Annotated in this window: 48 protein-coding genes and 1 tRNA gene; 16 read left to right on the forward strand and 33 right to left on the reverse strand. The window is 40.0% G+C overall.

What is annotated here, in order from left to right; translation table 11 throughout:
• Positions 1-126: 126 nt before the first annotated feature.
• From J7Q78_RS00240 to J7Q78_RS00255, 4 genes are all read left to right on the forward strand, one after another.
• Positions 127-1,092, forward strand: a complete 966-nt coding sequence (locus J7Q78_RS00240) for a glycoside hydrolase family 43 protein (protein ID WP_208422704.1) — start codon at positions 127-129, stop codon at positions 1,090-1,092.
• Positions 1,093-1,107: 15 nt separating this feature from the next.
• Positions 1,108-2,382, forward strand: a complete 1,275-nt coding sequence (locus J7Q78_RS00245) for an oligosaccharide MFS transporter (protein WP_208422703.1) — start codon at positions 1,108-1,110, stop codon at positions 2,380-2,382.
• A gap of 13 nt (positions 2,383-2,395) precedes the next feature.
• A complete protein-coding gene (locus J7Q78_RS00250; RefSeq protein WP_208422702.1) occupies positions 2,396-2,662 on the forward strand; it encodes a hypothetical protein in 267 nt (88 codons plus the stop codon).
• Between the two features lie 65 nt (positions 2,663-2,727).
• Positions 2,728-3,756, forward strand: coding sequence for an aldose epimerase family protein (locus tag J7Q78_RS00255; protein ID WP_208422701.1), 1,029 nt, complete (start codon positions 2,728-2,730; stop codon positions 3,754-3,756).
• Between the two features lie 49 nt (positions 3,757-3,805).
• On the opposite strand, the gene J7Q78_RS00260 is transcribed toward J7Q78_RS00255, so the two are convergent.
• The 3 genes from J7Q78_RS00260 to J7Q78_RS00270 are packed head-to-tail and all read right to left on the reverse strand — an operon-like array spanning position 3,806 to position 8,656.
• Complete coding sequence (locus J7Q78_RS00260) at positions 3,806-4,882, reverse strand: aminopeptidase P family protein (RefSeq protein WP_208422700.1); 1,077 nt, start codon at positions 4,880-4,882, stop codon at positions 3,806-3,808.
• 3 nt (positions 4,883-4,885) lie between these two features.
• Positions 4,886-7,132 carry a beta-L-arabinofuranosidase domain-containing protein gene (locus tag J7Q78_RS00265; protein WP_208422699.1) on the reverse strand — a complete coding sequence of 749 codons (2,247 nt, stop codon included), beginning with the start codon at positions 7,130-7,132 and terminating at the stop codon, positions 4,886-4,888.
• Between the two features lie 33 nt (positions 7,133-7,165).
• Positions 7,166-8,656, reverse strand: a complete 1,491-nt coding sequence (locus tag J7Q78_RS00270) for an oligopeptide:H+ symporter (protein WP_208422698.1) — start codon at positions 8,654-8,656, stop codon at positions 7,166-7,168.
• A gap of 237 nt (positions 8,657-8,893) precedes the next feature.
• Here J7Q78_RS00270 and J7Q78_RS00275 point away from each other — a divergent pair, with 237 nt between their 5' ends.
• Positions 8,894-9,748 carry an AraC family transcriptional regulator gene (locus J7Q78_RS00275; protein ID WP_208422697.1) on the forward strand — a complete coding sequence of 285 codons (855 nt, stop codon included), beginning with the start codon at positions 8,894-8,896 and terminating at the stop codon, positions 9,746-9,748.
• A 51-nt stretch (positions 9,749-9,799) separates the two neighbouring features.
• On the opposite strand, the gene J7Q78_RS00280 is transcribed toward J7Q78_RS00275, so the two are convergent.
• On the reverse strand, positions 9,800-12,160 hold the full coding sequence (locus J7Q78_RS00280; RefSeq protein WP_208422696.1) for a hypothetical protein: 2,361 nt from the start codon (positions 12,158-12,160) through the stop codon (positions 9,800-9,802).
• Between the two features lie 112 nt (positions 12,161-12,272).
• A complete protein-coding gene (locus J7Q78_RS00285) occupies positions 12,273-13,133 on the reverse strand; it encodes a helix-turn-helix domain-containing protein (RefSeq protein ID WP_208422695.1) in 861 nt (286 codons plus the stop codon).
• Between the two features lie 188 nt (positions 13,134-13,321).
• On the opposite strand from J7Q78_RS00285, the gene J7Q78_RS00290 reads away from it, so the two are divergent.
• The gene (locus J7Q78_RS00290; RefSeq protein WP_208422694.1) at positions 13,322-14,692 is read left to right on the forward strand and encodes an MFS transporter; all 1,371 of its coding nucleotides are present in this window, start codon (positions 13,322-13,324) and stop codon (positions 14,690-14,692) included.
• A gap of 27 nt (positions 14,693-14,719) precedes the next feature.
• Positions 14,720-16,231, forward strand: a complete 1,512-nt coding sequence (gene arfA, locus J7Q78_RS00295) for an arabinosylfuranosidase ArfA (protein ID WP_208422693.1) — start codon at positions 14,720-14,722, stop codon at positions 16,229-16,231.
• Between the two features lie 243 nt (positions 16,232-16,474).
• Here the strand turns inward: arfA and J7Q78_RS00300 are convergent, their stop codons facing one another.
• The gene (locus J7Q78_RS00300) at positions 16,475-17,998 is read right to left on the reverse strand and encodes an ABC transporter permease/substrate-binding protein (protein WP_328798349.1); all 1,524 of its coding nucleotides are present in this window, start codon (positions 17,996-17,998) and stop codon (positions 16,475-16,477) included.
• 2 nt (positions 17,999-18,000) lie between these two features.
• On the reverse strand, positions 18,001-18,939 hold the full coding sequence (locus tag J7Q78_RS00305; RefSeq protein ID WP_208422692.1) for an ABC transporter ATP-binding protein: 939 nt from the start codon (positions 18,937-18,939) through the stop codon (positions 18,001-18,003).
• A 157-nt stretch (positions 18,940-19,096) separates the two neighbouring features.
• On the opposite strand from J7Q78_RS00305, the gene J7Q78_RS00310 reads away from it, so the two are divergent.
• Both J7Q78_RS00310 and J7Q78_RS10100 read left to right on the forward strand, forming a co-directional pair.
• Positions 19,097-20,431, forward strand: a complete 1,335-nt coding sequence (locus J7Q78_RS00310) for a dihydrolipoyl dehydrogenase family protein (protein WP_208422691.1) — start codon at positions 19,097-19,099, stop codon at positions 20,429-20,431.
• Between the two features lie 172 nt (positions 20,432-20,603).
• On the forward strand, positions 20,604-20,690 hold the full coding sequence (locus tag J7Q78_RS10100; protein WP_407929548.1) for an IS3 family transposase: 87 nt from the start codon (positions 20,604-20,606) through the stop codon (positions 20,688-20,690).
• Positions 20,691-20,844: 154 nt separating this feature from the next.
• Here the strand turns inward: J7Q78_RS10100 and J7Q78_RS00315 are convergent, their stop codons facing one another.
• From J7Q78_RS00315 to J7Q78_RS00345, 7 genes are all read right to left on the reverse strand, one after another.
• Positions 20,845-21,798, reverse strand: a complete 954-nt coding sequence (locus tag J7Q78_RS00315) for a sugar-binding transcriptional regulator (protein WP_208422690.1) — start codon at positions 21,796-21,798, stop codon at positions 20,845-20,847.
• Positions 21,799-21,934: 136 nt separating this feature from the next.
• Entirely contained in the window at positions 21,935-22,855 is a 921-nt protein-coding gene (gene rbsK, locus J7Q78_RS00320) for a ribokinase (RefSeq protein WP_208422689.1), read from the reverse strand.
• Positions 22,856-22,870: 15 nt separating this feature from the next.
• A complete protein-coding gene (locus J7Q78_RS00325; RefSeq protein WP_208422688.1) occupies positions 22,871-23,893 on the reverse strand; it encodes an aldose 1-epimerase family protein in 1,023 nt (340 codons plus the stop codon).
• Between the two features lies 1 nt (position 23,894).
• Complete coding sequence (gene fucP / locus J7Q78_RS00330; RefSeq protein ID WP_208422687.1) at positions 23,895-25,271, reverse strand: L-fucose:H+ symporter permease; 1,377 nt, start codon at positions 25,269-25,271, stop codon at positions 23,895-23,897.
• A gap of 21 nt (positions 25,272-25,292) precedes the next feature.
• A complete protein-coding gene (gene deoC / locus J7Q78_RS00335; protein ID WP_208422686.1) occupies positions 25,293-25,940 on the reverse strand; it encodes a deoxyribose-phosphate aldolase in 648 nt (215 codons plus the stop codon).
• A 128-nt stretch (positions 25,941-26,068) separates the two neighbouring features.
• A complete protein-coding gene (locus J7Q78_RS00340) occupies positions 26,069-27,535 on the reverse strand; it encodes an MFS transporter (protein ID WP_208422685.1) in 1,467 nt (488 codons plus the stop codon).
• Positions 27,536-27,625: 90 nt separating this feature from the next.
• Complete coding sequence (locus J7Q78_RS00345; RefSeq protein ID WP_208422684.1) at positions 27,626-28,108, reverse strand: MarR family transcriptional regulator; 483 nt, start codon at positions 28,106-28,108, stop codon at positions 27,626-27,628.
• A gap of 167 nt (positions 28,109-28,275) precedes the next feature.
• Here J7Q78_RS00345 and J7Q78_RS00350 point away from each other — a divergent pair, with 167 nt between their 5' ends.
• Positions 28,276-29,220 carry a quinone oxidoreductase family protein gene (locus tag J7Q78_RS00350; protein ID WP_208422683.1) on the forward strand — a complete coding sequence of 315 codons (945 nt, stop codon included), beginning with the start codon at positions 28,276-28,278 and terminating at the stop codon, positions 29,218-29,220.
• On the opposite strand, the gene J7Q78_RS00355 is transcribed toward J7Q78_RS00350, so the two are convergent.
• The 8 genes from J7Q78_RS00355 to yycF all read right to left on the reverse strand — a co-directional run bounded on the left by J7Q78_RS00355 (position 29,182) and on the right by yycF (position 38,017).
• Positions 29,182-29,883, reverse strand: a complete 702-nt coding sequence (locus J7Q78_RS00355; protein ID WP_208422682.1) for a TVP38/TMEM64 family protein — start codon at positions 29,881-29,883, stop codon at positions 29,182-29,184. The genes J7Q78_RS00350 and J7Q78_RS00355 overlap by 39 nt on opposite strands.
• A gap of 122 nt (positions 29,884-30,005) precedes the next feature.
• Positions 30,006-30,485, reverse strand: a complete 480-nt coding sequence (rlmH, locus tag J7Q78_RS00360; RefSeq protein WP_208422681.1) for a 23S rRNA (pseudouridine(1915)-N(3))-methyltransferase RlmH — start codon at positions 30,483-30,485, stop codon at positions 30,006-30,008.
• Between the two features lie 512 nt (positions 30,486-30,997).
• A complete protein-coding gene (locus J7Q78_RS00365) occupies positions 30,998-32,236 on the reverse strand; it encodes a S1C family serine protease (protein ID WP_208422680.1) in 1,239 nt (412 codons plus the stop codon).
• Positions 32,237-32,405: 169 nt separating this feature from the next.
• A complete protein-coding gene (locus tag J7Q78_RS00370) occupies positions 32,406-33,212 on the reverse strand; it encodes an MBL fold metallo-hydrolase (protein WP_208422679.1) in 807 nt (268 codons plus the stop codon).
• 36 nt (positions 33,213-33,248) lie between these two features.
• Complete coding sequence (locus tag J7Q78_RS00375) at positions 33,249-34,064, reverse strand: two-component system regulatory protein YycI (RefSeq protein WP_154242883.1); 816 nt, start codon at positions 34,062-34,064, stop codon at positions 33,249-33,251.
• A gap of 4 nt (positions 34,065-34,068) precedes the next feature.
• Positions 34,069-35,400, reverse strand: coding sequence for a YycH family regulatory protein (locus J7Q78_RS00380; RefSeq protein WP_208422678.1), 1,332 nt, complete (start codon positions 35,398-35,400; stop codon positions 34,069-34,071).
• Positions 35,390-37,294 (reverse strand): cell wall metabolism sensor histidine kinase WalK, encoded by a 1,905-nt coding sequence (gene walK / locus J7Q78_RS00385; protein ID WP_208422677.1) that lies wholly within the window; start codon positions 37,292-37,294, stop codon positions 35,390-35,392. Before walK ends, J7Q78_RS00380 begins: the two co-directional genes overlap by 11 nt.
• A 9-nt stretch (positions 37,295-37,303) precedes the next feature.
• Positions 37,304-38,017 (reverse strand): response regulator YycF, encoded by a 714-nt coding sequence (gene yycF / locus J7Q78_RS00390; RefSeq protein WP_154242887.1) that lies wholly within the window; start codon positions 38,015-38,017, stop codon positions 37,304-37,306.
• A 228-nt stretch (positions 38,018-38,245) separates the two neighbouring features.
• On the opposite strand from yycF, the gene J7Q78_RS00395 reads away from it, so the two are divergent.
• Positions 38,246-38,318 (forward strand) — tRNA-Lys (locus J7Q78_RS00395).
• Between the two features lie 378 nt (positions 38,319-38,696).
• Here the strand turns inward: J7Q78_RS00395 and J7Q78_RS09980 are convergent.
• The 4 genes from J7Q78_RS09980 to J7Q78_RS00415 form a co-directional block, all read right to left on the reverse strand.
• On the reverse strand, positions 38,697-39,497 hold the full coding sequence (locus J7Q78_RS09980) for a hypothetical protein (RefSeq protein WP_235688018.1): 801 nt from the start codon (positions 39,495-39,497) through the stop codon (positions 38,697-38,699).
• 471 nt (positions 39,498-39,968) lie between these two features.
• Positions 39,969-40,631: a class A sortase gene (locus J7Q78_RS00405; protein WP_208422676.1), complete on the reverse strand. Its 663-nt coding sequence runs from the start codon at positions 40,629-40,631 to the stop codon at positions 39,969-39,971.
• Positions 40,632-40,716: 85 nt separating this feature from the next.
• Positions 40,717-42,027, reverse strand: a complete 1,311-nt coding sequence (locus J7Q78_RS00410; protein WP_154242964.1) for an NCS2 family permease — start codon at positions 42,025-42,027, stop codon at positions 40,717-40,719.
• 169 nt (positions 42,028-42,196) lie between these two features.
• A complete protein-coding gene (locus tag J7Q78_RS00415) occupies positions 42,197-43,477 on the reverse strand; it encodes an adenylosuccinate synthase (RefSeq protein WP_208422675.1) in 1,281 nt (426 codons plus the stop codon).
• 265 nt (positions 43,478-43,742) lie between these two features.
• On the opposite strand from J7Q78_RS00415, the gene J7Q78_RS00420 reads away from it, so the two are divergent.
• Both J7Q78_RS00420 and J7Q78_RS00425 read left to right on the forward strand, forming a co-directional pair.
• Positions 43,743-44,876, forward strand: a complete 1,134-nt coding sequence (locus tag J7Q78_RS00420) for a VanZ family protein (protein WP_208422674.1) — start codon at positions 43,743-43,745, stop codon at positions 44,874-44,876.
• A 110-nt stretch (positions 44,877-44,986) separates the two neighbouring features.
• Positions 44,987-45,934, forward strand: coding sequence for a DUF1002 domain-containing protein (locus tag J7Q78_RS00425; RefSeq protein WP_154242892.1), 948 nt, complete (start codon positions 44,987-44,989; stop codon positions 45,932-45,934).
• Between the two features lie 54 nt (positions 45,935-45,988).
• Here the strand turns inward: J7Q78_RS00425 and nagE are convergent, their stop codons facing one another.
• The 6 genes from nagE to J7Q78_RS00455 all read right to left on the reverse strand — a co-directional run bounded on the left by nagE (position 45,989) and on the right by J7Q78_RS00455 (position 54,207).
• Positions 45,989-48,007, reverse strand: a complete 2,019-nt coding sequence (gene nagE / locus J7Q78_RS00430; protein WP_208422673.1) for an N-acetylglucosamine-specific PTS transporter subunit IIBC — start codon at positions 48,005-48,007, stop codon at positions 45,989-45,991.
• Positions 48,008-48,267: 260 nt separating this feature from the next.
• Positions 48,268-48,885, reverse strand: a complete 618-nt coding sequence (locus tag J7Q78_RS00435; RefSeq protein ID WP_208422672.1) for a sugar O-acetyltransferase — start codon at positions 48,883-48,885, stop codon at positions 48,268-48,270.
• A 58-nt stretch (positions 48,886-48,943) separates the two neighbouring features.
• A complete protein-coding gene (locus J7Q78_RS00440) occupies positions 48,944-50,839 on the reverse strand; it encodes a M13 family metallopeptidase (protein WP_208422671.1) in 1,896 nt (631 codons plus the stop codon).
• Positions 50,840-50,943: 104 nt separating this feature from the next.
• Positions 50,944-52,023, reverse strand: coding sequence for an FAD:protein FMN transferase (locus J7Q78_RS00445; RefSeq protein ID WP_208422670.1), 1,080 nt, complete (start codon positions 52,021-52,023; stop codon positions 50,944-50,946).
• 80 nt (positions 52,024-52,103) lie between these two features.
• The gene (locus J7Q78_RS00450) at positions 52,104-53,357 is read right to left on the reverse strand and encodes an ABC transporter permease (protein WP_208422669.1); all 1,254 of its coding nucleotides are present in this window, start codon (positions 53,355-53,357) and stop codon (positions 52,104-52,106) included.
• Positions 53,350-54,207, reverse strand: a complete 858-nt coding sequence (locus J7Q78_RS00455) for an ABC transporter ATP-binding protein (RefSeq protein WP_407929549.1) — start codon at positions 54,205-54,207, stop codon at positions 53,350-53,352. The genes J7Q78_RS00450 and J7Q78_RS00455 overlap by 8 nt, the downstream gene beginning before the upstream one ends.
• A gap of 300 nt (positions 54,208-54,507) precedes the next feature.
• Between J7Q78_RS00455 and J7Q78_RS00460 the strand changes: the two genes are divergently transcribed.
• The 3 genes from J7Q78_RS00460 to J7Q78_RS00470 are packed head-to-tail and all read left to right on the forward strand — an operon-like array spanning position 54,508 to position 56,696.
• Entirely contained in the window at positions 54,508-55,017 is a 510-nt protein-coding gene (locus J7Q78_RS00460) for a helix-turn-helix domain-containing protein (RefSeq protein ID WP_208423208.1), read from the forward strand.
• Positions 55,014-55,868: an IS3 family transposase gene (locus tag J7Q78_RS00465; RefSeq protein WP_208423207.1), complete on the forward strand. Its 855-nt coding sequence runs from the start codon at positions 55,014-55,016 to the stop codon at positions 55,866-55,868. The genes J7Q78_RS00460 and J7Q78_RS00465 overlap by 4 nt, the downstream gene beginning before the upstream one ends.
• 54 nt (positions 55,869-55,922) lie before the next feature.
• A complete protein-coding gene (locus J7Q78_RS00470; protein WP_235688019.1) occupies positions 55,923-56,696 on the forward strand; it encodes a restriction endonuclease subunit S in 774 nt (257 codons plus the stop codon).
• Between the two features lie 47 nt (positions 56,697-56,743).
• Here the strand turns inward: J7Q78_RS00470 and J7Q78_RS00475 are convergent, their stop codons facing one another.
• Entirely contained in the window at positions 56,744-57,667 is a 924-nt protein-coding gene (locus tag J7Q78_RS00475; protein ID WP_208422587.1) for a site-specific integrase, read from the reverse strand.
• Between the last annotated feature and the right edge of the window lie 4 nt (positions 57,668-57,671).

Genomic DNA, 57,671 nt, shown 5'->3' on the forward strand with positions numbered 1-57,671 from the left:
ATTGTTATTATTGATTTTTATCTAGAAAAGTTATTATTTTTATTGTTGACATTCGTCCGTATAAATATTAAACTAACCTCGTAGAAATTAAGTTAGCGTTTTCACAAAACTAGGAGGTTATTTTTTATGACAGAGACATATATCAATCCTTTGATTATCCAACGAGCAGATCCATTTATCTATAAACATACTGATGGCTATTATTATTTCACTGCATCTGTTCCAGCATATAACCGTATCGAAATCCGCCGTGCTAAAACATTAAACGGTTTAGCACACGCAACACCTAGAACAATTTGGCGCAAACATGAATCTGGTGAAATGAGTCAATTAATTTGGGCTCCTGAAATTCATTTCATCAATAACAAATGGTACATCTATTTTGCAGCAACTGACACAACCGAAATTGTAAACGGTTTATTCACTCACCGGATGTACTGCCTCGAATGTGTTGCTGATAATCCAATGCTTTCAGAAGATGACTGGGTTGAAAAAGGCCAAATTATCACAGATAAAGATACCTTCTGCTTAGATGCAACAACATTTGAACACAACGACAAACTTTATTATGTCTGGGCGCAAAAGGATAACAACATTCGTGGGAATTCTAATTTATATATTGCTGAAATGGAAAATCCTTGGACCCTCAAAACAACCCCTGTCCTGCTTTCAAAACCAGAATTTGACTGGGAAACACGTGGTTTCTGGGTAAATGAAGGCCCTGCTGTTCTCAAACGCAACGGTAAAATCTTTTTAACTTATTCTGCAAGTGCAACAGATGAAAACTATTGCATGGGAATGCTAACAGTTGACGATTCAGCTGATTTGCTCGATCCAACTAATTGGCACAAAGCATCTAAACCCGTTTTTGCAAGTGACTTATCAACCAATCAATTCGGCCCTGGCCACAACTCATTCACTGTCTCAGAAGATGGCAAAACGGACATCCTTGTCTATCATTGCCGTAACTATACTGACATCAAAGGCGATCCTTTATACGATCCAAATCGCCATACTAAAATTCAACCATTCTCTTGGGATAAATCCGGCCTACCACGTTTCGATAAACCAGTTCCTTACAATTATAAATAAAGGGAGATTATTAGTATGAATGCAATTCATAAAGAAAATAAACATTTTTGGAGTTTCGCCAGCACCCATTTTACTTATTTCTTTATCTGGGCAATCGTTTATGGCTATTTAACCTTATGGCTCGAAAAAGTTGCTCATCTGAATGGGACTGAATCTGGTTTTATTTTCTCATTTATGGCTGGTATCTCATTACTCTTCCAACCAATATTTGGGATTTTATCTGATAAACTCGTTTTCAAGAAAAACTTACTGGTTACAATTACGCTAGCTGCCATTCTCGTTGGCCCTTTCTTCCAATGGTTGTTCTTACCAATCGTTCACACTAGTTCATTCTTAGCTGCCATCGTTGCTGGACTTTATCTCAGTTTCATCTTAAACGGTGGGGTCGGTGTTGTTGAACAATATGTTGAACGTGCGAGTTTGGTTAATAAATTCGAATATGGTCACTCCCGGATGGGTGGTTCACTAGCTGGTATGACAGCATCCCTTGTTGCTGGTCGCTTATTCATCTGGCAACCCAACTCCATTTTCTGGGCATGTTCAATTTCAGCTATTATCTTAACTTGCCTCGTTTTATTCAGTGATAAAGTCAACGTTAGTGATTTACAATCTAATCCTGATACAGATTCAGATAGTGAATCAGCACCACTCGATAAAAAAACAATCTTATCAATCTTTAAACTTAAGAATTTCTGGGTATTATCATTATTCTATATGGGCGCAGCAGCCATCTATGATGTCTTCGATCAACAATTTATTGTTTACTTCACAACGTTCTTCAAAACTGCTAGCCAAGGGACATTAACATACAGCTACATGGCTTCGGCACAAACAGCAATCGAACTACTTTTAATGATTCCAATGCCATTGATTATCAACAAGATTGGTGCTAAACGTGGCTTAATCGCCTTTGGTTTCATTACTTTCATCAGAATCTTCGGGAGTGCTGTTGCCCCTAATTGGGAACTATTAGTCTTCTTTAGATTATTAGCTGGCTTGGAAATGCCATTACTCTTAGTTTCAATTATGAAATATATCACTGGTGCATTTGATATCCGACTATATGCAACGGTTTATCTGATGGCTTCTAACTTTGCTAAACAAATTTCGGTTTTCATTTTCTCAACAGTTGCTGGTAAATTATACGATGTTATCGGTTTCCAACACACTTACTTTATCCTTTCAGCAATCGTCTTTGTTATCACTTTAGTAGCCGCATTTATGCTTGAAAGAGAACACCCATTAGTCGATAAAGCAACGGGACAACCTGTCGCGCAACCTGAATCATAAAGGAGTAGTTACTATGGCTGAAAAAAATATTTATATCGATCCCGATGAATTCGCAAAACTGGTTGTTTCTTCTGAATCCCTCTACACTGGCGACTTAGAAGACACCGCCAAGCAAAATTTAACGTTGTACTTGGTCTCCAAATTACTTGCGGAACGATTTAACGATGTTGAATCTAAATCGTTTAACATCGACGTTGCCAAAGATCAAGACTTCGAAATGACCATTGGTCGATTACAAACAATGGCCTTCTTACAAGTTGCTAACCGTAAGAAAAAATAATATTATCGAAAAGAAGGATAGTGAATCACTGTCCTTCTTTTCGGCATTTCTAGGAGGTATCACTAATGCATATTGAAGAATCTATTTTTGATAATTATCAAGGACAAGACGTTTACAAAATCACACTAACTAACGATCACGACATCACTATCAGCTTACTGACACTTGGCGCAACTTGGCATGAGTTCTCCGTGCCAGCTGGCAATGAACATAAGAACCTTTTATTAAATTTCGCAACTGCACACGATTATTTATCAAACCCATTCTACATCGGAATGGCGATTGGTCGGACAGCCGGTCGGATTAAAAACGGCACTTTCCCACTTAATGGACAAACAGTAACCATTCCAAATAACGAAGGTCAAAACACCTTACATGGTGGCCCTAGTGGCTTTAACACCTTTATCTGGGACTATAACATTTGTCAAAATGACGATGCTGTCAGCGTCACTTTCTCGCGTGTAATGACACAGACTGAAGATGGCTACCCTGGTGATTTAACCGCCACAATCACTTACACGCTCGATAATCACAACCGTGTGACACTGCAATTTACAGGTGAAAGCACCGAAGACACCCTTTTCAATCCAACCAGCCATGCTTACTTCAATTTAAGCAATCAACCAACCATCCTGGCACATGAATTGACTCTTGCTAGCACCGAATATTTGGAAGTTGATTCCGAAAAAATCCCTACCGGTAAACGACTAGCAACCACCCATACACCATTTGATTTCAGTTCACATCGATCAATCGGGACCGGGATTAAAGCCCTTCAAAACACCACTGAAAAGGGCTTCGACGATATCTTCAAAATCATCCCCAACCAACAACCGATTGCTGAGCTCTCAGATCCAATCAGCCATCGAAAACTAACCATCTTTTCTTCACGCAATGCACTCGTGATGTTTACTAGCAATTCATTTACTAAAAATCTCGCGTTTAACGCCGGCGCAGGTCAGCCTTACATGGGGATTGCACTAGAACCACAAACCTTACCCGACACCCCTAATCATCCAGATTTTGGGGATGTTGTATTACCAAAAAATCAAAAAGTTACCCATACGATTATGTATCAATATTCTGATAAGTAATCAATAAAAAAACAAGCTAAGTCGCCATGACCTAGCTTGTTTTTTTAGTCTAATAGAATGGTAATTTAATCAAATCACGCTTAGGTGACTGGTTTAATATCTTGCCCATCCCTTTCTGTACCAAAATATCATCTTCAATTCGAACGCCACCTAAATCTGGTAAATAGATTCCAGGTTCAATGGTTTGAATCATATTTTCTTTGAAAACCACGCTGGAATTTTGGCTAATATAAGGCGCTTCATGGATATCTAACCCGATACTATGACCTGCGCCGTGATTAAAATATTGATTCATCTCTTTATTTTTAATTGGCTCTCTAATGATTGAATCTAACACTTGACTAGTCATACCCGCCTTAATCTCAGCTAAGCCATTCATTTCAGCTTCCAAAACAAGATAGTAAATTTCTTCCAATCGTGAGTCAACTTGCCCAACTGCAATCGTTCTCGTAATATCCGAGGCATAGCCTTGATAAAAAGCCCCAAAATCAAGTGTAATCATATCGCCCAATTCAATGACTTTATCACTCGCTTCACCATGGGGATATGAAGAACGTACACCAGATGCAACAATTGTTTCAAATGATGCGCCATCTGCACCCGCACACTTCATAAAATATTCAATCTCAGTCGCAACAGCCCGTTCTGTTATCCCCGGACGAATAAAATTAAGGATGTGTAAGAATGTCTGATCAACAATTTCGACTGCTGTTTGGATTGTCGCAATCTCTCCTTCATCTTTTACAGCTCGAATTTCTTCTACTAATCCTTGTGTTGCACTTAAGGTACACGTTGCATGCTGTGATAATTGCTCGAAATCAAGGTAATTCAGCTGATCGCCTTCGAAATACAATTCACTAATTTGCTTCGTTTTAGCCAACACTGCCACTTCAGCAAAAATGCTACCGGTCCAACGGATAATCTGAATGTTAGCAGAAACTTCTGTCTTTGCTTGCTCTACATACCGACCATCAGTGATTAGAAATAGCTCATCCTGACAAATTAAGAGTACCGAATCATCTCCTGAGAAGGCCGTCAAGTAACGAATATTCTTTGGATTGATAATTAGTAGATTTTCAATTGCTTTTTCTTTTAAATTATTTTTTAACTGTTCTAATCGATCCATCTACTATTCCTCCAATTCAGATGCTGTTTCAAAATATAACTGATAGTCATTATTCCCAACACTATACAACGGCATAAAGCGTTCACTCTGCTGTGTTATTAAATTTAGTTGCTCCAAATCATTCGTTAATTTAATCTCCGCCAAATCTGCTCCTGATTGGACTAACACATATGGACCCCTTTGAATTGAAAATACAGTGGTCTTATCCGATGGAATAACTAGTGCTTCTTTGTTAAAAATAATTTGGATTGTATTATCAGTTGCTGTCAAAGATAACTCAATATACTGTCCTTTTTGCCCAGTAGTCACTTCTTGATTATTGACCACCACACTACCAATCGTTCCCCATTCTGGGATTCTAACTTTTAACGTCTTTTCAGCCAATAATTCAGTGGTGATTTGAACAGCTACTTCGTTTACTGCTTCGCGTGTTTTAATTGTCACATGATGTTGTTGGTCGATCAGAGTTGAATCCATCAATAAATTAATGTAAAAACTTTGGTCATCTTTGAAGTAGATACCCGTATTATACATAAAATGATTCTCCAAGCCAGTCCCATGACAACAAGAATTTTCATCATCAAACTCTCTATGATGTCCCGTACTTGTTGGCATGAAGTAGGTACTCTCACCATTTTGATTGTCCGCAGTAGTGGCCAAGATGTGGTTGTAGGTTGCATGCTCATAATATGCCATATACTTAGTATCTGGTTGATACTGCATCAAAAGCTCTGTTAATTTCAACATATTGTACGTTGCACAAGTCTCCGCTGTATCTTTACCTAACTGGCCCGCAATGTCATTCGGTGCATGGAACATCTCACCATTTCCCACACCACCAATTGAATAAACATGGTTATTAACCACAAAGTCCCAAAAACGTTTAGCAGCAATGTAATATTTTTCTTCATGCGTCACGCTAAATATTTCTAACCAACCAATCACTTGCGGAATATGTTGGTTAGCATGCATGCCGTTTAGTGCGTCCACATTTTCTAAGAGCGGAAACATTAACTTATCATTGTCAAAAAGTTTGGCGCATTCGACAAATTCTTGGTCACCTGTAATCTTGGTCAATCTCGCTAAGGAATCGTTCATCCCACCAAATTCACCAGCAATGTACATACTCCACATTTTGACCAATTGCTCGTGTGGCAAACGGCTGAGTCGTTGATACGTCCAGTGACCAATCTTCTTGGCAATTTCTAAAGCATTCTGATTATGACCATATTCGTAAGCATCAATTAAACCTGCTAGAATTTTATGCAAAGTATAATAAGGCGCCCAAATTTCTGGATAAGGTTTGTATACCTCTAATAAATCAAATTGTTCTTCAGAATAACCGCTTAAAAAGCCTTCATGAATGCCTGCTTTTTTGGAGAATGCCGCTTGAACTGCCATCAATTCTTGAACCATATAATCTAATTTACTTAATATTTTTGAATTACCCGTCGTCGCAAAGCATTTAGCTAAAGCTGACAGATAATGGCCTGTTGTGTGCCCTTTTAAAAGTGAGTTAGGGGCATCCCACCCAATCATTTCAGGTGCATCACGCGTGTCTAAGCCTGCTGCAGTTCTAAAATTATGCAGCATCTGATCATCGTTAACATTCAATAAAAAGGCCAAACGATTTTGTTGTGCTTCATAAAAAGGCGTCCCCTCACTTAGTCGAACATGATCAAGCGCAAATAACGACAACTTTTGTGGTAAATCGAGAGTCGCTTTAACTTCAGAACTAACGACAATCGTGGCAGTAAATTGATAGGCGGTATCTTTGATACAGCCAGTCACTTCATAAGTGCCAACAGCTTGATAACTTCGCTTGGTTGGGCCATCCCATTCAACTAAATGACTAATAACCCGATTATCATCTGTTTGGATTGCGACCGCGCTAGGCAAATAAAAATCCGTGTTCATTTTAACCGTTAACTCAATTGGATAAACCTGTTTAACCTTAATATGGTTGCCTTCTTGTAAAACATTAACCTTGAACTCGCGCTTATTAGAAGCTGTCCCTTTTTGAACCGTTGCCGTTAACGTCACAATCCGATTGCCCCGCCCGTAAGTCGGTCTTGTCACAACCCCCTGACTTGTTAACCACCGTTCATCACTTGTTTCCCAGACAATATCCGAACCTAATTTACCGCTAAGTGGGAGGTCTAAATCAAATTCTACTGTTTTTAAATTACCAAGGTTAATGGATTTAATATCTGAATTCACAACTTCTAGATCGACTGTATTATCTGTCATCATTTTGCACTCCTTAAAATTAGTTTGCTATTTTTACACCATCAATTGACTGATACGCTTGATATTAACGATAAATAGAATGAATACACACAAGAACACAACTGCCATAACAGGAAAAATAATTAATTGTTCATTAACGCTTTGTAATTGTTGGAAAGTAATCAACGCTAAACCATTCGCAATTGTTCCACCAAGTCCCCAAGCTGTCTGCATTTGAGTTTCCTCTCCCACAGGGGCTAATTTCGAAACTGCTGAAAAGCCAATCGCACCTAATAACTGATCACTGATTGTCACAAATAAATAAAAAGCAACAATCCACATCGCACTGTGTCTCCCGTTTATGATAAAAATAAAGGCTGGTAGTGTTAAACAAGTAAAGCCCACCGCATAAAAGAACAGCCCCAAACTGTACTTTAAAACAGTGTTCAAGTTTCCTAGGCGTGTTTTATTCCATAGGAACAAGATGAATGGGCCAATAATTAACCCTAAAATAGCGTAAATGGTTTGAATCGAACCTGGTGCAATAGTAATGCCAAAGAAATGTTGTTCAATTTTAGTATCAATGAACACTAAAACCGAGGTACTTAACAAAGTCGTTCCTAAGAAATAAAGGACTTGTCCTGTATAGAACCATAGGAATGCTTTTAAGTGTTTCTTGTCTTGTTCCTTCAACGTCTTTTTATGAAAGAGATTAAACAAAAAAACAATGGGGATGATAAATGCCAAACCCGAAATAGTGTTCATGACTTCTGTAAAGGTCACAAATTTAAAGACTGAAATCAAAATCGATACACCTAATACTAGTAAAATCGCACAAATGCCAATGATCGAAAACCGCTTCTTCTCAACATCGTTTAAAGGACGGGTTGCTTTTGCACCTAATTCTCCAAAAAACTTGTGTTGTGTGATAAAAATTGAAAGACCATATAATAATGCAAAAACGCCACCAATGGCAAAACCGATATGATAATTAAGCAGACCAATTTGAGCCGTTAGTGCCGGGATAAACAAACTCGCTATTGAATTGACAATCCCATATACGGTAAATGCTGAATCGCGACGTTTATTATCATCGCGGTCATATAACTGACCCGTTAATGAATAGTTTGAAGCACCCATAATTGGAAATGATAAGAATAGCAAACCGATAAAAGCAAACATTCTGGCCAATCCTTGTGACCCGATCGGAATGGCAAACATAAACATCCCAGCTGCTTTTAATAAATTCCCAAAAATCAAGGCCTTTCTCATCCCTAAAACACGATCCGCTAACCAACTACCGACAATGCCTAAAATGGAATTCCCGACCCCCATTGCCGCTACCAACATTGCGGCATCACCATGACTAAAGCCTAAACCTTTCATCCATGGTGCGTACAAATAAAAAATTAAAATAGCATAAAAGGCACCCCATGCTGCCGAGTTACAAAAATTACCTAATGCTAACACACCCATCCCTCGCGGATGACCAAAAAACCGCTTATCTTTTCTGATACTTTCGATTGAATTGTCTAATGTCTCCATAAAAAAACATCCTTCCATTCGGTTCTATTTTTCTGCTAAACACCAAATAAAACACTGTTATATCAACCTCATCAGCCAATAACATTTCTTTAGAATCTATGGTACAATATCTATTAACAATCTAGAAAGCGCTTCCTTGATTATTATATTAGTCTCATCTTTCCAGTTTGTCGGTAGTTAATACTTTAAAAAAGGTAGATTATTTTTACTACTTAAGGATATCAGGAGGGTTATTTTATGAATGACATCTTCATTAATCATGAACCCACAATTTCAGCTCGCTTTATTTCTGCAGGAACCTTCATTCATAGTTCTGGTTGGCGTCATGAAGAACGCGTTAACAACAGCTATGAACTAATCATCCCGCTCGAAGGGACCTTATCACTGACAGTCGGTGACGAAAATCTCAGCATTACCCCTAACAGCATCGCCATTATCCCGCCAAACACACGCCATATTGGTACCAATGCTTGCTCTGAGTTTATCCGGTTTAATTGGATTCATTTCACTATCGAAAATGCAACTACTTCAAAAATTAATCTCTTAACGCAAGAATTACTTAATGAAATTGGCATGATTCTACCAACTTTTTCGACAGCACTAGCCATGAGTCGCATTCACGTTATTGTTAGTCAGTTATTGGATATCTACCAAATCACGGGACCTAAAAGTTATTTAGACAACTTGCTATGCAATATTCTGTATGAAATTTCGATGCAAGAAACGATTCTAATCCAGGAAAACATTAGTACCACAGCTGCCTTCCAACCGGTTAAAGAATGGATTAGGATACATGCTACTGAGCCTTTAAAATTGGCACAACTTGCTACTTTTTTTGGTTATAATCCGAGTTATCTCTCCCGCGTTTACCGTCAAAAGATGGGGATTACCATCACTAATGAAATTAAAAATTATCGGATTGCCCAGTCAAAGGCCTATTTATTAAATACCAATCTAACGATTGATGAGATTGCTAATGAAGTCGGTTATCAAGATGCCAAATACTTTATGCGGACTTTTAAAAAGAGAGAGTCAATTACACCTAGTGAATTTAGACAGGCTTACCAACGTCGTCATCTAAACCAGAAATAGAAAATAAAAAAGAGTTCGAACAATCTTCATCTTTGTCCGAACTCTTTTAATTTAGTCAACGATAATGCCGTTATTGTAACGGACTTTAGTCTCAGTTGTCGTTATTACCTCGTGTTTAGTCAAATCAATATACTGTTTTAAGTATGGTGCGAAGCTCTCGATAATTAGTGTCCCATCGGGTGCCGTTTCAATAGCACCATTAATAACTTTAAGCACGTTGTTATCTTGATAAATATAAGTTTCTTGTCCAAATCCATTGAGATAAGCAACCAACTCCTCGCCCATATCCCAATCATCTTCTCCCGTATAGCCATCTGGGAATAACCGTGCAAAAATTCCACCATCCGTTGAAAAAACAGATTGCCCGAAACGATTCCGTGATAAGTCAGGTCGATTTAAATTCGGTCCCGCAATACTATATGTCGATGCTGCTTCACCCGGTTTTAAGAGTCGATTGGTTGTCGTTGCGTTCGTATCGTACATGTATAATACGGCTACGGTCCCACGATACGCAGCTTCCACTAACTCAGCATCCCAAAGTGCTCGCCCAGCAATTAAAGCAGACGCAGCTGTCACACCGCCCCACAAAGCATGCACCATGTAGGAAAGTGCTTCCCACCAACGATCTGGGCTCTGTGCCCGAAAATCATTACTGAAACCAATATTCGCCTTTAATAAATTTCCATAAATAGCAGCTTCATCAGGATGACCCGATACAGCTAACGCGCCTGCAGCCGGTCCAAAGCCAGCATTATCAAAGAAATGTTCCGTAACCGCACTCGCTAGTGAGGGACTTTCATTGGCGATTCGTTTAGTGACTTTTTGCCAAGAGTTCGCAATCTCACTATATTCTTGATCCAAGTGATTTGCCTTCAATGCCTTTAATAAATCTTCAATATATAGGAAATATTGCCCCATCATTTGTGCTTCGGCTTTCCCGCGTTCATCTTCATGTAAATCAGGATTTACTCGCACATCAAATATCTGTGCCGCCCAGCTTAGATAGGTTTGTGGACTATTTAAAACCAGTTCTGTATCAGAACATTGAGCTAATAGATAAAAAAGATGCGCAATATATTCCAGATCCATAACCCGATAAAATTCTCCATATAATTTAGCAGGTCGTTTAAAATCGCCTCCTATAAACCACTTTGGAATAATGTATTCCACCACACTTTTTTCAACTTGACGAATCTTCGTTAGCCGATTCGTAATCTGTGGATCCAATAAACATTCTTGAATCATAAATGTCATTTTACCGAGAGATTCACCCTGATTTGAAACTGGACCAAAACTATAAGGAACCTTACCAGTTGCACCAGAATACGACTGTTCTGAGATATAATCGGTACGATCCCGCATCACGTTTTTAATAGTGCTCATGACGTTAAAGACAATCATATCTTCTGTTTTATCTGAGAATCTAAAAATCACTTGATGCTCACCTAACCCAACGACAGGATAAATCAATTGCTGTTCATCCGTTAATTGATTTAACAGCGATCGTCTAACAAGCTGGCCTTGTAACTGATACACCTCTTCCACAGCCGTTACCGTTTTTCCGGCACCGATCTTAAGATTAATAATCTGATTGTGCCCAACTGTGAGTAGTGGTAAAAATTGAATTTCAGGATGATTAAACTCTGCACCAACAGCATAAAAGTCATTCTTATCAACAAAAGCCTTTAATTTAAATGCCCAAGCAACCGTAGCATGAGGCGCGATTACTACTGGCGCTTGTGAATAAATCCAGTCGTTATGCGGTCCGTTTTCCTTAGGATAACCACCTGCTAAAATCAGTTGATGAAATAACATGCCATCTAAAGATGGTGAAACGTTTTCGAAGAACCGGTTACTATATTCGTTGTAAGTCCCGATTGAGCGCATTTGTCCTTGGGTTTGAAACAGCCCTAGATTAGGTGCAGTATTATCTCTTCTGACTAATGCTAACTTCGTATAGTTAGGGGAAATAGATGGAAACGCCGCAGTTGACTGATTCGCATTCCGTTGGACATCATTATCCCGGAACATTACATATGCAAAACTGGCCCAAAGTCCGAAATTATCAATCTGCAGTACCTCCTCAGTTTCGTTAATCGCTTCAATATGCCAGTTAAGATAATCCTGTTCTAACTGATACCGGAGCGTAATCGTAACAGATGCAATCTGGTAAACCACCTTGCTTGTGGTCATTGTATTCATGACATTCGGCGTATAATCAATGCTGTTATAAATTTTATTCGCAATTGTCAGTGTAAATTCACCAAATAGTTTCTCTGCATCCTGATAGCCAACCTGTTCTAAATATTTTGGATCAATCAACCAGTTCATTCCTGTTTGATCGTGATTCATTTTTAAACTTGTTAACGCACCACGGCTATTTTGTTGAATATCAAATTCTTTTGATTTCATTTGGTTTCATCCTTCCCAAAGCATACATTCTCAAGCGCAATTATAACCGCTTTCATTTCTGCGTTAAATCTAAATACTGACTAATAATTTATAAAAAGTAACACATATCGTACTAATGATTCTTTTTCTTGCGATAGTTTTGCGGTGAACAGCCCATACGTTTCTTAAATGCCGTTGAGAAATAATAAATATTTTGAAACCCAACCGACTCAGCAATTTCTGCGATAGGTTCATCCGTATCCAACAATCGTTTTTCCGCCTCTTCCATTCGATACTTCGTTAAAAATTCTGTAGGTGTTAATCCGATGGTCTCCTTGAGTGCCCTTGTAATATAGTTAGGGTGAAAATGTAATGCTTCAGATAATGTTTTATTAGTAATCCTATTACTATAGTGATCACGAAGATAGCGTTGCACTTCATTTGAAAGTAAAACAAGTTTACTTTCGTCTTGTGGATGTAATTGAATGGCCTGCAAAACATCAATGAACAATTGTTGCGCGCGCCAAAAACCGAATTCTTTGTGCTCCACACTTTCTTCAAAGATAGCATCGATAATGGGAAACAACTTGTCCATCCCAGTTAATAGTTCATGCTTAACAAGGTGTAATGTCATATTAGGCGTGTAATAATGCAATGTTGGGACAGTAATTGCTGGCTGTAATGAAATTAAATCCTCCGTTTGATTCCACTTGCCAGCAACGTAAAAATGCAACCAGTAATAATTGGTTTCCATTTGAAATGTCTGCCATGAATAATGGTGTTGAAATGGGCGCAAAAGAAACATCTCTCCTGCTTTAACAGTATACTGAACGCCATTTTCAGCAATATACAGTTCTCCTTTAGTCATGAAAATCAAAATAAAATATGGTAGATCATCCCGATCAGGATGACTCTCACCACGATGAAAAGTAACCCGATTCCCTTCAATAAAGGTTGGTACTGGCAAACATGAGATTGCTAAATATTCTTTCATTATTCCACCTCCAAATTTGTCCATCCAATTGTAAGCGTATACTAGTTATCGATAAATTTCTATCCCATGTGTCTAATTTTATAAATTTTCTGTTAGCTATTAGATTTCAAATCAAGTCGTTCTGGATTACATTTAATTAATGAAAGCGCAAACAAACTTTCAAAAATTTATGATCGGAGGAATTAATCGTGAGAAGTCAAATAGGTGAAGCTATTAAATCAGACAAAGCTGTACCGTTCCATCGCATGTTAGCTTATGCCAGTACGGATACTGCTGGTAATTTACTCTATACGACAGTTACCACGTTTATTTTATATTATTATACCGATGTTTTTGGGCTAACCGTTGCAGCGGCAGGGACCATCTTGCTAGCTGCTCGTATTTTAGATGCTTTTGATGCACCAGTTTGGGGATTTATCATTGATCACACCCACACTAAATGGGGCCAAAGTCGCCCCTATTTCTTATGGATGGCCTTTCCGTTTGCTATCTTCTTCATCCTGATGTTTTGGTCACCCGATCTTTCTACAACAGCTAAATTCTGGTGGGCAATGATTACGTATTTACTATTTGGTATTTCATATACCGGTGTTGGAACACCAATTAGCTCAATTCTCCCTAATTTAACGAATAATTCTGAAGAGCGTATCAAATTAAACAGTACTCGTATGATTGGTGGTAATATTGGCTACTTCATTACTGCCAGTTTTACATTAACATTCGTTGCTTTCTTAGGCGGTAGCAACGCCACAGCTGGCTGGCGAAATACTGCGATTATTTTAGCAATTATTGGCTTTGCATTATTGTTATTTGCCTTCTTTGATTCCCGTGAAATTAATACTTCTTCTCAAAAATCACTTTCAATTATGGAATCAATCCGAGGTGCTAAACATAATTGGCCTTGGGTCATTCTCGTCGTTGTTTTTATCTTCTATTGGTTAGGTAATACTTCACGGACTTCCGTTTTAATCTATTACACACAATATAACTTAGGTAATAAAGGCTTCGCTTCAATTCTAAACGGATTAGTCATGGTGCAAATGGTCGGCATGTTATTAATTCCATTCCTTGTCAAAAAAATAAAAAAAACGTATGTACTGATCTTTGGTATGTGCCTTGCTGCCTTTGGTCAATTAATGATTGCTTTTGTCGGTAGTTCACTTACCGGTTTGGCAATCGCTTGGTGTATTGCATCCGTTGGTACAGGCATTTCCGTTTCGATGCCATTTGCAATGCTTTCAGATACTGTCGATTACGGCGAATGGAAAAATCATATTCGTGCTAGTGGTTTCCTAACTGCTATCGGTAGTTCCTTTGCCATTAAAATTGGTTCTGGTTTAGGCGGCTGGGCCCCTTCCATGATTCTTAATCACGCTGGTTATAAAGCTGGTAATACTCAAACAGCTAGTTCTCTAGCTGCAATTCGTTTCTGTGTCAGCTATCTCCCAGCAATTTTCTTTATTGTCGGCGCTGCTATCATGGCCTTATACCTACGTTACGAAAAACAAGAATCTCAAATTAAAGCCGATTTACAAGAGCGACATGGCGAAGTGGCATAAAAAATATAATGGACTGGGGGTTTTACCGTGAAAGGCTCATTAACAATCAAAACAAATGATAAAATTGCGAAAATTGATGAACGTATTTATGGTTCATTTATTGAACAGCTCGGACGAGCGGTTTATACCGGCATTTATCAACCAGAACACCCATCTGCAGATGAAGATGGCTTCCGCTCAGATGTAATAGCCGCTATTAAACAACTTAACGTGCCTTTAATTCGCTATCCAGGTGGAAATTTTCTCTCACAATACCGTTGGGAAGATGGCATTGGGCCTAAGAATCAACGACCAACACGACTTGATATCGCTTGGCGCGAACTCGAAACAAACCAATTTGGACTTCATGAATTTATTGATTGGTCTAAAAAAGTAAATTCCGTCCCTAATATGGCGGTCAATTTAGGGACTCGTGGTATTCAAGAAGCGGCCGATCTTGTCGAATATTGTAACTTTCCTGGTGGCACCTATTTAAGTGACCTCCGCCAAAAAAATGGCGCCAAGGAACCCTTTGCAATTAAAACTTGGTGCTTAGGTAACGAAATGGATGGTCTTTGGGAAATTGGTGCTAAGACAGCATTTGAATACGCCCACTTAGCAAACGAAACAGCTAAAGCAATGAAGCGCGTTGACGATACAATTGAATTGGTGGCTTGTGGAAGTTCTTCAATGGATAACCCCACCTTTGGTAGTTGGGAAGAAACAGTTCTCGAAGAATGCTATGATAATATCGATTATCTTTCCTTACACCGTTATTATGGCTACTACAATGATGATGACCCTTCTGAACTTGACAATTTCTTAGCTAAAAATGTGGATTTGGATGCCTTTATTAAAGGCGTTGTTGCCATGTGCGATGCAATCAAAGCTCGCAAACGATCCAAAAAGACAATTAATCTTTCCTTTGATGAATGGAATGTTTGGTATCACTCTAACGATGCAGATACCCAAGTATCCTCTTGGCAAGTCGGCCCACATTTATTAGAAGATGTCTACAATTTTGAAGATGCATTATTGGTTGGTAGCCTGTTAATCACATTATTAAAGAATGCGGACCGTGTAAAAATTGCCTGTCTAGCACAACTCGTTAATGTGATTGCACCTATTATGACTGATACAAATGGCGGTACCTGGTTACAATCCATCTTCTATCCATTTATGCAAGTTTCGAATTATGGTAAAGGCGTTGTTTTAACGCCTCACGTTGAATCAGAAACTTACAACTCACGTGAATTTAACAATGTTCCTTACCTCGATACCATTGCAACTTATGACTCAACAAACCAAACAATTACAATCTTTGCTGAGAATAAGCACCAACATGATGCTATTGATTTCAGTATTGATTTTGACACCCTTAAATTAAAAGAAGTAATTCAATCAACACAATTTAGTGGCTATGCTCCTAAAGATGATAATCGAGATGGCAAAATGAACCTCGCCCCATTGACGGCAGTTAACTTAGATGATTGTCATATTAACGCGACTCTCAAACCACTCTCTTGGAATATGATTCAAGTTTCAGTTGATTCTAAGTAATATAAAAAAGCATTATCTAGTAATGTACTTCACTAGATAATGCTTTTTACCGTTTATATTCCGGCATATTTTCTGTTACGTTAATAGTAAGTACATAAGCTATAGTAATAGGCAATTTCACCCCGAAAAGTCAATTCCTTCCGCTGATTACTAAGCGTTTCAGCAAAGTCTTGGATCTAACAATGCTAGCCTCCCCTACAAAATTCACTATCAGCTGGTGATGGGAAAGCTAAGCACCGTTCATTACTTACTAATTAATTGCTGTTTGACTAAGTAATCATGGGCCACATCGCGGGCTTTGCGGTGTTTGACCTGTACCTGATAGTTCATCTCTTGCATTTGACTTTCAGTAATCTGGCCTGCCAAGCGATTCAATGCTTTGACGACTTCCGGATGCGCCTTGGCAAAATCAGCTTTCATAATCGGTGCTCCTTGGTAAGGTGGAAAGAAGTGGCGGTCATCTTCTAGGACAACTAATTTGTACCGTGCAACTTCCGCATCGGTTGTATAACCATCGACCACATCAACCTTGCCGTCCGCAATCGCTTTATAGCGAATACTTGGTTCCATAATTTTAGCATTCAAATTCAATTGGTAGGTGTCCTTTAATCCTTGATAACCATCCTTTTGGTGATAAAAATCAGGATCAAAACCGGCCGTAATTGGTTGTTTCAAAGTGGCTAAATCCGAAATTGTTTTGACATTATATTTTTGGGCAAAAGCCGCACTAACCGCCAAATCGTAACCATTTTGATACCGCATTGGCGCTAAGTACGTCATATTGAACTGTTCTTGTAGCGATTTTTTTGCAAGTTGATACGTTTTAGTGGGATTTTGGTTGGTCTTAGTTGGCGATTTCACCAACGTTTGTAAAACCGTTCCTGTAAATTCGGGATAAATATCGATCTTATCAGCCTGCAAAGCGTTAAATAAGAAAGTAGTCCCGCCGAAATTTGGTTTAACCGTTACTTTGTAGTTAGGCTGATCTTCCAAAATTAAATCGCGATACATGTTCATCAAAATGTCGGGTTCACTGCCCAATTTTCCAGCAATCGTGATCGTGGTCTGTGGCGCTTGAAACCGTGTCACCCCTTCGATCACACCGAAAAGACCAACAAAAATAGCTAAACTGACTGTGATTTTTTTAAAGGATAACGTTCCTAACCAACGAATCAATGCACTGACCACTAACGCCAAAACCGCTGAAAGTGTCGCTCCAACCAGTAATAGCGCGTTGTTATTTGACTGAATCCCAACAAGAATAAACGTTCCAAGACCGCCCGCGCCAATTAAGGCCGCCAGGGTAGCTGTCCCGATAATCATCACGAGTGCAATCCGCAACCCGGAGATAATCAACGGCATCGCAAGTGGCAATTCAATTCGCAATAGTCGTTTAGTCCGTGGCAACCCGAAGGCCACCTCTGCTTCTTTTAACGCTGGATCGATCCCGATTAAACCCGTGTATGTATTTTGAAAAATCGGCATTAAGGCATAAAGCACCAACGTAATCACGGCCGGAATCGTCCCAATTCCGACAAGCGGGATCAATAAACCTAAGAGGGCCAGAGACGGGATTGTTTGTAAGACACTCGTGACTTGCAGCATTGTTTCAGCTAATTTTTGATGTGTAGTTAGCACAATCGCCAACGGAACCCCGATAGCTGCCGCAATCAATAACGCCAATAACGAAATTTCCAAATGTTGACCGAGTGCCTGTAGCAACTCACCGGATTGGGTCGTTAAAATCTGTTCAATCTGTTGCATCATTATTAAAGCCCCCGTTTCGCAATGAGTGTTGTCAAATCGGTCATGGTCAGTTGCCGTTGTCCTTGATCATCAGTGGCAACTACGACCCCCTCTGGATGGACAACTAATTGTTGCGCCAATTCAGCTAATGTTGCACTCATCGTAATCGTTGTCGGTTGACCATTAACGACCGTCCCTAAATCAGCGGCCAACAAATCTTCAACCGTCAACGTTGCTTGTTGGCGTTCAATATCAAAAAATTCGCGGACAAATTCATTTTTAGGCTGGTTAAAAATCGCTTTTGCTGTCCCAACCTGTTGAATACTGCCTTGGCGCATTACCGCAATCTCATCGCCCAAGCGCAACGCTTCTTTCATATCGTGCGTCACAAACACAATTGTATTATGCAGCTGTTTTTGTAAACTCAAAACAAGATCTTGTAATTGTGTACGGGTCACTGGATCAAGCGCACTAAATGGTTCGTCCATCAAAATGACCTTAGGACTAGTTGCCAGCGCACGAATAATTCCGATCCGCTGCTGCTGGCCCCCTGATAATTCGCTTGGATAACGGCTAGCATACTGATCCGGGTCTAAATGGACCATTGCCAAAAGTTCGCGGGCCCGTTTTTGACGATCAGCTTTGGTCCATTTCAACACCTCTAATTGAATGGTAATGTTTTCCTCAATCGTAAGATGTGGAAACAACGCAATATTTTGTAAAACGTAACCAATATTGAGGCGCAACGTTTGTAAATCCATTTGATTGATGGGTTGGCCATCAATCTTAATTACGCCACTCGTCGGTTCGATTAACCGATTAATCATTTTAATCGCCGTCGTCTTTCCGCTACCACTCGGTCCGACCAACACAAATAAAACATTGTCGGGAATGGTTAACGTCAAGCCATCTAATGCTAAGCTTTGTTCATACTGCTTAGTGACCTCTTCAAATTCTATCATGTACTACTCCTTTTGCCCGTTAACGATTTGTTAGTTTATTGTACCACTTAGCAGTCGGCCTACCAATTGACGTGCTTAAACACCCAATTCAATTTTTTTGATTCGCCTTGTGACTATGCTAAGATGAACCCAAATTGAAATCTGAGGAGGTCTTCATATGCAAACACATTTTGATACAATCATTATTGGTGGCGGTCCTGGCGGCTTAGCCGCTGCTTACCAGCTTGCTGAGCAACAAGCCATCTTAGTCGTTGAAAACGCGTTATGGGGCGGTACTTGCCCTAATCGCGGCTGTGATCCCAAAAAGATGCTTTATTCAGCTGTTGAAGCCCTCGACCGGCAACAAGCGCTCCAAACAAGCGGCTTAGTCGGAACTAGCGGCATTAACTGGTCGGAATTGATGGCCTTTAAGCGATCGTATACGCAACAAATCCCGTCTGGTACCCTCAATGGTCTCCAACATGCCGGCATCCAAACCGTCACCGGAACCGCCCACTTCAGTGATGCTCAAACCCTGCAGATTAATGATGTGTCTTACACTGCCGATCATTTCATCATTGCGACCGGTCAAACGCCAACGCTACCTGAAATCGAAGGTCGCGATTTACTACAAACCAGTAATGAATTTTTAGACCTCGAGCAATTGCCAGAGAAGATTGCCTTTATCGGTGGCGGGTATATCGCCATTGAACTGGCAAACATTGCAGTGACTGCCGGTGCAGAAGTCCATATTATTCAACATAATGAACGCATTTTACGTGACTTTCCTGAAGTTTTAACACGTCAACTCATCAGCAGTCTTCAGGAAAAGGGCATTCACTTTCATTTTGACACTGACGTCACAAGAATTACACAAACCAACAATCAGCTCACCCTCAGCAATCAGGCTCATTTTAAGTTGACGGTCGACGCTGCTTTTGCCGCGATGGGCCGCAAACCCAATATCGACCAATTGACCTTGGCAAAAGCCGGGGTAACAACGAGCCAGCACGGCATTCAAGTTGATGACCATTTAATGAGTCGTAATCCCCGCATCTTTGCCATTGGCGACGTCTTGGATCGTGTTCAACCCAAATTAACGCCAGTTGCTGGTTTTGAAGGTCGCTATGTCGCTAACCAACTACTCGCTAAAAAGACTGCACCCATTACTTACCCACTTATTCCACATACGGTATACGCTAGTCCACAAATATCACAAGTCGGCGTTTCGGTCGCTGATGCCCAAGCGGATCCCAATCGATACCGCATTAATCAACAAACCGTCACCAATTGGTATACCTTCAATCGTATTCAAGAATCCGCCGCAATGGTCATCACCATTTTTGACAATCAAACTAACCACCTCGTCGGTGCTGCGGCTTACACCACAATTGCTGAAGAACTCATTAATTACTTTACCAACCTGATTAAACATCAGACAACCGCAACGGAACTCACCGATACCATCTATAACTACCCAAGTCCGGCGAGTGATTTAAAATATTATTATTAAAAAAGTGTTGCGGGTCAATTTACTCATATGATTTATACCCCAATCGTTAAAGTAAAAACTTTAATGATTGGGGTATTTTTATTGAAAGCTTCTTCTATAAATAAATTAAAAGTTAGGTAGATTATTTACGACAATACAATTCAGCCAAGGAATTGATTCAAAAAATAGAACCATGATAACTTATTACAATACAAAGCAACGTATTCAAATGAAACTAGATGGCACATCACCAGTAAAATACCGACAACGTGCCGCCTAGAAAACACAACTAAATATTTACTTTAACTTTTTGGGGATATCACACACGCCCATATTATGGTGTTATCTTCGGATCCTGCCTATAATATGTCCACCAAGAATATTTAACTTAGCTCTATCGCAATCACTTTACAATTAAATATCAAACCTATTATTTATTCTGCCAACAGTAGCCGAGCAGTTCCCTCATCAATTACCAAGGTATTTGCATATTGTCCAACAAGCGCACCTCGAATTGCAGCTAGTTTTCGTGCTCCACCAGCTACTAAAATAGCATGTTGCTTTTGACGTAATGCATCTAATTCAATACCAACTGTTCTACGATTAATGCCCTCATCTGCAATCTCACCGTCCGCTTTGATAAAGCGTGAACTAATATCACCGACAGATCCCTTTTTCAGTTTCGTTATTTCTTTTTTGTTTAAGTAATCTAATTTAAAAAGCATCGCATCATCATATACTGTCCCAACTGTAAACACAGCAATATTAGCCTTTTGTCCCTGTTGAATAACATACTGAATATGTCGGTCTTCAGTGACTAACTCTTTTGTTTTTGCATTGTCAAAAATTACTGGTAAAGGTAAGCTATCCGACTTAGCGTGAAATGCCTGAGTAAAATCACGCATTACTTCGCTAGCAAAATTATCCGTCATCGAGTGGGTTACCCCGCCCTTTAACTGCACGATTCTAACATTTTGTTGGTGATTAACATCCGGATCTAATGACATCGCAACCTCTCGTAGTGTTTTACCCCAGGTAACACCAATAATATCGTCATCCGTTACAATCTTTTGTAAATAATCAGCAGTTGCTTGACCAATTTTTTGAATAATTGTTTGGTAATCACTCGAAGGTGCATAAACGACAATTGCACGCTGAAGCTGATATTTTTTTTCAAGTTGTTGTTCTAAGTAATAAACATCTTCAAATGGATCTTTAATTTCAATTTTGACGTAACCATTATCACGTGCCAGCTGAAGCAATCGTGAAACAGTCGGTCGTGATAGCCCCATCTCTTGCGCAATCTTACTTTGATCCATATTACCTTGATAATAATAATGTGCGACTTTCAGCGCTTGCTTAACTCGTTTTGAACTAATTTCTTCCAAAATTACACCTTCTTTGACGAATCTACTAGCTAAACTCTAGCATAAAAAAGCTATTTACGGCTATTAATTTAATAAAAAAGCGTTAGTATTGACAAATTTGCCAAATTACCAACGCTCTTTTATTAATTCTAAACAACTACAAAGTAACCGCGAGTAATGCTGGCAACTCTATTGCTGTCGGGTATGATTTCTGTGTTCCTTTCCGGGTTACGGTCACAGCAGCATATTGATTGGCATGCGCTAGAGCATCTGGTACAGATTCACCTGATGAATAGTAGTGGGCAAATGCCCCGATAAATGAATCTCCTGCACCCGTTGTATCAACAGCTTTTACGTGTTTTCCTGGCACAATTTCAGTATGCTCAGCGGTTACCCACAATGCCCCTTTACTTCCTAATGTGATAATAATATTACCCACGCCCTTACTAATTAAGGCTTGCGCAGCAATTTTAATTTCATCTAAATTATTAGTTGGTAGACCCGTTAATGTCGCTAATTCTGTTTCATTCGGTGTAAAAAACTCGACCTTGGAAACATAGTCGACATTTAAGTGTTCATTTGCTGGCGCCGGGTTCAATAAAACTGGCACATTAAATTGTTGTGCTAATTCGATTGCATGATAGTTCGTTTCCAAAGGAATTTCTTGTTGAAGAACTACTAATTTAGAGTGCTTAATTTGATTTTTAAAGTTGTCTAAAATATCAGGTGTTAATTCATTATTAGCTCCTTTAACAACAATGATCCGATTATCAGAAGATGGGTCAACAAAGATTGGCGCAACCCCACTGTTACTTTCACCTACACCGATACCATGTGTATCAATACCATTTTTTTGAAAATTATCCAACTGTTGTTTACCAAAATTATCATGACCCACCATCGTAATCATACTTACCTTAGAACCTAATCTAGCAGCTGCAATCGCTTGATTAGCTCCTTTGCCACCAAATCCCATTTCAAATTCTGGCGCTTCAACAGTTTCACCTTCAACAGGCATTCTATCCAGGTAAGTGATTAGATCGATCATATTCGACCCAATTACCGTTAAGTCATTCATTAATAATCTCTCCCTTTATTCATTTACCAATCCGGTTGTCACTGAAAATTGACGCTTCTCCCCTGGTTTTAGCATAATTAATGTTCCTGCTTTTTGAGCTGCATGGAATCCTTCAGGGCGACTAGTACCTGGTAATGCAAAAGCAGCCACCTGTTGATCAGGATTGTGTAAAATCCACCGAGTTACAATTGGAAATTCAGCCGTATTAATCTTAGTCATAAATTGCTTACCATTTTTAAGCGTCATTTTGAAAGTAACTTCTTTAGCGTATTGTGTTAAATTATCCGTAAAGTAGACAATTTCTGGATCATATTTATCAGGATTATTTAACTGAGTTATGACTTCACCACTATCTTTAAGTCTCTGATTGTAAGCCAACCATTCAGGTGTTGGGTGTACATGCCCCGGAATAGATTGTCTGAGCTTAAAAACATCATCTGACACACTTTGTGATAATTTCGCTTGATCATGATAGGCATAATTCATATGACACATATATTGAAGGGGCATTTCTTGATATTTAGATAAGTTGGTAACTGCCATCTTGATATCAAATAACCCACTATTTCTATGCATTACTACACTAGGTTGTGCCAAGTAATGGTGACCAAACCCCTTAACATATTCATATTGGCTACCAATGGTCAACGAATCCCCACCAATAGTTAGATAGGCATTAGTCATTGGTGATGTTGGAAATTCACCATGTAATTGGTAGTCGTCTTCAGGTCCTGGGGTCCCGTTTGCTAACAAGCCTGATGAGAATTGAAAACAGCCATAAGTATCAGCGATACCTTCACCCGGTAACGGTTGCGAGAACGCATCCTTCATTTTTAATGTTTCTTCATCAAAGAATGCATCCCAGATAATCATGCCCATATAAGGTAATATTTTTAAATACCCTCGTGAATTGCTTACCTTTAAAACTGCAACACCAGAAGAATATCGTCCCGCTTCTACTAAAAAAGCATTGCTTTCAAAAAGCTTAAATGATTCTGTTTTAAATAAATTAGGTGTTAGAAAGATTGTATTCTCCATGTTAACCCTCCTGAATCTCTTTTGTCAGACGGTCATACTTAACTTGGCCAACCGCATACAACACAACAACCGCAAAACAAACTAAGTTAACCACAAATGAATATGACATCGATCCTAAGTAATCTGCTGCTAATCCTTGGATGGCAGGAATAACTGCCCCACCAATGATTGCCATTACTAAGACCGCTCCTGCGGTAGCTATATGTTGCCGTTCTGCAACAGTATCTAAGGTTTTAGCATAAATTGTTGCCCAACAAGGACCAAAGAGACCGCTTACAAATATTGCCGCATAAACGGCCGACATATTATGCACAACCATAATATAAGCAATCGTTAATGTGCCAAATATACTAAATATTAATAAGATCTTAGAAGCAGATATTTTATCCATCAATAAATTGGCAATCATTTTCCCCACAAAGAAGGCGATGTAACTGAAAACCATAAAAGTTGAAGCGCTACGTTCATTAATACTATGGTTTAGTGTCATTGCTAACCGAATTGTAAATGACCAAACCGCCGTTTGCATTCCAACATACATAAATGCTGTAAAAATCCCTTTTAAATAAGCATTATTTTTAATCAGATAACTTAATGTTTCGGAAATTTTAGCATCCTGTGTATTCGTTTGTTTAGGTTTACTCATCGGGAATTCAGTTATTGCAAAGATAATTATTGCAATAACTAGAATGATAATAATGTACTTGTACGGTAATAATGTCTTTTGTAACGCTTGTTCACCAAAGCTAATTCTGTCTGCACCCGTCAATCCACTCATTTGCTTTTCAAGACTATCACCCGCCCCAAAAATTAAATATTTACCTAATAAAATCCCAATTGCAGCTCCAATTGGATAGAAGGTTTGTGAAATATTTAATCTTAGTGTGGCCGTTTTCTGTGGTCCAAGCAATGAACTATACGTGTTCGCTGAAGTCTCTAAGAAACTTAACCCGATTGCGATTGCAAATAAGGCAACTAAAAAGACCCCATACGTCCCCATCGTTGAAGCTGGGAAGAATAATGTACAGCCAATGGCATAACATAATAGACCAACTAGGATAGCAATCTTATATGATGTTTTCTTAATAACTAGTGACGCGGGAATCGCAATAATAAAATAGCCACCATAAAACGCGCTTTGTACAAAAGCGCTTGCGAAATTACTTAAAGTAAAAATTGTTTTAAACTGTGTAATTAAGATATCGTTTAAACTAGCTGCCGCTCCCCAAAGCGGAAATAAACATGATAACAAGATAAATTGAAAAATTGGAATCCGATCTAAATAACCATCATCTAGTTGACTCGCATATAATTTAAAAATATAGTGTTTTTTACTACACGGTACTTTTGGTGTTTGCACTTTTTGAATACTTTGCATAATCTACCTCCCTTACTGACTCTAACCGCGAATAATTGCGACACTAGCACTGGTCCCTAGACGACTTGCTCCTGCAGAAATCATTGCCTCAGCTTCCTCCTTTGTATGGATACCGCCGGATGCTTTAATTTTTAGCTGGTCCCCAACAATTGACTTGATTAATTGGATATCGGCTACTTTAGCACCACTACTTGCAAAACCTGTTGATGTCTTAATAAAATCAGCATCTGTTTCTAGCAACAAGCGGCTAATTATTACTTTTTCCTCTTCTGTTAATAAAGCAGTTTCGACAATGACTTTCACTAAGATTTGTTGTGCATGCCCCACTTCAACAACGGCTTCCACATCTGCTTTAACTTGGTCCAAATGGTTTGCTTTAAGTTCACCAATATTGATGACCATATCAATTTCATCTGCACCATCGGCAATCGCTTGTTTTGCTTCTGCAACCTTTATTGCAGTGGTATTTGCACCCAGTGGAAAGCCGATAACCGTTGCTGTCTTCACAGTACTATTTTTTAATTCATCACTAACATGTTTAACCCAATATGGATTGACCATGACAGAAGCAAATTCATTCGTCTTAGCTTCCTGAATCACTTGGTTAATCTGTTCCTCCGTTGCCTCTGGTTTTAATAACGTATGATCTAAATAGCTTGATAATTTCATTTTTGTATCCCCTTTCATTTATGGGTATAGCTTACCATCTTATTTTACATTTGTAAAATAAGATTTTGGAAATAAGTTCAATATTCCGCAAAAAAATTACCCTATTTATTAATAGGGTAACGTCTTTTCTAATTTTCTCTTTTCGCCTTCATCTGTAGCCAGATATTAAAAACAAGCACAATCACTAATAGGACTGTCGCAATCAGCATGATATTATGCAAGCCTTGGTACATAATTGCGCGCATTGCTGGTAATAAGCGCGGCGGCAACTCGTGAACGCGTTGGAGATTACTCAACTTATTCATCATCGCCATTGTAATTTGACCGTGCGATTCAGCAATACCACGTGTTAAGGCATGGTTCAAAATAACCCCGTAAATCGATGACATGAATGTTTGACTGAGAATTCGTAAAAGGTAAGCAAACGACGTCGCAATGGGGACATCACGTTCTTCTGCGTCTTCTTGAACGCTAATTTGCAGCACATTAAAGCTCATCCCAAGGCCGAATCCTTCAAAGGCCCCCATCAAAAGTAGGACCCAAAACGGTGCCTGATCGCCCATCATCAACATCCCACCAAACGCAATTAAAAAAGCAACAGTGCCTAACGTCACAACGCGGTGTTTACCCAATTTAGGTTGAATTGCAGGGCCGGTTAACGAACCAATTAAGTTAGTCACCGCACCTGGAATTTGTGTCATTCCACCAAGTAGTGCACTCAATCCAAGTAAACCTTGTGCCCACATTGGAATATAGATATTAAACGCAATAAACGCGCCCCACAAAACAACGAATAAAATAAAGTCGGTTACCAATTGCGGATTTTTAAATAAACGGTTTGGCACAATTGGATCAATGGCCCGGTCTTCAACTCTAAATAAGACAACTAATAAGGCCAAACCAGCAATTACCAAACCTAAGACGAGTGCTAACGAGCCGGTCCCAATCATTTGAATTCCCGTCAATAAAGTCACCAAACTGGTAATCATAATCCCAGCACCTAAATAATCAACATTTCCAGTTTGATGTGATTTAGGCGTTTCTTTGAAGAAATAACGGACACAAACAATCGATACTAAAGCAATTGGTACGTTGATATAAAAAACCCAGTGCCAGCTAAATGTATCGACAATCCAACCACCAATTAGTGGTCCTACAATCGATGCCGCACTATAACTCGCAGTCGCATAGCCAATTACCTGCGCGCGTTTGCGCAAATTCTTATACAAATCAGCATAGATAATAAACGGTAAAGTATTCATCCCGCCAGCCCCGATGCCCATCACCGTTCGTGCAATCAGGAAGAAGACGATATTGCCAGAAACTGCTTGAAAAATCGAACCAACCGCAAATAATAATGTCGCCAGCTGATAGGCGCCACGATTGCCAATCCGTTCCCCTAATTTGCTCCATAAGGGCGTCGCAACTGCCATCCCCAAAAGGAAAACAGCGACGATCCAGCCCATATATTGAATCCCATGCAAATCACTGATAATGGCGGGCAAAGCCGTGTTGATAATTGTCCCATCGAGTCCCGCCATTGTGTTGGATAATAATAATGCCAATGTTACCAAAAGTGTATTTTTCTTACTCACTACCACGTGCCCCACATTTTTCTTTTTTATTATAGTATAAGTTACTTAACAAGCTTACTCAGCATGTCAATTATTTTATTATCATACACCTTAGAGTTTCTCCCGTGCTTCAATCATTTGGTCGATAAACGTCGAGATTTTCTCGAGTTCTGCTTCGGAGTAATTAGCCAAAACTGCTTCGTAGTTACGTTGTTGTTTTTGATGTAGTTGATAGTGCAGACTGCCCACCGATTGGCCAAGTGCTGTTACTCTGAGGACTACCGCTTTTTGATTTTCTGGTGTATGAAACTTTTCAACCAACTTATTTTTTGCCAAACGTTGAATGTAGCGCGATAACATTCCTTGTGATAAATCGGAATGTGCTTGGAGTTGCTTAAAAGGAACTGCTGCGCCAGCTTGCGCCAATTGGGTTAGGATTTCTAATTCTGAATGGGTCAGCTTCTTTGCTTGGGTTACAGCAGCTTCAGAGGCTGTCTGTTTTAAATGTGCTAAGAGCCAGTCACGTTCAGGATCTTGATCATTTTCTTTGTGCAATCTGGCCATCATTTTTTGGAACTGTATTAATTTCGACATTTTTAAATTACCTGTAATAAATATATTGACTTTCATTAATTTGAATTCTATACTAATTTTACATTACAGGTAATCAAAAAACAAGCCACGTTTTATTTAAAGTAATATCAATTTGTTTATCCTTATTCATTACCAGTAATGAATTAAACTAAAAAGAGGTTTTTACTATGAAAGCAATCGTTGTTCGTAACTTTAATCAATCACCAAAATTCGAAACAGATTTTCCAACACCAACCCCTCAACCCAATGAAGTCCTCATCAATGTAACGGCGTCATCCCTTTCCAACCGAGCACGTTCCGGTGCGACCGGCAGCCACTACACTTCAACGGACAAATTACCAATGATTCCCGGTGTTGATGGCATTGGAACTCTCCCAACCGGTGAACAAGTTTATTTCGTCAACGAAGGCAGTTTTGCTGAACAAGTCCCCGTAAAAAAGGGCCATTGGGTAGCTGTTCCCGATGGCCTTGATGCGATTAAACTGGCGGGTATGATGAATCCCGCCCTCTCTTCTTGGATGGCTTTGCATTATCGTGCTCATTTTAGCGTGGGTCAAAAAGTAATGATTCTAGGCGCAACCGGAAACGCCGGCATGCTGGCCGTTCAAATCGCCAAACGCCTAGGAGCTGCCGAAATTATTGCGGTTGCCCGCAATACTAAAAAGCTTAACCAACTGACTGAACTAGGCGCAACCCAACTCATCGACTTATCTGAAGGATCAACAGAACTAAACGCTAAATTAGCTGAAGCTGGGCGCGATGTTGATATCGTTCTCGACTACCTTTGGGGAAACGTCACAGCTGATACTATGACTGCAATTATCCCACATCGTCAAAATAACCAACAACCTTTACAATGGGTTGAAATCGGCTCTTCAGCTGGCCTCACAGCACCACTTCCAAGCGCCGTTTTCCGCGCTACTGCTTTAGAATTAATCGGATCTGGTCAGGGTTCCGTAGCGTCCATCAATATCTTGCATTCTTTGTCCGCTATTTTGGCTGCTGAAAAAGCCCAACCTTTTACCTTCTATACACATGCACTACCGATAGCAGATGTTGAAATGGGGTGGCATTTATCTGGCAACAAACGAGTCGTCTTCACACTTAATTGATTCCCGTTTCATTCGAAGTCCATATTCTGCGAGTCCGATAACGACCGCTACAACCAAGAGAATCAACAGACTCTTCCAATCCTGCTTCAAGATTAACAAATCACCAGCAAAAGCATAGATAAATGCAACAATTGTCGAACCACCAAAACATGCCAGTCGCTGTGCTCTGAATGTAAGGTGTGTATCCCCAGCCGCCAAGTTGACAAAGGCCGTTGGAATCATCGGCACTGCGTACCCAATTAATACGCCAAGCGCTGGATGTTGCATCTTAATCAGTGCGCGGTAAACACGAGAATCCGGCTTTTTACTACGACGATTTCTGACACGCGCAAATAAATGGACTTGCAATAAATTACCAAGCGTCAAGCCCACTGCGTTAACCATGAACCCCCTCCAATGACCAAGACACGCCCCAACAATCAATGCCACCGCTGATGTTGGCGCACCTGGAATTAAGGTAACACCAATCATTAACAGACCAAACACCAAGTAAGCATACGGTCCCAGATGACGTATCTCAAGCACATATTGGCGGTAATTTTGCCATTGATTAAAAAAAGCAAACACGGCAGTCTGGTGCTGCCATCCGATTAATAAGATTGCCAAACCCATTAAAATGACACCGCTTATTAATAAAAGACGGTTACGCTGTCTCTTGGCCATCTATTTTCCCTCATCTCTACTAAAAAATGATTCCTTACTCTAGTAAGTATAAACAAGCAACAAGTGAGAAAACAGGTCTATGTATTATAAAATAAAAAAAGAAACCCATGTGATTTCTTTTTTTATTTATGATATGGCGATCCTTGGTTAATCATGAATGCGCGATAAATCTGTTCGGTTAATACTAAACGCATCAATTGGTGCGGTAACGTGAGCTTGCCAAATGATAACGCATCGTTGGCGCGCTTATTAACCGCATCACTCGTTCCAAGTGATCCACCGATGACAAACGTGATATCTGATCTACCATAGGTTGCTAAAGTTTGAATTTCTTGTGCGAATTCTTCTGAAGCGCGTTGCTTGCCTTGAATTGCCAGAACAATCACGTGCTCCTTATCCTTAATCTTATTGAGAATTCGTTCGCCTTCTTTGTCTTTGACATTGGTCATTTCCGCGTTACTCAATGATTCGGGCGCTTTTTCATCCGCCACTTCGATTATTTCAAACTTACAGAACTTACTAAGCCGTTTTGCATATTCGGCAATGCCTGCTTTTAAATACTTTTCCTTTAATTTACCGACCGTGATTACTTTAATGTTCATAAAAGCCTCCTACTGTTAGTTATATTTTAGGGGAAAAACCGCCAGAAAAAAAGCTATTCACAGTAATTCACCGAAATTTACCGGTTATCCACAAAAGTTGTCCACATATGCACAGGTGTTCGTCCCAAATATGGTGTCCCGAATTTTTCTTGACACCAAATAACCGACGCATAATTTTTTTCATTAAATTTAATTAAAAAGTTATCCACCTTTTTTTGATTGTTCGCACTTCAAATTATCCGGTTCCAAATCCTTTTATAGTAACGTTTTTGAGGCATACGATTAATTTTATCAAAGTTATCCACCGCTTGTTAATTTTTTTGTGGATAACTAAAGAGACGTTTCAACCGTGTTATACCCACAATCCACAGACTTATCCACAGGTGATTTGTTTGCCTCCCCAGTTACTATCCACATTGACATTTTTAAAACTTAACATTCTTGTCCCTTTGATCCAAATTTAGCCAAAATAAAAAAGCCGCCAACATCTCATTGATGCTGGCGGCTTTGCTTTATTTGACTGTCGTTGTACTATCTGTTGATGCTGCTTCTGTCAATTTCACCGTCGATTTCTTCAACTCACCATTATGGTAGTATTGAATCTCAACCGTACTGTTCATATCGTAGCTATAAAGTGTCGTGTGTAAGTCGGCAACACTTGTCACATCCTTACCACCTAAACCAACAATGACGTCGTACTTACTAATCCCAGCCTTCTTAGCAACTGAGTTGGCATTAACGGATGCAACAACCACGCCACCTTTCACAGAGGTTGGTAACTTCAAGACAGATGCTTGTTGCGTTGATGAAACATTCGTCAAGTCGATAACACTAATCCCAAGTGCTGGTCGAACGACTTTCCCATTAGCAACTAGTTGATTAATAATTTTGACCACTTCGTTACTTGGAATAGCAAAGCCCATCCCTTCAACCGTTGTGCTCCCGTTAGAAGCTAATTTCATTGAATTAATCCCAATGACTTGCCCAGCAAGGTTAACTAGCGGCCCGCCTGAATTCCCTGGATTAATCGCTGTATCTGTTTGAATAACGGTGGCTTGACCAGTCGCTTGGCCGGTTGTTTCATCCGTCACATCAATCGTCCGTTTCTTCGCTGAAATAATCCCTTGAGTGACAGAAGTGGCATATTCTGAACCTAACGGTGAGCCAATCGCAAGGACTGATTCACCGGGTTTGATACTGTCAGAGTCGCCAAATGTTGCGGTCTTCGTCACTTTAGCACTATCAATCTTTAAAACAGCTAAATCAGAAACAGCATCCGTGCCGACTAAGCTCGCATCGAGCTTCGTTCCATCACTAAGGATCACTTCTAGTTTATCCGAGCCAGAGACCACGTGATTATTCGTGACAATGTAGGCCTTGCCGTCTTTCTTTTCATAAATTAAACCTGAGCCTTCACTTGATTCTTCAAGTTGGCTACTGCTACTTTTTTTATTGCTACTATCTGAGCCAAATAACGCACTCAAACCATCTGAGTTATCTTGTTGTTTTTGTAAGTTAACCACGGACACAACGGCTTTATTAACCTTATTAAAAGCGGTTGTTGTTTGCGATGAAGAGTTAACTTTAATATTACTGATTTTAGTAGCACCGGCTTTAGTCGGCACTTGGGTCGTGCTTGAGACAGTGTTGCTGTTCATCTTTGAACCGGCATAACTAGCAACACCACCGCCAATTAATGCCGCGACAACAGCAACAACTGCGGTTCTTATTAATCCTGAATTCTGATTCATCCTAATTCACCCAAACTTTCTAATAAATTCTGTTGATTGATTATCTTTATCATAGAATGTAAATTTGAAAAAATTATGAACAAGATACGAATATTAAATTGTTTTTCTAATCCGCATTTTAGCGGACTTATTTCGCAAAAACAATTAAAATGTCTTCTATTCAGTTTAATTATACAGCAAACAATGGATCAGCAACTGCTGGATCCGTATCTAAAATTTCAAAATCGGTGCCGACACCATAATCGTGTTCTTTTAAGATCGACGCAACCGTCAAATGGGCCAGTTCCTTCATATTGTTTTCTTGACTCAAGTGGCCTAGGAAAACGCGTTTGGTCTGGTGACCAATGAACGACATCAAAGCGGATGCACCATCTTCATTCGATAAATGACCCGTATCACTGAGAATCCGTTGTTTCAATGACCACGGATATTTTCCCATCCGGAGCATCTCTAAATCGTGGTTACATTCTACTAAATAAGCATCCGCATTTGCAATTGTGCCACGCACTTGATCAGAGACATAGCCCGTATCGGTCAAAATTGCAAACGCGCGGTTATTATGATGGAATTGGTAGAATTGTGCGGCAGCGGCATCATGTGATACACCGTAACTTTCGATGTCTAAATCACCAATTGACAAGGTACTGCCCATTTCAAAAATGTGCTTGTGTTCGGCAGGGACTTCACCAATAATCGAAGCCATTGCATCCCATGTTGGTTGATTGGCATACACATCTATCCCATAACGTCGGGCCAATACACCCACCCCGCTACTATGGTCACGATGCTCGTGGGTCACTAATAAGCTGTCGACGTCCTTGAGATCGCGGCCAATACTATGCATTAAATCTTGTACGCGTTTACCGCTCATTCCCGCATCAACTAACACTTTGTGCTTAGGCGTTTCAATATACGTTGTATTGCCAGAACTACTGCTTGCGAGCACGCTGACTTGCATTGCGTCTTTTTCTACCATCTTTTGCTCTATCCCCTTGGTCTCTTTCTAAAACAACTAAACTTCACTACGGTTCTTCATTAGTGCACCGGTAAAGGCGTTAATGCGCTTAACGACGACACTCTTAGAATTCTTGTTCTCAATGGCCACTTGCCAAGCTGGTACGTACACCGTGCTACTATTGGCGTCCAACAAAGCACTGTATCCAAGTTTAACCCACATAATACGCGAGTTATTCGGAATCTCATTATCCGTATATAAATCAATGACAGCATCTTGAGCAGTTACCTTCGTACTTTCTTTTTCACGCAAAACTTGAATCTTATTCGTATAAGTTTGCGTGTAGTGGCTAATCTGTCCGTCTTCTAATGTAAAAATCAGCTGACCATGTTCATCCATGATTTGCCCCCCTGGAACTTTTTGCACATAAACGACTTGTTGATCACTGGATAAGGCGTGTGAATAGCGGTAATCATCTGCTTGCAGCACATTATTAGGTTCCTTCATAAAGGCTGCCACCACTAAACGTTGGTTCCCTTTTTTGTAGGTTAACGGTTTATCTAGTTCGCTCGTTAGTGTCATCCGTGCCTTGTCAAACGAAACAGTTTGTCCGATTAGCTTGGCACTTGCCGTTTCTAATAACGTCTGGTCCTTTTGCCGGCTAGCTAAATAATAGCCATCCATTCGGCGCTTGGAAAGTTTCTTCACTGAGATTTGATCGTCTTTTAAGTCCTTCATAATCTGGCTCGTTTGTGAACCACTAGTAATCGCCGTCGACGTTATCGTCTGACTCCCCTTCAGCGAAGCAAATAAATAGATATCTAGCGCAATAAAAATGGCGATAAAAATCATTTCAATTCTGCGAAAATCCATTCATCTAACTCCCTTCGGTTAATTCAGCTTTTTGCGCCATCAATGCGGAAAGGCTGCGCCAAACCCCTTTATATTGCACAAAGTAGGTTGGATTTAAATCAATCACTTGTTCGTTACTGGTTTCTTTGGTCCATTCGTATCCGACTTGCACGTTTTCCACATTTTCTAGCAAGAACCCATTGCTTGTCAATTGATTCAACACAGACTCCGTACTTGGTAATGTAACTTGCTTGTCTTCAGCAGGAACGGGGACTTGTAAACTATAATTTGAAAAATCAATCTTTTGTCCGGTCGGTAAAAATTGCACCTTCACACTCCCAAAGTTAGTCTGGTAAAAGACTGGAAAGCCTTCGACATAGGTCCGATAAGCGGTCGAATTCGTCGCTTTATCATAACTATAAAACCGCATCCCAGAAAGGGCGTTACCGGTTTTTAAAAGCGCATCGAAGCTGGCTTCAAAACTCTTGGTCAAAGTACTTGGTGATTGCTTATTTTCATACTTCACAAACGAAATTTCACCGGTATCATGGTTGATTGTTAGGCGTTTATACAAATTGCTATCCGTTCCATCTGTATAAATCGCACTACTACCTTGTTCTTTGGTATCAATCTTGTCTGTATTTTGTTGATTCAACAACGTTGTGATGTAATAATTCTCGGGTTGTTGATTAACCAAATAACTATAAGGTAACAATGTTTGATCGGCTGCCACATAAAGTAGTGGCTTGTGGTTCAACATCTTTTCGGCCACTTTCAAATGCACGTCAGCATTTGAAAGCACCTTTTTCACACGCGCTTGTGAAAAAACATTGAGTGTCGTTTGGTACACTTGATGACTTTGATCATTCATCAACCATAGCTTAGGCTGTGCGCCTAGTGTGATTCGAATCCGATTGAACGTCACGTTTTGGCCTAAATTATTATTCTGATAACTGAAGACCTTTTTAAAAATCGCGTACGAAATATTATCTGGGTATAAAAGGGTCAACGTATGATCCGCACTAATTGCCTGATAATAATCATTTTCGCTTAACTTTGCTTGTTTAAACTGTGCCGATTTAGCGAGTTTCAATGTCGCTTTAAATTGTGGAATTAGACTCTCCTTTGAGTTATAAATCAACTGACTCTGATTGTCATTCCGCCACAATAGCTGTGTTGGTAAGAAAATATCGCCAATTTTTCGTTCTGTTTTACGACTTGTTGACTTAGTGGTGGCCTGACTGTCCGTCTGACGCTCATAATGCGCGTTACTGGTCCAGATTAGCCATGATAGTCCAATACTGACAATAATGGCTGCAATCAGTACAACGCGCATTAAAAAGTTATTAAATCGCATCCCAATCACCTCCATCAGCATCAATTGGTTCATAAGGCAATGAAATGTAGAATGTTGAGCCTTTACCTTCTTGGCTATCAACCCAAACACGACCACGATGGGCTTCGATGACTTCTTTAGAAATTGCCAAACCTAAACCCGTCCCGCCTTGTTTACGAGAACGAGCCTTGTCAACCCGGTAAAAGCGATCAAAAATCTTACCGAGATCTTTCCGTGGTATCCCTAACCCTTGATCCGAGATGCTTAAAATCACATGACGATGGGTTTCCAATAAGCGACACGTAATCACGCCGCCATCTGGCGAATATTTAATCGCATTATTCATAATATTATCGATCACTTGCATAAATTTATCGGTATCAATTTCAACCCATAAATCACGCTTAGTAAAGTCGCGCGTAATACTGTATTTCTTATTCGGATCATCCGTCGGTAGTTTACCCGTGCTGGTTGTCAGTTTAGGCAACTCGTCTTCATGTTCCTGATCCCGTTTGATCATCATGTCAAATCGGTCCAGTACATACCCAAAGAACTCGTTTAAATTAACGTATTCCAAATTCATCTTCGCCGTTCCTTGATCCATTCGCGACAAACTCAAAAGATCGTTAATCATTCGAATCATCCGATCCGTTTCTTCTTGGGTCACCTTTAAGAAGTTGGGAGCTAGCTCAGGATCTTGCCACGCGCCATCGTTCAGCGCTTCAATGTAACTTCGCACACTCGTTAATGGTGTCCGCAATTCGTGAGACACATTCGAAACGAATTCACGCTGTTCTTGTTCATTTTTTTGTTGTTCTGTAACATCGTGGAGCACACAAACTAAACCGGTAATATAGCCGGTTTCTTTTTGAATTAATGAAAAATCAACGTGCAAAATCAGGTCATGGTCTTGTTGTTCTGAGAAATCCAATACCATTTCCTGTTGTGTTTCCAAGAGATCCCGCAAAGAATATTCATCACTAATTCGCAACACCTTAAGCAATGACTGGCCCAGTAACTCATCGCGCGTCACGTTTAGAAAGTCTTGACCAGTTTCATTGATAATTGTGATATTCCCTCGTCGATCAGTGGCAATGACCCCATCAGTCATATGACTGAGCACACTGTCGAGACGGCGACGTTCCGACTCTGACGCTTCTTGTGCCTCTTCAACCCGGACTGATAAGTTATTGACCGCAATTGCCAGTTGGCCCAGTTCATCTTGACCATAAATCTTAACTTGGCCAGAGTAATCGCCGCGTGCCATTTGAATCGCTTGTTTCTTCATTTCATCAATTGGTCGGGTAATTGCCCGGGAAATAACAATTGATAACGCCATCCCTAATAAACCAGCGACTAAAGACGAGGTTAAGAAAATAACCGTAATCGATGAAATCCCTTTATAAACATCTTCCATACTAGCCCGGATATAAACAGCACCCACAACGGTATTACTATCACCACTTGGATTAGTCAATGGTTGAATTGCGGTGTAATAACTCCCTAGTCTCTCATTGTATGCCACTTCTTGCTCTGTATGTCCAGAGTAAATAACCTGTTTTACACGTGGATTGCGCGTCTTCTGACCAACAGTACTTTGATTATTCAAGTTCGTGACCCCGCGAATGGTTCCCTTGTTATCGACAACTTGAATTTCGGCAGAATTGCCCATATCGCCAATAATTTCTTTAATATTCTTGTTGGCATTACCATTATTATTCAGTAACTCATTGCTAAGCTGGTTTTGAATGTAGGGCGTCACTTGTAAGGACTGCTTAAAATCACGGACATTCTGATATTCCAGTTGCTTCACAAAAGAAGCCCCGATAACTTCCAACGTTACCAGTAGCAACAGTACAAACACAATGGCAATTTTAAAATGTATCGATTGTAACAACCGAATTTTCTTATTCATGTGGCAAATTTACTCCTGATCAGGATTTCTTAAGTAATAACCAACCCCCCGGCGGGTCACTAACCATTCTGGATGACTGGGATTGTCTTCAATTTTTTCACGTAAACGACGGACCGTCACATCGACAGTCCGGACATCACCAAAGTAATCATACCCCCAAACCGTTTGTAATAAATGTTCACGAGTCATGACTTGGCCGATATGTTTAGCTAAATAATGTAACAATTCAAATTCACGATGCGTCAATTCAATCTTGTCGCCCCGTTTTGACACAATATAAGCATCTGGATGAATTGTTAAATCCCCGATGTTAATCTCGTGGTTTTCTTCATTCGCTTCTTTATCTGATTGGCTCGTTGTCCCTTGTCGGCGTAAGTTAGCCTTAACTCGCGCCACCAATTCTCGATTTGAAAATGGTTTCGTCACATAATCATCAGCACCGAGTTCAAGACCGATTACTTTATCGATTTCAGAATCTTTAGCCGTCACCATAATAATCGGCATATCATGCGATTTACGCACTTGGCGGGCCACTTCTAGCCCATCAATCTTCGGCAACATCAAATCCAATAGAATTAAATCTGGAACAGCCTCTTCAACTTGCTGTAAAGCTTCTTCACCATCATAAGCTGTATAGACTTCGTAACCTTCTTTGGTTAGATTAAATTTAACAATGTCAGAGATCGGTTTTTCATCATCAACGACTAGTATTTTTTTAGCCATATATGGATCCTCCTTGAGTGTGGATGCTTTGCCCTCTATTATACTCATTTTCAGAGAGCAATACAAAATTAGGTCGCTTCTGACCAGCTGGATGAACAAAATTGTTAACCCCAATAACGATTAAATCTTACGCACTTCGTTACTTTATTCAAAAAAAATACAAATAACTATTTACAAAAGTTTGTTTAATATGCTATGATATTTAAGTCGTAAGGCGAGACATCATATGGGTGGTTAGCTCAGCTGGCAGAGCAACGGACTCTTAATCCGTGGGTCCAGGGTTCGATCCCCTGACCACCCATCAAGTATACATGATAAGTCGTTATAGAGATGCTTAGGCATTGATATAACGGCTTTTTTATTTCTTTAGACAACATAGCATGCCATAGTGGGTACGTCAAACCATACTCACGTATTCAGCAAAAATCACGCACGGGAGCATATACACTAAGTAACAATTAATACATATTTCGGAAAGTCCTTAAACTGTAAAAACACAATAATAGTTTCCGCTAAAGTTGGCTTGAGTAATTCTTTTGCAAAGTCATTAAAAAAGAACGCTTTTCAGGCGGCTTCAAAACAGTGTAATCTAATCAAAACGGCAACGTGTGCTTACCCTCACAAGCGTAAAGTGGGGAGAAATCTAATTTTTAACTATCCAATTCAATTAACAGTTCTTTTATTGAACATCTATTTTAGAAATTATTTCTGCTGCTTCATTATCAAAGGTAGTAGGAATCTGAAGTTTTTGCATACTATCTAATAGGTCTTGAGAAGTTTGCTTGACCCAAGCAGGCTCAGAGATGTACCTTGGGTCTTGATAATGAGTTGGTTCTCTGTAAAAATTAATAGATCCGTTGTGGTTAGAACTATACGTTATAATTATTGTTCCAGCCATCGTGCCATTACTATCAATAGTTAAAGTTACAGTTTCTTGAGGAACTGTTACGGATGCTTCAAATGGGAGTACACGGTGCCCTTTTTCATTTTTTACTGCAGTAATTGAAATCGGTTGAGTTTTAATTTTGTAGTAATTGATAATTGTCTCTGTAACCCTCGCATATTCAATCTGATCATCACTATAGCCTGATGCTGGAAACTCATCATTCGTAGCATTCTTTCTTTTTTGGTTCTGGTTAAGACTAGTTGACAGGTTCGAACTATCATTGCCTATAGACTCTTCCTGATTAGAGCTCACAGAGCTATTACTATCTTCGTTTGATCGGGAATTTTCAGTAGTTGTACTAGTTTTTAATTCCGCCGGTCTTGCAATGTGCTGTGCGCTTCCTTTCTTAGAGAAATAGAATGCGCCACCAGCCACTATTAATAATATGACAAACGCTTGTATAGCGATTTCTGTTCTGCGTTTTGACCTGACCGCTAAAAAGTCATCACGCCATTGTGGGCTATTTCTGCGTTGTTTGTAAAATTCATATGTATGTTTAGTTCTTGTCCACTTACTTAAATATTTTTTCGCCATTTTGTCGACCTTCCAATTCTATTTCTCAAACTATTTAAATAGCCACTATCCGTTAACAATTCACTGCCCATGTAAAAAAATAATATGGGCTCAATAGATTAATAACCCTATTAACCTATTTCATCTTCTTACAGATATTTAATTTTGTCCAGATAAAATTGAGTGCGTAATGTCGCATTTTATGACGCTACTTATTGTGTCAGTACTCGTGCTTCAACTTGTTGACACAATAATCCTTTAAATTATCTATTATTGTTGGAAATAAAAAATTAGGTTTTGTCAGACGCTTAACCTTTTAAAAAATGCTATCGCATTTTTTAAAGCTGCTCGTTCTATTTATTCTTAGCGGGAATCTCAGCCCAATAATTTTCAAATAAAAAACGTCACCAGTTGGATGACGTTTTTATATTTACCAGATTAAAAAGCCTACCTACTATCATAGAATTCCCAGACTGCTTTTTATTTCCTGGGTTAATTCCCGAAAACAGCTAACGTGGTCTTGGTCGCCTTTTGGGTCTTTATGAGTTCGCCCTGAATACACCATCTGCGGATCGTTTTGTCACAGGTAATCAATGTCACCATCTTGCGGCCTGGTACATCATCGATGACTTGTACGTCATATGGGCTGATTGAAGCCTTGTAATCAACTTTATACGTGTAGACTTTTTCCATATCCGTTAGATAAATCTTATCGCCGACGCGCACATTTTCAAGTGGCAGGAAGATATTCTGGAAAGAATGGCCCGCTAAAGCGTAGTTGTTGGCTGCCCCCATTTGTTGGTCAGGTTTCATTGTGCCGCCGCCTTGAGCCATTGTATCCTCTGAGACACCTTTCATGACCGGCAGTGCCATCTTGACACTTGGAAGCGCAACTTTCCCTAAAACAATCACATCGTCACTAACAGCAGCCTTCAAAATCTGTTTTGTATTAAGCGAAGCAACTTTATTAAAATCAAAATTCGCTTTTTTATGCTGATTTTTCTTAATTTGAGCAGCTGTGACATCCATCTGACGATGCGCCATTATTTTAACTAACTGGTTGCGGATTGGATTAATGAAAACCAGTGCTAATCCAATCACTAACAGAATGGCTAAAAGGCCATTAATTAATCTGTTGCTTATTTTTTTTGGCATAACAGTTAAACCCTTCACTAGAATTCCCAATTATTGTAACACATAAAAACGCACACCCTAAAAATTGCGGCTGTGCGTTTGTCGTTTATTTAACGTTTAAGATGTACATGAAGGCCACGAAAACAAAGAATAAAACATACATAATTGGATGAATCTCTTTGCGACGACCAGCGGTTATCATTGTGATTGGATAGACGATAAAGCCTAACGCAATGCCATCAGAAATACTGTAAGTCAGTGGCATGCCTAAAACGATTAAGAAGGCCGGAATTGCAATTTCTAATTTTTCCCAGTCAATTTTCTTCAATGATTGGGCCATTAAAACGCCGACAATCACTAATGCGGGGGCCGTCACTTGTGACGTAACAACTGTCAATAATGGTGAAAAGAATAAACTGAAGACAAATAACACCCCTGTCACGACGGCCGTTAAACCAGTCCGACCACCAACAGCAATCCCCGCGGATGATTCAACAAAGGCCCCAACTGGTGACGTTCCTAGCAATGAGCCAGCTAACATAGCGGTTGAATCTGATACCAAAGCTTTGCCAACACGGGGCATCTTGTTATCTTTCATAAAACCCGCTTGTTCGGCTAAACCAACCAAGGTGCCAGCTGTATCGAAGAATGTGACCAACAAGAAGGTTAACACAACGACCCACATTTGAACGGTGTTGATATCGCCAATGTGATTTAGACCAGCTAAGAAAGTGGGTTTTAAACTTGGCGCAGCTGCAACAAAGTGCGTTGGCAACTGAATTAAGCCGCTGATGGCCCCAACGATTGAGGTTAAAAGCATCCCAATAAAGATCGCCCCTGGCACTTTACGCACCATTAAAATAACGGTAATAATTAATCCAAAAACAGTTAACCAAGTCGTTCCTTGCGAGAAATCTCCCAAACCAACAACGGTTGATTTGTTCGCAATAATCAAACCACCACCATGTAATCCGATGAAAGCAACAAACATCCCAATTCCAGCCGAAATCGCTAATTTCATATTTCGTGGAATGGCATCAATAATCATTTCCCGTAACTTAAAGACAGTAATCAACATGAAAATTAATGACGCTACAAATACACCCGCTAAGGCTGTTTGCCATGACACACCCATTCCGATCACCACTGAATAACTAAAAAAGGCATTAATTCCTAGAGCCGGTGCGGTTGCGATTGGGTATTTAGCATATAACCCCATCAAGAAACAGCCAATCGCACTTGCTAATGCTGTGGCTGCAAAAACAGCCCCTTTATCCATCCCTGAATCGCCTAAAACGCTCGGGTTAACGAATAAAATATAAACCATTGAAATAAATGTGGTGAATCCTGCTAGGATTTCCCGTTGCACTGTTGAATGTTGTTCTTCTATCCCGAAGAAACGACTTACTCTTTCCATAACGACTCCTCTAAACCGACTAATTTTCCCACTATCTTTTTCGTGGTAATGTGTGTATAATACTGACTGGTGCCAAACCCATGAGAATGAAAGTTTGTTGGCGTGTTTAACGACCCGTTTAGAAAACGAACTTTGCATTCTCTTTTTTTATGCTCTTTTTCAGTAATGCCTACCAGATAGCAGACAAGACATTCGTTTGTTCCCGATCAGGACCAACAGCAAAGGTTGCTAATGGTAAATCAACTAATTCTTGAATCCGTTCCACATAGCGCCGCGCATTGGCTGGTAAATCTTCAAGCGTCTTAGCACCCGTGATATCTTCATCCCAACCAGGTAATTCTTCATAAATCGGTGTACAACGTTCTAACTCGCGGAGACTTGCTGGATAACGATCAATTCGTTCGCCATCTAATTCGTATGCCACACAGATTTTCAATGTTTTAATTCCCGTTAGGACGTCCACGCAGTTTAGTGATAATTGGGTCACGCCTGCCACTCGTTTTGAATGCCGTAGCACCACTGAGTCGAACCAACCAACTCGTCTTGGACGACCCGTTACAGTGCCGTATTCATGGCCGGCTTCACGAATGAAATCGCCAATCTTATCATCTAATTGGGTCGGAAATGGGCCATCACCAACCCGTGAAGTATAGGCTTTAGCGACACCAACCACTTCGTCAATCCGTGAAGCACCCACGCCGGAGCCCGTTGAAACGCCCCCAGCCGGATTCGATGACGTCACAAATGGATAGGTGCCTTGATCGATATCTAATAAAATCCCTTGAGCCCCTTCGAATAAGACATTCCCCTTTTGATCCAAAACATCATTCAAAACAACTGAAGTATCACAAACATATTGTTTAATTTCTTGGCCATATTGGTAATATTCTGCAAACATTGCCGCATAGTCAAGCGGGGCAACGCCGTAGATTTTAGTAAAGAGCGCATTTTTTTCGTCTAAGTTTTGTTTTAATTTAGTTGCAAAGAGTTCCTTGTCCAATAAATCGGCAATCCGAATCCCGCTCCGAGCGGCTTTATCCATATAGGCTGGGCCAATCCCCCGATTAGTTGTCCCAATCTTTTGATCACCCTTAGCTGCTTCTTGTAAGCCATCCAATTTAGAATGATAGGGCAAGATGATATGGGCTCGGTCTGATACTCTTAATTGGCTCACATTAATCCCTTGACCCGTTAAGTATTTCAATTCAGAAACGAGGGTTTTCGGATTCACAACGACCCCGTTGCCAATCACACTGAGTTTATCACTGTTAAAAATCCCAGATGGAATTAATTGTAAATGATAAGTTGTGTCATTCAACTGAATGGTATGCCCTGCATTGTCGCCACCTTGATAACGCGCGATTGCATCCGCATTCTGACCTAAAAAGTCAGTAATCTTGCCTTTACCTTCATCGCCCCACTGCGTTCCAACAACTACTACAGATGTCATATAAACATACTCCTTATTCGAACCCATCTTCAGATTCGCTATTTAAACCCTAAAACTCACAGAAATTATTGTAGCAAAAAACCAATGCAAAATCAATATAAAAGACGAACTTTAAAATGTTCTAATAGGCTTTATCTATTTTAAATCTTAACGATACGTATAATCCAAAAAATAATAAAGCAAATCACGAACAATAATTCTCGTTTTGACAGGTGTTCATTAAAAAAATACAATATAACCACATCTAACACTAAAGGAGTTCATCATGGTTTACGTCAGCAATATCATTACTGCGGCAATTGCCTTCCCATTTGTCGCAATTATCTTAACTGTGCCACTGTTAGTTTATCACTATCACCGTTATGGTTCGCTAACCATCATGCGCAGTGTAATTCTCTACAGTTTCATGTTCTATCTAGTAGCCGCTTACTGTTTAATTATTCTGCCATTGCCACCGCGCTCAGTGGTCGCTCATTTAACCACTCCGCGTTATAATCTAGTTCCTTTCATGTTTGTCCGAGAATTTGTCCACGCGACCCATCTTGTTTTAACCCAACCAAGTTCGTATCTTGCAACGCTTAAACAAGCTGCGACAATTCAGCCCTTATTTAACGTCTTTTTAACTGTTCCATTTGGTATTTATTTACGTTACTTCTTTAAGATGTCTTTCAAACGGACCTTATTACTTAGTTTCACGTTATCCCTATTCTTCGAACTGACCCAACTATCGGGCCTTTATGGTATCTATCCTCGGCCCTATCGGTTATTCGATGTTGATGACTTACTGCTCAACACGTCTGGTGGCCTACTTGGATTCTATCTCCAGCCGATGGTCACTTTCTTTTTACCAACTCGTGAAAGTTTGGATCAAGCAGCCTATGATCGCGGTCAAAAAGTGAGCTATTTCCGCCGCTTATTGGCACTTGCAATTGACTACTGTGTTTTGAGCATCATCACTTTTGTAATTACTGTTATCTGGCGATTACTAAAACTACCCGCCATTCATTCTGCAGTCCTTCAATACTGCTTAGCAACTGGTGCTTATTTCTTAATACTCCCCATCCTTTGGCGTGGTAAAACTTTCGGTCAAGCCCTTTTGCAGCTACAAATTGTCGCTAACCATCATCAGCGTTGGGCTATCTTCTGGCGCCAATTACTCCTATTTTTCATCGTCATACCAAGTTTTCAACTTTGGCGTATCATCTTGGATGCCGCTGTTGCTAGTGGCCAACAACATTTTGACGTCTATCTCTTTATTACCGGCCTGTCACTTTTACCACCACTGTTGTTCACCGGTAATTTCTTATTAAGTTGGGTGACCAAACGCCCCCAATTATTCTATGAAAAGCTCACCCACACACGGGTCATTAGTAGCATTCACCCCGCGCAGCAACCTTAAAAAAGCCTTAAAATCATCTTTAATTCCTAAAAATAGTTAAAATCGAATACTTTACGGCTTGAATTAGCTATACTAAAGATATCATTTACTTTCAGAAAGGATTATTGCTTATGCTTAACAAATTTAAGTTCCTCATCCCCATTGCATTGATTGCCATTATTGGTCTAAGCGCCCAAACCGTCTTTGCCGACAGCACGTCATCGTGGGACAAACCAGTGGCCACGGTTGGGACTAGCCTTTCTAGCACCCAAAAAGCCGAGACACTCAAGACACTCGAAAACGCCGCCAATGTCACGGACGTCAGTGAGCTAACAGTAACCGGCTCAACCCTTGTAAAATATCTTGATCAAAATCAACAAACATTTAACGCCAACTCGAGTGTTTACTCGAGTGCTTTAATTCAAAAAAATAGCAGCAATACCGGTATCAATGTCAAAATTATTGACTTTAATGGCCGGAACAACATTACAACAATTACAGCTAATCAATATAAAAATGCGGCCTTAACCGCCGGTATCACCAACGCGACGATTTACGTGACTTCCGCAATTCCAATCGATGGTTCTGGCGCTTTAGCTGGGGTCTACGCTGCTTTCGCTGAAAATGGTGATTCACTCAACCAAGCGCAAGTGACAGCTGCCCAAGATGAAATGAGCACTCTTAGCGACATCACACAGGCCAATAAAGGCACCGATGGTTATTCAGACTCCCAATTGAACAATGCCGTCACCGGCGCCAAAAAAGACATGGCCAATAAGGGAAATCACCTAACCGTTAACCAAATTACTACCATCGTCAACAATCAACTCGAACAAAACAACCTCACCAATATCATCAACAATAACCAAAAACAACAAATCATCAATGTTCTCGTCAAAATTCAAGATTCTGGCGCTTTGAATTCAGATGATTTCAAAAATCAAGCCGGCAAGTTAATGAATAATATCCAAAGTGGCGCGAAAAATATCTTCAATAAGCTCAACACCCAAAGCAATCGGAATTTCATTCAAAAACTTTTTGATAGCATGGCTAATTTCTTCAAAGGACTATTTAACTAATAACACGCCAAAAAGCCCCGCAAACTGAAGTTTGCAGGGCTTTTTATTTATTCATTATTTCGTTGTTGCTTTTAATGCCACTGCATCGGCAGCAACTGTGGTGTCCATTGCATTAAATTTGATGTAATCAACAGCTGGCATGTTGGTAATAATCACCATCATTGCCGTCTTCTTACCAGCAGCAGTAATTTGCTCCAAATCAACCGTTGCTAATAAGTCACCATGTTTGATTGTCTGGCCTTCTTCCACAACGACTGCAAACGGGGCACCGTTTAATTCAACTGTATCAATCCCCATGTGCACTAAGACTTCTAACCCATTCGTTGTTTTAATCCCAATGGCATGTTTCGTTGGGAAAACCGTCATGACAGTCCCATCAACTGGCGCGACAATTTTACCGTCGGTTGGAATGACAGCATAGCCATCACCAAGCATTTTTTGCGCAAAAGTTGGGTCATCAACGTTTTCAATATCGATTAATTCACCATTAGCAACCGCGTAAAAAACATCTGTTTCCCCCGAGTGAATATCGCTATCAACCGCCGTTGCAACTGATGTAACAGCTGGTTCTGGCGTACTTGTTGCAATTGGTGTGTTGTGATTATAAAGTTCCCTTAAGGCATCGGCCACAAATTGCACTTCTGTCCCGATAATAATTTGAATGTTTGTTTTATCTAAAACGTTAATCCCAGCCGCCCCAGCCGCTTTAATCGCTGCTTGGTTGACATTGGCAGTGTCTTCTAATTGTAATCGAAGCCGCGTTGTACAGTTATCAATCACCTTGATATTGTCTTTACCACCGATTGCAGCGTAGATCCGTTTTGCTTGGACCATGAACTTGTCGTCGGTAGCATCTGTTTCAACACCGGCAGTATCTTCATCGACAACATCTTCTGCTTCCCGGCCGGGGGTCATCAAGTTAAATTTCTTGATGGCAAAGTTGAACCCAAAGTAGTAGATAACTGCCATGACCATCCCTTCAACCAATAACATCAATGGTTGATTAGCAACCGGGTTTTTCAGACTTAAAACATAATCGACTAACCCAGCACTAAATGCAAAACCGGCTGTCCAGTGGAAGAAAGCAGCGACGGCTAGTGAAATGCCTGTGAAAGCTGCATGCAATACATAAAGGGGCCATGCAACAAACATAAATGAGAATTCAAGTGGTTCTGTCACCCCGGTAAAGAATGAAGCAAAACCAGCGGCTAACATCAATGAAGCTGTTGCTTTACGCCGTTCTGGGCGGGCATTTTTGTAGATTGCGTAAGCACCAGCTGGTAACCCAAACATCATCACTGGGAAGAAACCGGCTTGATACATTCCGGTCTTACCAATCACAGCTGACCCATTTGCAAGTGATTTTGCCCCTCCTAAGAAGTTGCCAATATCATTAATGTTGGCCACATCAAACCAGAAGACAGAATTTAAGGCATGGTGTAACCCAGTTGGAATTAGTAACCGGTTGAAGAATCCGTATAGACCGGCACCAACCCAACCCAATTTAGAGATTGCTTCACCAAATGAAACTAATACTGTAAAGACGGCTGGCCAAACGAAGTATAAGATAGCTGAAACAACCATCATTGCCGTTGCCGCCATAATTGGCACTAGACGCTTCCCACTAAAGAACGAAAGGGCCATTGGTAGCTTTACATTATGGAACCGATTGTACATCGCTGCTGCGATTAAACCGGCAATAATCCCGATTAAAACATTCCCTTCGATCTTACCAAAAGCTGGATTCACTTTAGCGACGGTTGATAATCCCTGCATTGCCTGGATTGAAGCAGGTGCCAAGATGGTCTTCGGCACTAAGAAAGCCACTAAACCAGCCAGAGCGGCTGCCCCATCTTGGTCCTTAGACATCCCCAAGGCTAGCCCAACGGCGAATAATAATGGCAAGTTATTTAAAATTGCGCCGCCACCGGCTGATAAGAAAATTGTAAAAACATTTGCATTTGAATCGCCATTGCCAACCCAGTTGGCAATCCCCATTAAAATCGCGGCGGCTGGTAAAACAGCAACTGGCAGCATTAATGAACGACCCATTCGTTGTAAGTAACTCTTCATACGTTGTTCTCCATTCATTTTTTTCGTTAATATGATTAAATCATTAATGTAAATGATAAGCAAGCGCTTAATAATCGGTATAGACCTTTATGAACAACGGTTAAAGCGGTTTCACAATTGTAAAAATTATTGGTCTATACCTAAATAATCAACAAACCGTTCAGCTCCGCCAATCAAAAAAACCGCTAGAACACTCTTTATGGTGTTCTAGCGGCTATTATATAAACATTTTCCCCAATTTAGCAGTGCTTGGCAAACTATTATTCATTAGCCAAAGCATCAAAATAATTTGCTTTTTGTTGCGCCCAATAAGCTTCTTCCGCCGCATCAATCGGCCGAAGTACCCGACATGGATTGCCGACTGCAATCACATTATCGGGAATGTCTTTGGTCACAACTGATCCGGAACCAATCACCACGTTATTTCCAATGCTGACACCTGGATTAACAACGGTATTACCACCAATCCATACGTCATTCCCGATGGTGATTGGCTTACCATATTCCAAATCATCCCGGCGTTCTTGTGCGGTTGTTGGATGCCCAGCCGTGTACAGGCCTACTCGGGGACCAAAGAAAACGTGGTTTCCAATTGTCACTGGTGCTACATCGATGATAATACAATCGTAATTCATATATACATGTTCACCAATACGTGTCTGACAACCATAATCCGTGCGAAATGGTGGTTCGATATATAAATCTGCACCACTTTTTGCAAATAATTGTTGCGTTAATTCGCGGCGGTAAGCCTGTTGTTCTTCAGTCGTTTGATTGAACAGACGAGTAAGCACACGCGCGTGTTTCATATCGGCCCGCAACTCTGGATCGTTCGCCCGATAAATTTGCCCGCCAATCATGCGGTTTTTTTCTGACATTTTTATCCCCCATCGCTACTAAAATCGGTGGGTCACAATAGTGCCCGACCTTTTTAATTTACCAAATCGCAACCCGTTTATCAGGGGCTAAGTACATCTGATCAGCTTTTGTAACATTAAACGTCTCGTAAAAAGCTGCCAAGTTTTGCACTTGAACATTGGCGCGCAACGCGTTTGGTGCGTGAACATCGATATTTAATAATAATTGTTGATATTGTTGGGTGGCTTTCATCCGCCAAATCGTTGCCCAATTGACAAAGAAAGCTGCCAAATCAACATCGGGTTCTCCCTTAGCTGCTTCAAGCGCACAACTCAAGCCACCCGCATCGGCGATGTTTTCCGAAACGGTTAATTTTCCGTTGACCGTTGCACCTGCATATTCTAGCCCATCAAATTCTGCAATCATTTCTTCCGAAAGTGCCTTGAAGTGGGCTAAATCTGATGCTTGCCACCAATTATGCAAGTTGCCGTACTCGTCGAATTGCGCACCATTATTATCGAAAGCATGGGAGATTTCATGCGCAATCACCGCACCAATTCCCCCATAGTTAGCACTGCTACTTTGTGCCAAGCTATAAAAAGGGGCTTGTAAAATTGCCGCTGGGAAAACAATCACATTCTTCGAAGGTGAATAATAGGCATTAACTGTGGCAGCGCCCATTTCCCACTTATTACGATCCACTGGTTGCGTCAATTTTGCAAAATTCTCCATTTCAATCGTCCGAATAAAGTCAGCAGTGTTTTCAAATAATGTCCCACCTTCTGCTTTGGCCACTGTGACCAACTTCGCAAAAATGGGGGCAATCTGGTCTGGATAACCGACATGAATTCCAAGGTGATTGAGTTTTACAATCGCTTGTTGGCGGGTTTTTTCGGTTAGCCAATCATTTTGTTCAAGACGTTTTTGATAAACGCTAATCATTTTTTGGACCATCTTTTGAACATCGGCCTTGGCTGCTTCGCCAAAGTATTGGCGCCCATAATAATCACCAACGACTTGATTAAACATGCCTAAGGCAAGGTAGTAAGCACTTTTTTGTTGGGGCCGTGCTTCCTTGCTGCCAGATAGCGCCCGACTATACAGCGAACTAATTTGGCGCGCCTCTTCATTCAGATAACCACTCCAACGACGGACCGTCATGACTAATAGCCACGCTTTAAAAGTTTCAAAGTTATCGTCTGTCACAAGCTGGTTAAGTTGAGCAAAATATTTCGGCTCCGTCACAATAATTTTTTCTGGTTGAACGGGTAATAGCTTATTAAATAAACGTTTAAAATCGAGCGTCGTCTGATGCTGCATAAAATCACTCAATGGCTGTGGATTATAAAGTTTCGCATAATCAGCCGCTTCCTCAGCACTCTTGACAAAAGGCGCAAGTGAGCGATCAAATGCCAAGGCTAATTTAACCGTCTTTGTTGCATCGACTGGCGCAATTCCAATTTTCTGTAAGAGCTGAACCATCATATCCGTAAAGACCGTTAATAAATGGTCCGCATTGGGATTATCGGCTTCATAATATGTCTTATCTGGCAAAATTAAGTCGCTAGCTTCCGCATATAATGCGTGATGGGCTGTATCTTTCATATCAGCATCGACAGATAAGCCAAATGGTGTTGGCAAGCCAGAGAGCACCCAATCAGCCAACCCGCGATTATATGTCGCTAAACTATCGAGCGATTGCACCCGGGCCACCATCGGTAAGATTGGTTTCATCCCAAGTGCATCACGCGTTTGAAAGTCCGCTGCTAGTTCGTAATAATCTAGAAAATGTTGTAACAATGCGTTTTTGGCAGTTGACATCTTAGCAAAATCAGCCATTAATTGCTGATCAATCTCATCAACCAAGGCAACAAAGCCCCCTGTTGCTGGTTTGTCCGCTGGAATTTCAGCCGTTTTTAGCCATTCTTGATTCACCGCCGTATAAAAATCATCTTGCATTCGCACGTTTGTCATCATTATCCTCCTCAAAAGCAGATTCTTTCTCAATTTTACCATTTTGCCACTTATTCCGTTAATGCTTTGCCCCTTGTAATTGTGAAAAAACCGGCATTCAGCGGCTATTTCGTTGGCAATTGTTTGACCACTTGATAGTTTGCATCTTGGTTAAGTTTAAAGGTCTTCTTCAAGCCATTTGATAAATAAATTTTATTATCTTTCGTAATCATGATGGCTTGGATATTCTTCGGTTTATTGTTGATAAGCTGCATGCCATCAACAATGCCCTTATTAAAGACGGCATTTGAAAGGGCGTCCCCATCCACTGATTTGGGGGAGATAATCGTGACACTCGCCAGATTATTTTCATAAGGGTAACCAGTATGGCGATCAAAAAGATAGATGTAAGTATGACCATCTTTTTTTAGATAATGTTCATAAATACCAGCCGTAACAACTGAAATATCACGTCCTTCAATCGTACCGACCGACTCACCACGTGCTTTTTTCGGATCTTGAATGCCAATCGTCCATGGTTTGTTCGTTCCTAATGGTGAGTGTCCCATAACAATCACATTACCGCCTAAATCAATAACGGCTGATGTCACACCATTTTCCTTGAAAACGTGTTTGACTTGATCGGCAATATAGCCCTTCGCGATACCACCAAAATCAAGCCGCATGCCTTTTTTCTTAAGGTAAACTGTCCGGTTGGCCTTATTCAAGACAACGTCATGATAGTCGACTAATGGTAAGGCTTGATCAATTTCTGCTTGTGCTGGCACCCGTGCGCCTGGTAACCCGATTTGCCATAAATTGGTAATCGCACCAATGGCCATATCAAATGCGCCATCGGATTCTTGACTATAGTGTAATGCTTTTTCCATTAATGGCCACATGTCTTGGCTGACCTGGACAGGCTTAACACCGGCATTATCATTAATTTCATCCAATTCAGAGCCCGCCTTGGTTAACGTTGCTTGATTCTCGGACTTCTTAATTCGCGCAAAAGCTTTATCTAGCACGGCTTCCTTATCTTTATTATAGATTCGTAACGTACAAATCGTCCCCAGATAGTAGTCACTTTTTTCATAGGGCTTTTTGATTAACGTTTCTTGAGCAGCCGGTTTATTCTGACAGCCCACCAATCCAAACACCACTCCTAAAAGTACCAGACCGAATTTCAACCATCGTTTTTGCATCCTTTAATCGCTCCCCTTGCTACTAAAATCACATAGGTTTATCATACCATGAATCCGCTTTAATTGGTGATTAAAATCAATTACTGGTGCCATTCTTTGTGCTGTTGATAAGTGGCAAACAATGCTTTAAAAATACCTTTGTCGGAATAAACCAGAATATTCATCCGATAGATAAGCAATGCAAAATAAGTCAGTCCGATTAGTGTCACCATAGCAACCAGAAGCCCCATGCTAGCACCTAGTGTGCCAACATCGCCATTGGCCAGGCGCACCGGTAACATTATCTGTGAGAACAACGGTACGTAGCTCACCACGCGAAGCACTGGCATACCGGGCTGTGATGCCAATAAAAAGCCACCCAAATAACTTAGGGTACCTAGTAGAATTAATGGCGAAATGGCTTGTTGTACTTGGTCCATTCGGGATACAACAGCGCCTAACATTGCCGCCAATACCGTGTAGAGTAAGACGCCAATAATTAAAAAGAGCCCTGCATACCACATTGCTGGTGCAACCAAAGCACGACGAATAACCGGTAATAATTCCGCTAGCGGTAAGTATTGTTTCAAAATTTGAAACCCTATAATCCCAACCAAAATATAGACAACCATCTGCGTGACTAGTAAGGCTAAAATTGCGGCAATCTTTGCAAAAAATTGAGTTTCAATCGAAACACTTGATAGGATAATTTCCATGATGCGCGACCCTTTTTCAGTCGCAATTTCCTGGGCAATCATTCCAGCATAATTTACAATAAAGATAAACATCAAGACCGTAATTCCAATAGAGATAATTTGGCTTACTTCTTTAGTGTTTTCCCGGGAAATCTCTTGATGACCATTTTGATAATTAACGGTTACTGGTGCAATGACCGTTGGCGTCATCAAATTATGAATCTGTTCAGGCGCAACGCCTGCTTGTTGCGCCAAGGCTACTAAGTGAATCTGATTTAACTGATTTTCTAGAATACTTGCATCAAATGATGGACTATCTTTTCGTTGATAGTAGCGACTGACGGTCTGTCCCTTTTCTTCACTTAGCACTAAATAACCATCAATCTGCTCTTTCTGGAGCGCTTTAGTAGCTTGTTCTTGAGTCGTAATCTGCTGATTAATCTGATATGTGTTACCTTTTAACTGCTGTAATTCAGCCTGTTCCGTTGGTTGCGACGCCAAAACTGCAATCCTAACGGGGTCTTTACTATGATTCATCAAACGACTGACCCCAAGTGTTATCCCAATCATCACAATTGGCATTAAAATCATGATTAGATATGCTGGACTCTTAATATTCTTTAGAAATACTTGTTTAAAAATGACCCTAAACTTAAACATGGCCTTCCTCCACTTTCATCCTAAAGATTTCATCGAGGGTTGGTGCTTGTTGACTAAACTCTAAGATGTACCCTTTTTGGGTGGCTAATTCAAAAATTGTTTTACCGACCGCTTCGTCAGCTAAAGTTAATTCAAACCGCTCTCCGTGCTGTGTTACACGTGAAACGCCATCAATCTTCGCTAAAGTTTCAGGTGCTAAAGGCGCCTCTAAGAATAGTTGCGTTCGACCAAACTGATTCCGAATTTCATTGATTGTCCCAGATAACACCACTTGACCATCACGTAACATCACGATTCGATCACTAATCCGCGCGACATTCGTCATATCATGGCTTGAAAAAATGATTGCCGAACCTTGTTCTTTAAGCCATAAAATTCCTTCTTCTAAGCGTTCTGCGTTCACGGGATCGAGTCCACTAAAAGGTTCATCAAGAATGATGAGTTCCGGTTGATGGATCAACGTCGCAATCAACTGTACTTTTTGTTGATTCCCCTTTGAAAGATCCTTGATTTTATCAGTCCGCTTACCCTTCACCCCGAAGCGCACCAACCACTCATCAATCTGTGGTTTGATGGCTGCGATGCTGCGCCCACGAAGCTGTGCAAAGTACAAAATTTGTTGTTCCACGGTCATCTTGGGATACAATCCGCGTTCTTCTGGCAAATAGCCAAGTTGATCATAATCCGCAGCGGTAAAGGCCCGCCCTTTCCAAAGAATCGTGCCACTATCTGGCGCCATAAAATTCAAAATCATCCGAAAAGTCGTTGTCTTTCCGGCTCCATTTTGACCAATCAAGCCTAATATTTCGCCCGATTGGACAGTGAATGAAACATCGTCAACCGCTTGCATTGCCCCGAACTTTTTGGATAAATGTGATAACGTCAACACATCTTTAACCCCCCTATTTTTCACTACCTTAACTATACCGTATTCATTACGGAAGCGCATTATTCAAATAATTAAATTTTAAAGATTCCGCCGCATTGCCCACAATGATTATGGCTTGCTATCATTGCCTATACTCAATTGCCAAATGGTCCTGTCACACAAATAACAGCGCCTTTTTTACCAAAAAAAGAGCTACAGCTACTATCAATTGACCTATACCCCAATTGTTAAAGTAAAAACTTTAATGATTGGGGTATTTTGATGACTAAAATTTCTAAACAGACAAAATTAAAAGCAATCCTTGAGTATCATCAAGGAGAATTTAGTAAGAATCAAATCAGTAGAAAATACGGCATAAATCAAACAAGATTTAATTTGATGTGTGTAGCGTATGAATACTTTGGCCCTGATTTTTTATTAAATCCACCTAAAATTACGAGCACTTTTAGAATTAAGATTGCTAGTTGGGCAATTCAAAATAATGCATCATACAGTGCAGTCGCTGCTAAATTTGGTTATATTAATGTACGTCAAATCCAACAATGGAAAGAAATATATCGTACCGAAGGTCCGAATGGTTTATGCTTAATACAAAAAGGGCGGAAATCAACCATGACGACTAAAAAGAAAACTAATAATAAAAAAGTACTATCTCCTACAGAAAATCGACTAAAACAGTTAGAAGCTGAAAATCTTGAGCTGCGTATCAAAAATGAAGCGTTAAAATTATTGGCCTCGATGAAGCAACAAACAAAGAAATTGCCCAAGTGATTTGCCAACTCGAGGCCCGATTCAAATTAGCTGATCTTTTACGAGTGTTGCCAATCGCTCCAGCTACATTTTACTATTGGCGTCGCCAATTTAAGAAGCCTGATAAGGACAAAAAACTCAGAAAACTGATCTTATCAATCTGGAAATCAGATCACCATCTAGGGAGTGTTCGAATTACACAGATTTTATCAAATGATTATGGCCTTAAGGCCAATCACAAACGTGTCTATCGGATAATGAAACTTCTGAATATCCAAGGTGAAGGTTATAGAAGAAAGCAACGGAAATATGATTCTTCTAAAGGGCCCGAAGGGCACCGAGTTAAAAATAGATTAAACCGTCGGTTTAAAACTAATCGACCATATCAAAAGATGGTGTCTGATGTCACTGAATTTCGAATTCCCAAAACAAACGAAAAAATATATATTGAACCAATTATGGATCTATATAACAATGAAATATTAACTTACAGTATTACAAGCGCCAGTCCCAATCTTGAATTTGCTTTAAAACCATTAGAGATGTTACTTAAAATCCTGCCCAAAACGACCTACAAACAATTCCTACACACTGATCAGGGGTGGCAATATCGGCATAACGCGTGGCAATTTAAACTTAAAAAAGCCCATATAACACCAAGTATGTCTCGACGAGCTACTTGCCTAGATAATGCTTGTATTGAAAGCTTCTTCAATAAATTAAAAGTTGAAGTAGACGATTTACGACAATACAATTCCGCCAAGGAATTAATTCTAAAAATAGAATCATGGATAACCTATTACAATACAAAACGTATTCAAATGAAACTAGGCGGCACATCGCCGGTAAAATACCGACAACGTGCCGCCTAGAAAAGACAACTAAATATTTACTTTAACTTTTGGGGTATACCGCAAACACTTCATGTGGCTTTTCCAAAAAAGATTAATAAAATTGAAATTGAAAAGATTCCTTTTTTTAAAACAAGAACTGAAGAAGAAATTAAGATTGGCGATTTTTTTGAGAATCTTAATTATATTGTAAATCTTCAGCAGCGTAGGCTCGAACTTCTTAAGAAGTTGAAACGGGGATATTTACAACAAATGTTTCCTGCTAAAAATCAGTACTCTCCTAGATTAAGATTTAAAGAATTTAACGATGATTGGAAACAAAGTAAGTTGGGAAATCAGGTTTTATTTATTAATGGTAGAGCCTATAAACAAAATGAATTATTGGATTTTGGGAAATATAGGGTTCTTAGAGTCGGAAACTTTAATACTAATGATAAGTGGTACTATTCTAATTTGGAGTTAGAACCTGATAAATATGCAAATAAAGGAGACTTATTATATATATGGGCTACAGATTTTGGTCCTAAAATGTGGAATGAGGAGAAAGTAATTTATCATTATCATATTTGGAAATTAAATATCCTAAATAAGAAGCTTAATAAACAATATCTATTCATTTGGTTACAAACAGATAAAGAAAGAATTAAACAAAGCACAAATGGAACAACAATGTTACATGTTACAAAAGGAAACATAGAGCAGAGGAATTTTCAGTATCCTCAGATACATGAACAACAAAAAATAGGAAAATTTTTTCAAACACTTGATCAGTTTATTACACTTCAGCAGTCTAAAATTAAACAACTGCAGCAATTAAAACAAGCTTATCTTCAAAAACTCTTTCCTTAAAAATTGACTTTAGCAAAAAAGGTCGCGAAAATTCGCGGCCTTTTTGTTTAGTTCAGTGTCATCAAGCACTGCATTATTTTGTCGTTATCTTTACTATCAAGTTCTTTGATAATATGCAGATACGTTTTTTGCGTGGTTGTCATATTAGCATGACCTAGTCTTTTAGCAACTGATGCTAGCGAAACGCCCGCATATAGCAAAATTGAAGCATGCGTATGTCTGAGACCATGCACGCTAATGACCGGAATCTGTGCTTGTTTGCATTTACGTTCTAGGTAGTGATTCGCTGTATCATTATGTGTTCGGCGTGTTCTGTCGATAAAAATCGGTTCCTTTTCAGGCAAATCTTTAATTAAATGTGCAAATTGAGTTGCGATTTGCCAGTCCAATGAAATTTTCCGAACTGATGACTGATTTTTAGTTGATTGAAAGCCGCCGCGATAATGTTTGTAATTCCATGTTTTATCAATCGTTAGCTGTTGGGTCCTAAAATCAAAGTCCGATGGTGTCAGTCCTAGTGCTTCACCGAAACGCAACCCCGTTTTAGCGAGTAATAAAATAAAGTAATCCCAGTTAACCTCGTCTTCTAGATTCAAGACACCAAAAAGTCGGCGCAACTCACCCTGATTAAGATATTTCATCTTATGTCGTCTTTGGACAACGCCCTTGATAATCGCCTTACGCGTCGGATCTTTCTTCAAATACCCTTCGTCAAGTGCATCGTAGATTGACGATTTCAACTGATGATGGAAATCCATTGTCGTTTGATGTTCATGCGTTGCAGCATAGTCGTTTAATAATTGTTGGTATGCTCGACGGTCTAACTCCGATAATAACAGCGTTGGCGCAAGCGTTTTAATCTGGCGTTGCGTTAATTCATATTTATCGTAAGTAACCTGTTTAATCGCACCGCGCTTGTATAACACCATCCATTCTTCAAAGTATTCGTGAAAAAGATATTTTCTCCGCATAACT

The organism is Latilactobacillus fragifolii, from assembly GCF_905332535.1.
Lineage (GTDB): Bacteria > Bacillota > Bacilli > Lactobacillales > Lactobacillaceae > Latilactobacillus > Latilactobacillus fragifolii.

Bases quoted from the DNA above. Each gene is read 5' to 3' on its own strand.
- J7Q78_RS00240 (WP_208422704.1), top strand. From the start codon at position 127: ATGACAGAGACATATATCAATCCTTTGATTATCCAACGAGCAGATCCA.
- J7Q78_RS00245 (WP_208422703.1), top strand. From the start codon at position 1,108: ATGAATGCAATTCATAAAGAAAATAAACATTTTTGGAGTTTCGCCAGC.
- J7Q78_RS00250 (WP_208422702.1), top strand. From the start codon at position 2,396: ATGGCTGAAAAAAATATTTATATCGATCCCGATGAATTCGCAAAACTG.
- J7Q78_RS00255 (WP_208422701.1), top strand. From the start codon at position 2,728: ATGCATATTGAAGAATCTATTTTTGATAATTATCAAGGACAAGACGTT.
- J7Q78_RS00260 (WP_208422700.1), bottom strand. From the start codon at position 4,882: ATGGATCGATTAGAACAGTTAAAAAATAATTTAAAAGAAAAAGCAATT.
- J7Q78_RS00265 (WP_208422699.1), bottom strand. From the start codon at position 7,132: ATGACAGATAATACAGTCGATCTAGAAGTTGTGAATTCAGATATTAAA.
- J7Q78_RS00270 (WP_208422698.1), bottom strand. From the start codon at position 8,656: ATGGAGACATTAGACAATTCAATCGAAAGTATCAGAAAAGATAAGCGG.
- J7Q78_RS00275 (WP_208422697.1), top strand. From the start codon at position 8,894: ATGAATGACATCTTCATTAATCATGAACCCACAATTTCAGCTCGCTTT.
- J7Q78_RS00280 (WP_208422696.1), bottom strand. From the start codon at position 12,160: ATGAAATCAAAAGAATTTGATATTCAACAAAATAGCCGTGGTGCGTTA.
- J7Q78_RS00285 (WP_208422695.1), bottom strand. From the start codon at position 13,133: ATGAAAGAATATTTAGCAATCTCATGTTTGCCAGTACCAACCTTTATT.
- J7Q78_RS00300 (WP_328798349.1), bottom strand. From the start codon at position 17,998: ATGATGCAACAGATTGAACAGATTTTAACGACCCAATCCGGTGAGTTG.
- J7Q78_RS00305 (WP_208422692.1), bottom strand. From the start codon at position 18,939: ATGATAGAATTTGAAGAGGTCACTAAGCAGTATGAACAAAGCTTAGCA.
- J7Q78_RS00310 (WP_208422691.1), top strand. From the start codon at position 19,097: ATGCAAACACATTTTGATACAATCATTATTGGTGGCGGTCCTGGCGGC.
- J7Q78_RS10100 (WP_407929548.1), top strand. From the start codon at position 20,604: ATGATAACTTATTACAATACAAAGCAACGTATTCAAATGAAACTAGAT.
- rbsK (WP_208422689.1), bottom strand. From the start codon at position 22,855: ATGAATGACTTAACGGTAATTGGGTCGAATATGATCGATCTAATCACT.
- J7Q78_RS00325 (WP_208422688.1), bottom strand. From the start codon at position 23,893: ATGGAGAATACAATCTTTCTAACACCTAATTTATTTAAAACAGAATCA.
- fucP (WP_208422687.1), bottom strand. From the start codon at position 25,271: ATGCAAAGTATTCAAAAAGTGCAAACACCAAAAGTACCGTGTAGTAAA.
- deoC (WP_208422686.1), bottom strand. From the start codon at position 25,940: ATGAAATTATCAAGCTATTTAGATCATACGTTATTAAAACCAGAGGCA.
- J7Q78_RS00345 (WP_208422684.1), bottom strand. From the start codon at position 28,108: ATGTCGAAATTAATACAGTTCCAAAAAATGATGGCCAGATTGCACAAA.
- J7Q78_RS00350 (WP_208422683.1), top strand. From the start codon at position 28,276: ATGAAAGCAATCGTTGTTCGTAACTTTAATCAATCACCAAAATTCGAA.
- J7Q78_RS00355 (WP_208422682.1), bottom strand. From the start codon at position 29,883: ATGGCCAAGAGACAGCGTAACCGTCTTTTATTAATAAGCGGTGTCATT.
- rlmH (WP_208422681.1), bottom strand. From the start codon at position 30,485: ATGAACATTAAAGTAATCACGGTCGGTAAATTAAAGGAAAAGTATTTA.
- J7Q78_RS00365 (WP_208422680.1), bottom strand. From the start codon at position 32,236: ATGAATCAGAATTCAGGATTAATAAGAACCGCAGTTGTTGCTGTTGTC.
- J7Q78_RS00370 (WP_208422679.1), bottom strand. From the start codon at position 33,212: ATGGTAGAAAAAGACGCAATGCAAGTCAGCGTGCTCGCAAGCAGTAGT.
- J7Q78_RS00375 (WP_154242883.1), bottom strand. From the start codon at position 34,064: ATGGATTTTCGCAGAATTGAAATGATTTTTATCGCCATTTTTATTGCG.
- J7Q78_RS00380 (WP_208422678.1), bottom strand. From the start codon at position 35,400: ATGCGATTTAATAACTTTTTAATGCGCGTTGTACTGATTGCAGCCATT.
- walK (WP_208422677.1), bottom strand. From the start codon at position 37,294: ATGAATAAGAAAATTCGGTTGTTACAATCGATACATTTTAAAATTGCC.
- yycF (WP_154242887.1), bottom strand. From the start codon at position 38,017: ATGGCTAAAAAAATACTAGTCGTTGATGATGAAAAACCGATCTCTGAC.
- J7Q78_RS09980 (WP_235688018.1), bottom strand. From the start codon at position 39,497: ATGGCGAAAAAATATTTAAGTAAGTGGACAAGAACTAAACATACATAT.
- J7Q78_RS00405 (WP_208422676.1), bottom strand. From the start codon at position 40,631: ATGCCAAAAAAAATAAGCAACAGATTAATTAATGGCCTTTTAGCCATT.
- J7Q78_RS00410 (WP_154242964.1), bottom strand. From the start codon at position 42,027: ATGGAAAGAGTAAGTCGTTTCTTCGGGATAGAAGAACAACATTCAACA.
- J7Q78_RS00415 (WP_208422675.1), bottom strand. From the start codon at position 43,477: ATGACATCTGTAGTAGTTGTTGGAACGCAGTGGGGCGATGAAGGTAAA.
- J7Q78_RS00420 (WP_208422674.1), top strand. From the start codon at position 43,743: ATGGTTTACGTCAGCAATATCATTACTGCGGCAATTGCCTTCCCATTT.
- J7Q78_RS00425 (WP_154242892.1), top strand. From the start codon at position 44,987: ATGCTTAACAAATTTAAGTTCCTCATCCCCATTGCATTGATTGCCATT.
- nagE (WP_208422673.1), bottom strand. From the start codon at position 48,007: ATGAAGAGTTACTTACAACGAATGGGTCGTTCATTAATGCTGCCAGTT.
- J7Q78_RS00435 (WP_208422672.1), bottom strand. From the start codon at position 48,885: ATGTCAGAAAAAAACCGCATGATTGGCGGGCAAATTTATCGGGCGAAC.
- J7Q78_RS00440 (WP_208422671.1), bottom strand. From the start codon at position 50,839: ATGACAAACGTGCGAATGCAAGATGATTTTTATACGGCGGTGAATCAA.
- J7Q78_RS00445 (WP_208422670.1), bottom strand. From the start codon at position 52,023: ATGCAAAAACGATGGTTGAAATTCGGTCTGGTACTTTTAGGAGTGGTG.
- J7Q78_RS00450 (WP_208422669.1), bottom strand. From the start codon at position 53,357: ATGTTTAAGTTTAGGGTCATTTTTAAACAAGTATTTCTAAAGAATATT.
- J7Q78_RS00455 (WP_407929549.1), bottom strand. From the start codon at position 54,207: ATGCAAGCGGTTGACGATGTTTCATTCACTGTCCAATCGGGCGAAATA.
- J7Q78_RS00460 (WP_208423208.1), top strand. From the start codon at position 54,508: ATGACTAAAATTTCTAAACAGACAAAATTAAAAGCAATCCTTGAGTAT.
- J7Q78_RS00475 (WP_208422587.1), bottom strand. From the start codon at position 57,667: ATGCGGAGAAAATATCTTTTTCACGAATACTTTGAAGAATGGATGGTG.